We start from the raw sequence: 57,671 nt of genomic DNA on the forward strand, positions 1-57,671 counted from the left end.
TGCTGGGGCACGGCTATGACTGGCTCGGCCAGGTCGACATCGCCCTGTTCGCCCTCACGATGGGGCTGCTGGCCTGGAAGACGGGCGGCATCGAGATCCCGGTGCTGCTGCACGCGGTGAACAACACGACCCTGTTCGCCCTCGCCCCGCTGATCCCAGGATTCACCGAGCAGGGCGAGGTGACCGTTGCCGGGTTCCTGCTCGCGACGGTGCCGATGCTCCTGCTCTCGGCCGGGATCTGGGGGTGGTTCTCGCGGCGCGAGGGCCTCGGGGCGTGGGAACCGCGCCGAGGAGCGCCCCCGCCGCGGTGACGGGCTGGATCGAGAGTGTCGTTCCGGGCGCTTCGGTCGTACCTGAGGCGCCCTCGATGACACTGTCGATGTGAAGGGGGCCGACGGGTTGCAGGGGCCGACGGGTTGCGAGGGGCCGACGAGCTGCCGGGCGTCGAAGATCCTGAAGGTTCTGGCGACTTCCCGACAGCGGCGTCGCGCCGGTCGGGTCTGACCGGTCGGGTCTGACCGGTCGGGTCTGACCGGTCGGGTCTGACCGGTCAGGTTTGACCGGATCGGTCGGACCGGAACGGTCATGTCGGCGTCGGGAGCTCATCCCCTCCAGCCGCGGGCGCGCAGCGCCGTCCTCACCCGGGTGATGGCCGAGGCGCAGCCGGCGGCGAGGTCAGCGGCGATCATCGGCAGATCCACCCAGCCGGCGAGTCGTCGCCGTTCGTCGCGGCGCGCGTCCCTCCGTCGCTGCTCGGGACTGCGATGGGTGGGCCCCTCGTACTCCACGATCACGTGCCACCGTGGCCAGTGGAGGTCCGGCTCTCCGAGATCGACGCCATCCTGGAACGCTCGCACGTTGGGCAGAGGCTCCGGCAGGCCCGCTCGCACGAAGGCCAGACGCAGCGTGGTCTCCGGCGGCGAGTCGGCGCCGACCCGCACCAGGTCGAGCGACTCGCGGACCCGGACGGTGCCGCGCCCGGCGAATCCGGCCGCGGCGGCCTTCAGCTCGTCGATGGTCGTGAACGGATCGGCTCTGTCCTCGAACGCCGGACGCGGCCGACGGACGAGGTGATCGCCGATCGCGACCAGTCCATCCAGGGACACGGATGCTCCCAGCCGCAGAAACGTATCCTGTCGCGTCGTCAGACGAATGCCCGCGGCCTCCGCCGTCGGCTCCTCGGGACGCACGCGACTCCACCGCACGAGCGACGTGGACCGTCGGACGGAGTCGACGGTCGCCAGGTGGACGCGAGGATCGGGCCCGGAACGGCGGGCTCGGTACGGGGTCCGGAGCCGGGGCCGGCGGGGAGCGCGCAGCGATGGCTCCACGATCGGTTCCGCGAGGGCCCCGGGCAGCGGGAGGCCCCATGCCCGGGCCGCCGTCAGCCCGGTGGCGAAGGAGCCCGGGACACGTCGCTGGTACGCGGCGACGATGTCCTCCTCTCTGATGGTGCATCCGCGCCGGCGATACAGCCCTGGGACGATTTGCACCAGGTCACGGCGACGGAGCCGGTCACGCGTGATGCCGGCTCGCATCGCTTCGTCGGCCGTGAAGACCCGATGCTCGAAGTCCGGGGGCAGATTGCTGGGGCGCACAGGCATGCGGACAGCATGGGGGCACTCGCACGGGTCCGCTCGGCTCGTCCCCAATGCGCTGGCCCGGGGTCGACGGACCGTTCCTCCCCATCGACGACCGTCACATTGCCATCGTCGCCATCGCCATCGCCATCGCCATCGCCATCGCCATCGCCATCGCCATCGCCGTCGCCGTCGGGGTCGTCGTCGCGGTCGTCGTCGACATCGCCGTCGGGGTCGTCGCCGTCGTGGACATCGCCGCCATCGGCCACATCGGCCACATCGGTCACATCGGCTGCCCCGGCCCGGTTCCTGGGCGTGGGTCGAGCGCTGGCGGCTGCATCCGGATCGAGCTCGCCGCGGCGCTTGGATCGAGAACGTCATCCTCGGCGCCTCCGATGGTGGTGAGGCGCCCGGGACGACGATCTCGATCCGGAGCCATGCCGGGAACGGTCTCGGGAGCCCCGCACTTGTGTGGTGCCTCGCAGATGGTCTCTTGTGCGGTGCCCCGCAGATGGTCGTCCGGCACCGCGGCGTCCAGCGGCGGCGTTCTAGAGTGGTCACGCCATGTGTCGACTCTTCGCTCTCCGATCCGATCAGCCCGTGACCGCCGAATTCTGGCTGCTCGATGCCCCCTACTCGCTGCTGAACCAGTCCCACTTCAACGCTGACGGGACCGGATTCGGCTGGATCGACGAGACCGGGTCCGCCCGGATCCGCAAGCGGCCCGTCGCCGCCTACGAGTCCGAGGCCTTCGCCCACGCCGCCGCCACGCTGCGCTCGAGCTCGATGATCGCCCACATCCGGCTCTCCTCCGGAGCCGGTCACAGCGACGACAACACCCACCCCTTCCTGCAGGACGGCATCATCACCGCCCACAACGGGGTCCTCGAGGTCACCGACGAGATGCGCCGACGCGTCGCCGAGCTCGGCACGGAGCACCACGTCCACGGCACCACCGACAGCGAATGGATGGCCGCGCTGATCACGGGAGAGGTCGCCGTGCACGACGGGGACCTGCACGCCGGGGTGGTCGCCGCGCTGCGCTGGATCGGCGCGCACGTGCCCGTCTATTCCGTGAACATCCTGGTCATGAACCGCGACGAGCTGATCGCCGTGCGTCTTCCCGCCACCAACGAGCTGTGGGTCCTGGAACGCTCCGCCACCGACAAGCACCCGCGCGAGGCCTTGGAGCAGTCGTCCGACTCGCTGCGCGCCCGCAGCGAGGACCTGCGCGGCGTGCGCTCGGTCGTCATCGCCAGCGAACCGATGGACGATGACCCGGCCTGGCGCCTGATGGGCTCCGGGGAACTGGTGCGCCTGGACGCCGAGGGCGCGCTGACCAGCGAGCACCCCTTCGGGCCGCTCGCGCAGGCGCTGAGCATCGATGATCTCGGGCTCTCGGCGGCCGCGTCCCAGGCCCACGCCGCCCAGGAGCGTGCCCAGACCGAGCGCCGCCACCACCTCGCCGAGGGTCACGCGGGCCCCGAGAGCGCCGCGGGCCCCGAGAGCGCCGCCGGACCGACGGGCCCGGACGGGAACGCCGCCCGATGAGCGCGACCGAAGCCGCTCGCCCCGCCGCGTATCACCGCCTGGCCACGCTCCGCCCGGCCTGGTCGTCCTGGCCCAAGCCGCTGCTGACCCTCGCCGCGGCGTTCATCGCCTACGTGGTGCTCGCCTCCGTGCTGCTGGTCCTCACGATCCTCGTCCTCGCGCTCGCCCCCGGCGTGAACGTTGCGATCGGTGTGACCAGCGGCGACCCCACCAGCCCCCTCGACGTCGGGCTCGCCCTGGCGATGGGTGCGCTGTGGTGGCCGGCCGGACTGATCGGGGTGCGGGTCGGTGGCTGGCGTCCGCCCCGCCTGACCTGGTCGGTCGCCGCACGCGTGCGGCGTGAGCTGCTGCGGTCGATGACGGCGCACGTGATGATCGGCGGGCTCGTCGTCGTCGCTCTCGCCGCCCTCGCCGGCCTGCTCGCCGGGCCCGGCGCAGCGCCGGATCCTGCGGCCGACGGGGGCGCCGGCGTCCTCTCACGGCTCCTGGTGATCCTGCTGGTGCTGGTGCTGGCCCCGCTCCAGGCGCTCGGACTCGAGCTGACGCTGCGGGGCGTGGTCCTGCAGGCCCTCGGCACGTGGCTGCGCAGCCCGGTCGTCCCGATCCTCGTCACCGCGGCCTTCGCGCTCATCGGCCGCCAGCTGACCCCGGCCGTGGTGATCCCGGCGCTCGCCGTGGCGCTGGCCGCGGCGGTGCTCGCCTGGAAGACCGGCGGTCTCGAGCTGCCGATCCTCCTCACCCTCACGCTCACGGTCGCCGCGATGATCGTCTCCGCCCTGACCGCAGGCACGGGCGCCGGGACCGGGGTGAGCGCCCTGGGCGCCGCCGTCGCGGCTCCGGGCACGTCCGCTGCCGCCCTCGCCGCCCCGGAGGCCGCGGCGGCATGGGCAGGCGGAGTGGTCAGCGCGGTCGCTCTTCTGGCGCTGACCGTCGTGATCATGGTCGTGGTCAGCCGGCGGGAGGGCCTGCGTCTGCTTCAGCCCGTCGGCCGCCCTGCCGCCGAACCGGTGCCGGAGCCCGTCCCCTTCTGAGCACCCCTGCTCCGGGCGACCCGCCGACCCGCCGACACGTATCGAGGTGCGGCAGGAGATGCGCACCGGAGTGCGAAGTCGGTACGTTTTGACCATGAGCCCCGCCGACGCCGCCCGGTCCACCACGACCGACCCGATCACCGCCGCCCCGCCGCGTGCCGCCGCCGCGTCCGCCACGGAGGCCGCGCCCGGAGCCGCCCCCGCCGGCGGCGCGGGCACCGTGCCGGACCCGTTGCTGCTGTTCCCGCTCCGCCAACGGATCGTCGAACGCGACCTCGGGGTGCGGGCGATCCACGTCCACCGCGGCGGTCGGGACGAGGTCTCCCACCGCTTCGTCGAGGACACCGCGGAGAACATCTACTCCTGCTCCAAGACGGTCACCGCGCTCGCCGTGGGGATCGCCGCGAGCGAGGGTCTGCTCGAGGTCGAGGACCGCCTGGTCGACCACCTGCCCGCCCCGGCGGGCGGCTACGGCCGGGGCATCGACCAGGTGCGGCTGCGCCACCTGCTGACCATGACCTCCGGTTCGCCCGTGCTGGGCTTCCTCGAGGAGGAGCGCGACCACGAGGACCTCACCGCCCTGATCCTCGGCACCGACCTGATCGCCGACCCGGGCCGGCGGTGGGAGTACTCCAACGGGTCGATCTTCCTGCTCTCGCGGGTCATCAGCGAGCGCACGGGGCAGAGCCTGCGCGACTGGCTGCTGCCGCGCCTGTTCGAGCCGCTGGGGATCCTGAACCCGCAGTGGCACACCACCCGGGACGGCCACAGCTGGGGCGCGACCGGCCTGCACCTGAAGTCGGGTCAGCTGGCCCGCATCGGCCGCCTGCTGCTGCAGCGCGGCGAGCACGAGGGGACCCAGCTGGTCCCCGCCGCCTGGATCGATGCGATGCACGCCGAGGACACCTGGGTGGCCACCGGCGAGGTCGAGCCCGAATCCACCCGGTACGGCTACGGCGTCTGGCGCTGCTCGATCGACGGGGCGTGGCGGGCCGACGGTGCCTACGGCCAGCTCGTGCTCGTCCTCCCGGAGCAGGACGCCGTCGTCACCCTCACCTCCCATCTCGAGGGGCGCGGCTCCGACGAGATCATGCGGGCCGTGTGGGAGGAGCTGCTGCCGCTGCTGTGAGCGGGCCTGCCACCCGGTCGGGTGTGTCCGGTCACCACCGCCTGGGCACCGGCGCCCGGCCGGCGCCACCTGGTCGGATGCGAATGGTCGGCTGCGAACTTTCGTCGCCAGGCGTGACCTCACAGCCGATATGGCCATGAGGTCACGCAGAGGAACGAAAGTTTGCAGGCCACGCTGCTGCGGGTACTGCATGGGGCGTCGAGGGGCCCCGCTCGATGGGGGTTCGAGGGCCCCGCTCGATGGGGGTTCGAGGGGCCCGCTCACGAGCGGCCGACGCGGTGGCAGCTTTCAGGGTGTGTCGCAGGGCGTGTCGGACGACCGGTCGGACTGACCGCGGATCTTCCGGTCGAAGGCGTCCTGGACTTTCTTGGCTCTCAGCCCCATGCGCCGGCCCCACAGGGAACCGGCGATGCAGGCGACTGCCGTGAAGATGACACCTGCCATGAAGCCCCTCCCCGCGCGACGGTGCACCGTGCGGTGCGGTTGCCCTTCCAGGGTAATCAGCTCCTCCACCCAGTAGCGTGGGGCCATGGACTGGTCCGTGATCGGAAATCTCGCCCTCGTGCTGCTCTTCGTGCTCGTCGGCGGTCTGTTCGCCGGTACGGAGATGGCGATCGTCAACCTGCGCGAATCGCAGATCAAGCAGCTGGAGGACTCCGGCGCCCGCGGGGAGCGCACCGCGACGCTGGTGCGCGACCCCAACCAGTTCCTCTCGGCCGTGCAGATCGGCGTGACCGTCGCCGGGTTCTTCTCCTCCGCCTACGGCGCGTCCACGATCGCCCCGTCCCTGGCACCGCTGCTGGTGCAGGCGGGACTCCCCGAGGCGACGGCGAGCACCGCCGCGCTGATCGGGATGACGCTGGTCATCGCCTATCTCTCCCTGGTCCTCGGCGAGCTCGCCCCCAAACGCCTCGCGATGCAGAACGCGCTGGGGGTGGCGCGGGTCGTCGGCCCGCCCCTGAGCATCTTCGGCAAGGCCATGCGCCCGGTGATCTGGCTGCTGTCGACGTCGACCAACATCGTGGTGCGACTGATGGGCGGCGACCCGCACGCCAACCGCGAATCCGTCTCCGCCGAGGAGATCCGGTCCATGGTGCGCAACTCCGAGGCCCTGGACCAGGCCGAGTCCCGCGTGCTGGCCGACGTCTTCGACGCCTCCGAGCGCACCGTCGTCGAGGTGATGCGGCCCCGTCACCAGGTGCACTTCCTGGACGGCAGCGACACCGTGGCCGACGTCCGCGAGGAGATCCGCGACACCGGCTACTCGCGTTACCCGGTGACCGGGGAGGACGTCGACGACGTGCTCGGCTTCGCCCACGTGCGCGACCTGCTGCTGGTCGATGATCCCGCCGCCACCCGGATGGCGGACCTCGCCCGGCCCATCGAGCACATCCCCGGCACCGTCGAGGTGCTGCAGGCCCTGAACCGCATGCGCTCCCACGCCCGGCAGATCGCCGTGGTGGTCGATGAGTACGGCGGCACCGACGGCATCGTCACCCTCGAGGATCTGTTGGAGGAGCTGGTCGGCGAGATCTACGACGAGTTCGACCGCGAGTCCTGGCCCGCACCCGGCGGCCTCGACCGGATCGTGGAGGCCGACGGCACCATCGAGGGTGGCCTGATCCTGCAGGAGTTCGAGGCCGCCACCGAGGTCGCGCTGCCGGACAACGGCGGCTACGAGACCGTCGGCGGGTTCGTCATGGCGCGGCTGGGCCGCATCCCCGAGGTCGGTGACGTGGTCACGGTCGACGGCGGCCGTCTCGAGGTGGTCGAGGTCGACGAACGACGGGTCCAGACGGTGCGCTTCGTGCCCGCTCCCTCGGCGCCCCCGGAGCCGCAGGAGACGTCCTGATCCCAGACGTCCGGAGAGTCGGGTCGCGCTGGCATACTCTCTGGCATGAGTGAAGGCGACGACATCCAGGGCGGCAGCGGCGACCGCGAGCTGACCGTGCACTTCCACCGCGAGAAGGCCCAGGAGCGGCTCGAGCGGACGACCCGCTCCGTGGGCATCATCCGGGTCTCCATGACCCTCGGCGCCGTCGTCATCATCCTGGTCGGCCTGATCTTCCTCGACCCGCCCGTGAGCTACATCGTCATCGCGTTCGGGGTCGTCGACGGCGTCCTGGCGCTGTTCTACCTCCCGTCGATCCTGCTGCGCGCGGTCCGCGAGCAGGCCGAGGTGCCGACGTCCCGCGACGACTCCCTGCTCGTGCTGACCGAGCACGGCGTGCGCCGCACTGCGGGGGACGGGCCGCCGGCGGAGATCCCCTACGCCGACGTGTCCCTGCAGCGCGTCGCCCCGAGCTCCGCCGGCGTCCCGGCTCGGCTGTCCGTGCAGCTGCCCGGCGAGCGGCTCGACCTCAGCGGCGACCTGCTCCACCCGGGTCTGGACGAGACCCTCGAGGCGTACGAACGGCTGCGTCCCGCAGAGTCGGCGCGCTGACCGGACGGTCGTCGGGCGGAGCGTATCGGCCGTCGGCCGACCCGACCCCGCTAGGCTGGCCGGGACGGGCACCGCGCCTGCGGGCCGGTGCCCACCCGGACGCATCATCCCAGGAGGCACCCCATGGCCCGTACGTCGTTCGCCCAGCTCCTCGTCACCCAGCTCCGCGACCTCGGCGTCGAGCGCATCTACGGCGTCGTCGGCGACTCCCTGAACCCGGTGGTGGACGCCGTCCGCACCACCGAGGGCATCGACTGGATCCACGTGCGCAATGAGGAGGCCGGAGCCTTCGCCGCCGGCGCCGAAGCACGGCTGACCGGCAAGCTCGCCGTCTGCACCGGCTCCTGCGGGCCGGGCAACACCCACCTCATCCAGGGCCTGTTCGACGCCCACCGCGACGGCGCCCCGGTGCTCGCGATCGCCTCCCACATCCCCAGCGAGAAGATCGGCACCGGGTTCTTCCAGGAGACCCACCCGGAGATCCTGTTCCGCGAGTGCTCCCACTTCTGCGAGATGGTCAACTCCGGCGAGCACGGCACCGCGATGCTCCACATCGCCGTGCAGACCGCGATCGCCAAGCGCGGCGTCTCCGTGCTCGTGCTGCCCGGCGACGTCGCCGACCAGGAGGTCGACGGCCCGCTGACCCGCGAGCTGGCCACCGAGTTCGGTCGGGTCCAGCCCGCCGCGGCCCCCGTCGGCCGCCTCGCCGAGATGATCGACGCGGCCGACTCCGTCACCCTGTTCACCGGCGCCGGGGTGCGCGACGCCCGCGAGGAGGTGCTCGAGCTCGCCGAACGGGTCAAGTCCCCGATCGGCCACGCCTTCGGCGGCAAGGAGTGGATGCAGTACGACAACCCCTATGACGTCGGCATGAGCGGCCTGCTCGGCTACGGAGCCTGCTACGACGCCATGCACGAGGCCGACCTCGTCATCCTGCTGGGCACCGACTTCCCCTATCCCGAGTTCCTCCCCGGTCGTCCGGGGGCGAAGAACCCGCCTCAGATCGTCCAGATCGACGCCGAGGCCTCCCGCCTGGGCCGCCGCGTCCCGCTGGACCTCGCGATCCACGGCGACATCGCCCTCACCCTGCAGGCCGTGCTCCCGCTGCTGACCAGCGCCAAGAGCGCCCGCTTCCTGCACCGCATGCTGAAGGCCCACCACAAGGCGCTCACCGGGGCCGTCGCCGCGTACACCAAGAACGTGGAGCGGATGCGGCCGATCCACCCGGAGTTCGCCGCCGACGTGCTCGACGACCTCGCCGAGGACGACGCGGTGTTCACCGTGGACACCGGCATGTGCAACGTGTGGGGCGCCCGCTACATCACCCCCAACGGCCGACGGCGCGTGTTCGGCTCCTGGCACCACGGCTCCATGGCCAACGCCCTGCCGCAGGCCATCGGCGCCTCCCTGGCGTTCCCGGACCGCCAGGTGATCTCGATGAGCGGCGACGGCGGCCTGGGGATGCTGATGGGCGAGCTGCTGACCGTGAAGCTGCACGAGCTGAACACCAAGATCGTCGTGTTCAACAACTCCAGCCTCGGCATGGTCAAGCTCGAGATGCTGGTCGAGGGCCTGCCGGACCACGGCACCGACCACGAGGACGTCGACTACGCCGCGATCGCGCAGGGCGTGGGGATCCACGCGGTGCGGATCACCGATCCCAGGAAGCTGAAGAAGCAGCTGGCCGAAGCGCTGGCCACGAAGGGACCGGTGCTGATCGACGTGGTCACCGACCCTGACGCGCTGTCGATGCCCCCGAAGATCTCCGCGCAGCAGATCCGCGGCTTCGCGACCGCGTCGACCAAGATCGTCCTCGGCGGCGGCGTGGGCAAGATGATCGACATGGCCGCCTCCAACCTGCGCAACATGCCCCGATGAGGACGAGAACCAGCCGGGTCCCTGAGGCTCCGTGTGGAATGCTGGCACTCGCAGTCCCATCGCATCTCACGGAGGTTGCCGTTCCATGGCCCTGATCCATCCGCGCAGCCTGGAGCGCTGGCAGGAGTGGCGCAGTTCGCGGCGTCGCGCCATCGGCATCCATCGCGCCGTGCCCCCGCGGTTGCGCCGCGCCGCCGGATCGGGCGAGTCGGCCCTGCCGAGCGGCTACGTGCTGCACACCCGTGCCGGGGACGGCTCGGCCCCCGTCCTGCTGGGCGTGGACACCACCTCGGACACCACCCGCGGCGGACTGCTGGTGGCGCTGACCTACCTGCACGGCACCGCCGCGGTGCTCACGCCCGCCGGGCTGGAGCTGCCCGAGCTGACCGGCCCCGACTGGGACCACCGCCGCCTCGACGACCCCCGCCCCGCTCTCGGCGAGCTCGGCGTCTCCTCGGCGCTCACGCTCGGCTGGCACCGGGACGTCGGCCGCCTGGTCCACGAGTGGGCGCTGGCCGCCGACGTCCCCAGCGCCGTCGTCCAGCACGACGTGCTGTCCCCGTTCGCGCCCCCGCTGCCGCCCCACACCACCTTCCTGGCCTGGTCCGCGGCCGACGGCGACTTCCAGCGCGCCGGACGGGACGACGTCGAGGTGCGGGTGGTCGGGTCCCAGCGCCTGTGGCAGGCCGGCCACGAAGAACCTGGGGGCTCCGGGGTCCGCGGGGACCGGCCCGTTTTCCTGGGCCAGCTCGCCTCCATCGAACTGCCCCGGCGGTACACGTTCGGCGCCGCCCACTCCTACTGCCGCTTCACCGACGCGCTCTACCAGCCGGGAGATGAGGAGACCGACCGCTTCTCCCGCGCCGCGCACGCGCTGCTGCGCCGCCGCGGCGTCGACCTCCAGGTCCCCCCGCTGCCGGTGGCCGATCAGGAACGGCCCGTGGTGGCCGTGTACTCCGCCGACGTCCTCGAGGCCGCCGTGCGCGGCCTGCCCGCCTGGGTGCACGGTCCGCGGATGCCGACCTGGATCCACGAGCAGTGGGAGCGATACGGGATGCGCCGCACCGGCGCGGAGCCCACCCCGGCCCCACCGCAGGACGCCGACGAGCCCGCCCGCCTGATCGCCCAGATCCTCGAGGGCACTGCGTGAGCATGCTCGCGCTCGACGGGCATCTGCAGCACTACTCCTGGGGATCGACCACGGCCCTGCCGCAGTTCCTGGGCCGCGAGAGCGACGGCAGGGCATGGGCCGAGGTCTGGTTCGGAGCACACCCGCTCGCGCCCGCCACCGCGCCCGGGGGGCGCCGCCTGGACGACGTGATCGCCGCCGATCCCGCCCGGATGCTGGGGGCCGACGTCGGCCGCGCCTTCGGCGACCGTCTGCCCTACCTGCTGAAGGTGATCGCGCCGGAGCGCCCGCTGTCGCTGCAGGTCCACCCCACCCGCGAGCACGCCGCGGAGTCCTTCGCCGCCGAGAACGCCGCCGGCCTCGCCCTGGACTCCCCGCTGCGCACCTACCGCGACGCCAACCACAAGCCGGAGATGCTCATCGCCCTGACCCGATTCACGGCGCTGTGCGGGTTCCGCACCCCGCGCCGGGCGGCCGTCATCCTGGAGGGCCTGGGCACCGACCTCACCGACCGCCTCCACCGCCTGCTGGTCGACAACCCCACCGCGCACGGGATGCGGGCCGCCTTCCGCACCCTGGTCTCCACCTCGATGCGGCCGACGGCCCAGGCGGTGGGCGAGGTGGTCGAGGCGTGCCGGGCCCGCACCCGTGCAGGCACCTCGCCCTCACCGCGCATCGACCGCTTCGTCTCGCTGCTGGCCGAGGATCATCCCGGGGACCCCGGCGTGGTCGCCGCGCTGCTGCTGAACCCCGTCACCCTGGACGCAGGGGAGGCGATGTACGTGCCCGCGGGCGCGCTGCACGCCTACATCCACGGCATGGGCCTGGAGGTGATGGCCGCCAGCGACAACGTGCTGCGCGCCGGCCTGACGCCGAAGAAGGTCGACGCCGACGAGGTGCTCCAGTGCGTCAGCGTCACCGCCGCCCCGCCGCTGCGGGTCGCCCCCGAGCGGCAGTCGGCGACCTCCATCGCCTACTACGCCCCGGTCGACGACTTCGAGCTCGCCCTGACCGAGCTCCCGGGCACGGCCGAGTCCGGGGAGAGCATGGCATCCGGGGCGCCCGAAGCGACCGGGGCTTCCGGGGCGACCGGGGCGCCGGAGGGGTCCGGGGACGAGCCGGTGCGGATCCCGGGCAGCGGGCCGCGGATCGTGCTGGGCCTGGAGGGGGAGATGACGTTGAGCACGGGATCGGGCACCCACGCCCTGGCCGCCGGGCAGGCCGTCTTCGTGCCGGCCGCCGAGGGGACCCTGCGCGCCCACGGGCACGGACGGTTCGCCCAGGCCAGCGTTCCCTGAGCCGGCATCGCGCCGGAGCCCGCACGGCACCGGAGCCCGTCCCGCACCCGAGCCGGCACCTCCCAGGGGCGGCACTTCCCAGGGGCGGCGCGTCCCCGAGCCGGCACCTCGCCGCAGCCGGCTGCCCGCGCGGCGGGTCATTCCGCCGGGGTCGGCAGCTCCCCGTCCTCCTGCGCGCTGCGCAGCTCCGTGCGGATGTCCTCGACGAACTCGATGACCGCGCTGCCGCCGCTGACCGGCCCGCCGGCGAGGAGTCCGTCGGCCCCCAGCAGCACCGCCGCGGGCGCCCCGCGTCCGCCGAGGGCCTCCCGCGCGCTGAACTGCAGATCGTGCAGGGCGTGCGCGCCCACCCGATCGAGGGTCCGCTCACGCAGCTGGTCCAGGGGTCGGGAGAGCACCGGTCGGACCTGGAGGAAGCCCGAGAGCTCCTCGATCCAGGCCGGGACCTCGTCGAGCACGCGCTCGCAGGGGCCGCAGCCCTCGCTGACGAACACCAGCAGCACCGCCTGCTGGGCGCTGAGCTGTCGCAGGGTGACCAGCGTCCCGCCCGGACGCTGCAGCACGCCCGCCGGGATCGCGGTGCGCTCGTAGTCCAGGATCTCCTCCTCGCCCTCGAGCTCCTCGACGTCCGCGGAGCTCCCCGGGGTGGTGGCGACTGGCCCCGAGGCGGTGGCCGACGAGGTCGACGGGGCACCCGCGGTCGCGGAGGTCGACGCCGTGCTCGCCGCTGACGACGTCCCGATCGCCAGCGCCGTCAGGGCCACGGTCACCAGCAGCACACCGCCGTAGGTCACCAGGGTCAGGGGATGCTGGACCAGGGCCAGGGTCATCTGCCCGGACCCGGCGGCGAGGACCCCCAGCACCGCCAGGATCGACAGCAGGATGTTGCGGGCGAGCGTCGTGCGCGAGACGGTCGGCGAGGCCAGCGTGCCGAAGCAGGAGCACTCCACCGCCTCCTCCCAGGTCAGGGCCCGGGCGATGATCCCGAGGTAGCCGAACATCAGCGCCGCGGTGAGCACCGTGACGACGACCTGCAGCGGCACCAGCGGCACCCACACCACCAGCGCCAGCACGATCTCCGCCGCCGGCAGCACCGAGGCGATGACGGGGTGGAGCGGCCGCAGGGGCAGCCGCAGGGACGTCATCGCGTCCTCGGTGCCCTGCCGTGCCCCGAGCTTCGCCAGTCCGGAGAACAGCAGCGTCAGGGTCAGCAGGATCGGTGCCGCGATCAGCACGCTCATCGTCGAATCACTCCCTCGTCGGCCCGGCCGCGGGCCGTCATCGCCTCCATTGTCCGGGATCGGGGCGGGCTGTGCGACGACGCCCCCGGGCGGCACTCGGACGCCGCCCGGGCGCCGCCCGGGAACGGGTCCTACCCTGGGGCCATGCCGACCGACGCGAACACCCCAGCTCTGCCCGCCCCCGAGCACGGCGATGGAGCGGAGAGCGCGATGCGCACCGCGATCACCGCCGACGTCGCCGCGCTGCGTGCCTCCTTCGACGCCGGCACCACCCGCGATGTGAGCGCCCGCCTCGCCCAGCTGGAGGCCCTGCGCACCGGTCTGCGCCGCGAGCACCGGCGTCTGACCAGGGCGCTCGCCCAGGACCTGGGCAAGAACGGCACCGAGGCCGCGATCACCGAGATCGGCGTGGTCACCCAGGAGATCGCGCACGTGCGGCGGCACCTGCGCTCCTGGCTGCACCCGTCGTCGCTGTCCCTGGGTCCGCTGCTGGCCCCGTCCTCGGCTCACGTGCGCCGCGAACCGCTCGGCCTCGCGCTGATCATCGCGCCGTGGAACTACCCGCTGAACCTCACGCTCGCCCCGCTGGTCGCGGCGATCGCCGGCGGCAACACCGTGATCGTCAAACCCAGCGAGGTGGCACCGGCGACCTCCGCCGCGCTGACGCACCTCCTGCGCACCTGGCTCGATCCCGGCTGGGTGCGGGTGGTCGAGGGCGCGGTCGAGGAGACCACGGTCCTGCTCCAGCAGCGCTTCGACCTCATCTTCTACACGGGCAGCGCCGCCGTCGGCCGGATCGTGGCGCGGGCGGCCGCCGAGCACCTCACCCCGACGGTGCTCGAGCTGGGCGGGAAGTCCCCGGTGTTCGTCGACGAGGGGGTGGACCTCGCCGTCGCCGCGCGCCGCATCGTGTGGGGGAAGTTCACCAACACCGGGCAGACCTGCGTCGCGCCCGACTACCTGATGGCCACCCCGTCCACTCTCGAGAAGCTCGTCCCGCACCTGCGCCGGGCCGCGCGGGAGATGTACGGCAGGGATCCGCGGCGCAGCCGGGACTACGGGCGCATGGTCGACCTCAAGCACTTCGAGCGGGTGCGGGGTCTGATCGACGACGAGAAGACCGTCCTCGGCGGCACCGAGGAGGCGGACCGCGAGGAGCGCTATCTCCCGCCGACGATCATGACCGGGGTCCGCTGGGAGGACCCGGTGATGGCCGAGGAGATCTTCGGGCCCGTGCTCCCGCTGCTCGCCGTCGACGGACCCGACGAGGCGATCGCGCGCATCCGCGAGCGGGAGAAACCGCTGACCGCCTACGTGTTCACCGACCGGGCGGCGATCGAGGAGCGCTTCGCGACCGAGACCTCCTCCGGCTCGCTCGCCGTGGGCTTGACCCTCGCCCACGTCGGCACCCCGACGATGCCGTTCGGCGGGGTGGGAGGGTCCGGGACCGGCGCCTACCACGGCCGCGTCGGCGTCGAGACGTTCACCCACGCCAAGCCCATCGTCCGCAAGGCGCTCACCCCGGACACCCTGCGGATCATCTACCCGCCGTACACCCGGGCGAAGCGGGCGCTGCTGACGCGGCTGTTCCGCTGAGCACGCGACCGTTCTGCTGAGCGCGGCCGTTCCGCCGGAGCAGCCGCTCCGCGGGCGCGGTCCGCCCCGGCGCCGCGGGCCGCATCATCCACAATCAGAGCTCCGGCACCGCATCGACGGGCCGGCGACGATATCGTCATCACTGACCCGGCGACGGCCGACGGATCGAAGGAGCACTCGAACGTGACGCAACCGCCCTCTGGCCCTCCCCAGCATCCCGGCGCCCAGCCGCCCGGATCCGGCCCCGGGGGCGGCCTGCCGTCCTTCGGCCCGCCGCCACCGACCGGCCCGCCCACCGGCGGCCCGCCACCGTCCGGTCCTCCACCGTCGTTCGCCGGGCCACCATCCGGCGGGCCTCCCTCGGGCGGCGTCCCTTCCGGTCCGGGATCGCCTGCGGGCCCGAGCGGCCCGGGTGGGCCGGGCGGGCCGCCGCCGTCGGGCCCGCCCGGACGCCCCGGCGACCCGAATCTCATCAACGGCGCCACGTCCCACGGGATCATGGGTCGCAAGGCGATCCGCCACCCGGGAGAGCTCCCGCTGCTGTGGACGGGCGTGGTGCTGACGATCCTCGCCTACATCGGCTGGACGGTTCTCATGCTCTCCACCGTCGTCCTGCGGGTCACCGAGGGCCAGCAGACGGTCGACAGCCTCTGGCGGTACGTCGGGATCCTGCCCTTCGTCATCCAGCTGGTGCTGATCCTGCCGCTGTTCCCGGTGCTGGTGTGGTGGGCCCGCGCGATGATGTATGCGCGCAAGCGGGCGATGTCGGTGCGCATGAGCCCCACGCAGTTCCCGGAGGGGTACCGGATGGTGGTCGAGGCCGCCCAGCAGTTCGGGATGCGCCGGGTCCCCGATGCGTACGTGCAGATGGGCAACGGCGTGGTCAACGCCTTCGCCTCGGGGCACGGCTTCCGCCGCTTCGTCGTCATCAACTCCGATCTGTTCGAGGTCGGCGGCCAGAGCCGTGATCCGGAGGCGCTGCGCTTCGTGATCTCCCACGAGGTGGGGCACCTCGCCGCCGGCCACGTCTCCTACTTCCGTCTCGTGTTCACCAACGTCATCTCGATGATCCCGATCCTCGGCCCCGCCTTCTCCCGCTCCCAGGAGTACACCGCGGACAACTTCGGATACAGCATCGCCGCCCCCGGGGCACCCGGCGTGATGGGGCTGCTCTCCGGCGGCAAGTACCTGGGCGCCGAGGTGAACGTCAACGAGCTCGCCGACCGTGCGGCGACCGACCCGAGCTTCTTCATCCACTGGGCGAACTGGACCGCCTCCCACCCGGTGACCACCTGGCGCGCTCACGCGCTGAGGGACCGCTCCAAGCCCGGGTCCCTGTGGATCCGGCCCTCCGGGGCGCTCTACACCTCGCCGCTGCCCCCGGGCCACGTGTGGTCCTCGCGATTCCCCACGCCGGGCGACGCGCTGGCGATGCTCGAGGCCGCCGACCGGGTGCGCCCCGCCGGCGCCTCCGGGCAGTTCGGTCGCTTCTCCGGGATCGACTACTCGGAGCGGCCTCCGCTGCGCGCGATCCAGACCTCTGCGCCGCTGCTGTCGCAGCGCACCACCTACGCCATCCCCGCCGGCCCGTACCGGGACGATGCCCGCGGATCGCAGGCCGGCGGTGGGGAGAGCCCCTTCGCCCCGCCGGGGCAGCAGGGACCGCCGGCACAGCCGCCGCGGGGCTGACCCCGCGCCGGCGCTGATCCTCGGCGGGTCCTCGGCCGATCCTCGGCTCGGGTCCGCCCGGGGCCGGCGCGCGCCCGGCTGCTGCCCGTCCGGCCCGGCTGTCCTACCGGTCACCCGGGGGCCGACAAACCTGCATCTGATGCATATCCTGCCGGGGTGATACCCGATCCCAGCGCACCGGCTCCTCCGGTGCGTCGCAAGCCCCTGCTCGCCGTCCTCCTCGCCCCGCTGTTCATGGCCCTGATCGCCGTGAGCGTCATCAACGTGGCGCTGACGGCCATCGGCGAGAGCCTCGACGCGGACTCCGGCGGCCTGCAATGGGTGATCTCCGGGTACGCGCTGGCTTTCGGGATGCTGCTGGTCCCCGCCGGGCGGACCGGCGATGCCACCGGGCGCCGCCGCATGTTCGTCATCGGCGTCGGCGTGTTCACGCTGGGCTCGCTGCTCAGCGGCCTCGCCCCCACCGTCGAGACCCTCAACCTCGCCCGCATCCTGCAGGGCGTCGGCTCCGGCCTGTTCAACCCGCAGACCGTCGCCCTGATCCAGCAGCACTTCCGTGGGCATGAGCGGGCCCGTGCCTTCGCCCTGCTGGCCACCACGGCCGCGGTCGCCACCGCCGCCGGACCCGTCTTCGGCGGCCTGCTGATCGAGATCCTCGGGCCGGACCAGGGATGGCGCTGGATCTTCCTGATGAACATCCCGATCGGGCTGGTCGCCATCGTCGGCGCCTTCCGGTTCATCCCCGATGACAAGGCCCGCGGCCGGACCCGCCCCGACCTCGACCCGATCGGCACGATCCTGCTGTGCCTGGCGATCCTCGGCGTCATGCTGCCCTTCCTCGAGCGCGGCGGCGGCGCCCTGGTGTGGCTGTCCTTCCCCGTCGGGCTGGCCGTGCTGGGCGGGTGGTGGGTGTGGGAGCAGCGCTACAAGCGCTCCGGCCGGCCCCCGATGGTGGACACCGCGATCTTCTCCAATCACGCCTTCCGCAACGGCATCCTCATCGTCTCGGTGTACTTCCTCGGCGTCACCAGCGTGTGGATCATCGTGCCGCTGTACCTGCAGATGCACCTGCAGCACACCGCCTTCGAGGCCTCGCTGATGGGTGTGCCCTCCTCGATCGCGGCGGCGATCTCCTCGCAGATCGCCGGGCGGTACGTGCTCACCCTGGGCCGACGCATGGTGATCATCGGCTTCGCGATCGCCTTCTGCGGTCTGGGCGGCACCGCGCTGCTGGCCGGGTTCGTGGAGAACGAGGTGGTCGCCTTCTGGTGGCTGGCCGCGCCGCTGACGCTGATGGGTCTCAGCCAGGGCATGACCATCTCGCCGAACCAGACCCTCACCCTGAACTCGGTCGATCCCCGCTTCGGCGGCGTCGCCGGGGGGATCCTGCAGCTGGGCCAGCGCACCGGTGCCGCTGTCGGAACGGCGATGATCCCCGGTATCATCTTCTCCCTCACCGAAGGCGGGCACGCCTGGTTCGAGGCCTTCGTCATCGCGATCGCGATCATCATGGCGCTGACGCTGGCGGCGATGGCCGTGAGCTTCGCAGATCGTGCCCGCGAGAAGGCGAACCCGGGGGCGCTGTAGCCCCTCGACCCAGGAGCGTGCCACGTGGATGCGCGGGAGCAGGACCGCAGGCGGCGCCGCGTTCCCGCACGCGCCGAGGGCCGATCGCTCGAGGCGGGCTGGGGCGAGGACCCCGATCCGGCCATCGCCCCGTCGGCGAACCGGCATCCCCCGGGTGGGGCGGCAGGGGGTGAGGCAGCAGGAGGTGAGGCAGCGGTCCCCGCCGGGGACGTGGCCGCTGCGACCAGCAGGGCTCCGGACTCGGCCGACGGGCCTCCGGACCGGGCGGGACCTGCGCCGAGGCGGCACCCCCGCACCATCCGGTGGCGTCGGACGGCCGGGACCATCGCCGCGCTCCTGCTGGTCGGGGTGCTGGCCGTCGGCCTGCCGCGACTGCTGCCCAACGGTGAGGGCCCGGAGCAGGTGGCCGAGGACTTCCTCCAGGACCTGGTCGACGGCGACATCGACCAGGTCCGCGAGCACGTGCAGGACAGCCCGGACACCAGCGACGCCGCGCTCACGGCAGAGATCCTGCAATCGGCGGCGGATCGGGTGCGTGATGCCGAGGTCGCGCACATCCAGCGCGGATCCGGGACGGCGGAGGTCACGGTCCGCCTGGCCAACGGTGAGGAGACGATCGAGACGACGCTGATGCTCCGGGCCGACTCCACCAGCGCCTTCGCGCCGGTCAGCTGGGAGCTCCAGGCGGTGGAGGTCCCCGAGGTGCGGGTGCACCTGCCCCTCGGGATCGAGGACTTCACGATCAACGGCATCTCGCTGACCGCTCGGGAGTCCTACACCTCCTTCGACGGCGTCGAACGTGCGCTGCTGGTCCAGCTCCTGCCCGGTACCTATGAGTTCGCGCTCCCGGAGGCGGGCCCGTGGCGGGAGTCCCAGGTGATCACCGTCGAGATCCCGCCCGTCCTGGGCAGCTGGACCGGATTCGCCGACCTCGGCTACGACCTCAGCGAGGCCGGGCACGAGGAGGTCCGCCGACAGGTCGACGAGCACTTGGGCAGCTGTGAGGCCAGCACCTCGCCGGCTCCGCACCGGTGCCCCTTCCGGCTGCCGGAGGTCTCGGACGCCCGGGCCGGCGATCCGTCGCTCCAGGGGACGTGGGACGTCCGGGTGCCCCCTGAGGTCGAGGTGCAGCCCAGTTCGGCGATGCTGTGGTCGGTGGCCGGGGTTCCCGGGAGGGCCGCGTTCACCCCCGCGACCGCGGCAGGGTCCTCCGCGGTGCAGCTCGTCCCCGTCGAGGTGCGCGGGTTCGTCCATCTCGCCTTCGACGGGGATCTGGGGGTGGTGCTGCGACCGGACGAGTCCGTCACCATCACGCTGTGCACGGATCCCGACACGAGGGAGCCCACCGGGTTCGTCCACGTGGAGAACGGCGCGATGACCACCGCACGGGAAGCGTGCCGCGGATGACCCCGTCTCCGCGGACTCCCTCTCCGCTGCCCCTGTCGTCGCTGCCCCCGTCCCCTCGTGCTCCCGTCCCGGGGCGGTCATGAGCCCGCGGCGCCCCTCCGGGGCCGGGAGGACCATCCCGATGGGCTGGGATCAGCAGGACCCCGCCGGGGGTGCCGGTGGTGGGCTTCGCGGGGAGCCGACGGGGGAGGACGCGCTCCGCGACGGGCCGGCGGCCGAGGGCGCACGCCCGGGCGCGCCGGAGGGGCAGCGCCCGGCCCGCGGCGGCCGACGTCGGCTGGTCGGGATCCTCGGCGCCGTCGTCCTGGTGCTCGCCCTGGTGCTGGTGGTGCCGCGAGTGCTGACGACGGAGGACGGCCCCGACACGGCGGCTCGCGCGTTCCTCGACGCTCTGGTCGCCGGCGACGCCGCCGTGCTCCGTCAGCACCTCGAGCATCCGGGCGACGCCACGGACCTCGCCCTGAGGGACGAGATCCTGCAGGCCGCCGAGAACCGCGTCACCTCCTACGCGATCGAGGACGTCGAGCGCGACGGGGAGGGTGCGAGGGTCACCGCGCTGCTCGACGACGGCCACGAGCAGCGCCCGCTGACCTTGACCCTCCATGCGGTGGCCGGCAGCTCCTTCGCCCCGGTGAGCTGGCAGCTGGACCGGATCGCGGTGCCGGAGATGGAGGTGTCCCTGCCGTTCGGCACCGAGCAGATCATCATCAACGGGGTGCTGGTCACGCTGGAGGAGGACGTGGCCAAGGTGACCTTCCACCTGCCCACCGTCGCCCTGCAGCTGCTGCCCGGCACCTACGAGATCACGCTGCCGGGCGCCGGGCCGCTGCTCGAGGCGATCAGCAGCGAGATCACCGTGCCGCTGTACCTGGGCCACAGCCGCTCCACGGCCACCCCCGTGCACTACGAGCTCAGCGAGACGGGGCGGGCCGTGGCCGCCGGTCAGCTCGAGGACCTGCTCGCCGACTGCGCCCGCGCCACCACGGCGCGCCCCGAGGACTGTCCCTTCGCGGCACCGTCGGCGGATGATTCCTGGCCGCGGCAGCCGGTCCGGGGCACCTGGGCGCTGACCGCCATGCCGGAGGTGACGACCAGCGCCTGGCAGTTCGGCCTGTGGAGCGTCTCCGGCAGCGGGGGCGTCGCCGAGTTCACGCCCGCAGGCCCGGAGTCCGAGAGCGAGCAGGTGCCCTTCGCGGTCGAGGCGTTCACGCAGGTGCTGCCCGACGACTCCCTCCGCACGGACCTGGTCGATCCGCCCGGCAGCTTCACCGTGGTGGTCTGCTCGACCCCGATGGACGTCGGCGGCATGCCGCAGTACGTCGCGGTCGATCCCGACGCCCAGCTCGACTGCGAGGACGGCAGGTGAGGGCTCTCAGGAGGCGGCGTCGACGTCTTCGGTCGTCCCGGTCGTCCCGGTCGTCTCTGTCGTCCCGATCGTCTCCGTCGTCTCGGCCGATGGCACCGGGGCGTCGCCGGCGTCGGCCGGATTGCGGCGGATGAACAGCGCGATCACGACGGTCAGCACGGCGAGGGCGGCGGAGATCGTGAACGCCACCGAGGTGCCGTCGGAGATCCCCTGAGCTTCCGTGCCGCCGCCGGCCATGGTCAGGCCGGAGACCCGTGCCATGATCGAGACCAGCAGGGCGGCGCCGGCGGCGCCGGCCACCTGCTGCACGGTGCCGACGATCGCCGAGCCGTGCGGGTACAGGCGCCGGGGCAGCGAGCCCAGCGCGGTGGTCATCAGCGGCGTGAACACGAAGGCCAGTCCCAGCGACATCACCACGTGGCCGAGCACGATCAGCCATGCCTGATCCGGCACCCGGGACATGATCCCGATGCCGACCACCACGGCGGACAGCCCGGGCACCAGCAGCGGTCGCGGCCCGACCTTGTCGAACAGTCGGCCCACCAGCGGGGCCAGCAGCCCCATCGCGAGCCCGCCGGGCAGCATCATCAGTCCCACCGACAGGGTGGACAGCTCCAGCACCCGCTGGAGGAAGATCGGCAGCAGCACGACCACGCCGAACATCGCGCCCATCATGACCACCATCAGCGCGACCGCGACCGTGAAGTTCCGCAGGGCGAAGGTGCGCAGGTCCAGCAGCGGCCGGTCGGCCTTCTGCAGGGTCAGCTGGCGCCGCACGAACAGCGTCAGCGAGACCACGCCGATGAGCAGGCACACGATCGCGGCGGTGGGTGCGGAGCCCGAGGCGGCGTCGGCCGCTCCGGAGCCGCCCTGACCGCCGGAGATGCCGGTCAGGCCGTACACCAAGGTGCCGAAGCCGAGTCCGGACAGCACCACGGAGACCGGATCGGCGCTCTGGGCGTTCCCGTCGCTGACGTTCTCGATGCGGCGCAGCCCGAAGATCAGCGCGAACACCGCGATCGGCAGCACCAGCAGGAACAGCGCCCGCCACGGGGCGACGGACAGCACCAGCCCCGAGATCGTCGGCCCCAGGGCCGGCGCCACCGAGATGACGATGGAGATGTTGCCCATCACCAGGCCGTGCTTCGCCGGCGGCACCAGGTTCATCACCGTGGTCATCAGCAGCGGCATCATGATCGCGGTGCCGGAGGCCTGCACGATGCGGCCCAGCAGCAGCGGCAGGAAGGTGGGGGAGAGGGCGCAGATCAGCGTGCCGACGGTGAACGTCGTCATCGCGAGCGTGAACACCTGCCGGGTGGACATTCGCCCCATCAGGTACCCGGTGATCGGGATGATCACGGCCATGGTGAGCATGAACCCGGTGGTCAGCCACTGTGCGGTGGTCTCGGTCAGGTCCAGGTCGTCCATGATCGGCGGCAGCGCGACCGACAGGATCGTCTCGTTGAGGATCACCACGAACGCGCTGACCAGCAGCAGGATGATGACGCTGCGGTCGCGCGGGGCGATGGCACCGGCGGTGTGGGCCGGCGCGGGGGCGCCCGGCTCGCGGGTGCGGGGCGGTGGGGTCGTCTCGGCGGGGGTCGTCCCGGTGTGCTCGGAGTCGGGGGTGTTGTTGTGCACCGGAGAACAGTAGGCATCGCGGGCAGCGCGTGGCTAGGGGATTTCGGGCCGCCCGCGGCCCGTTCACCGTGGGCGCAGGGCGTCGTGAGCGACGAGGAGGGCACTGCGGCGCGCAGAGCGCGAGACGGTCCGGGCGCGGGCGGGGGACACTGGACGCTGCCAGCCATGACCATCGCGTCGCAGGACCACGAGAGAAGGAGATCAGCATGAGCACGGACTTCACGGGACAGATCGCCGTCGTCACCGGTGCGGCCGCCGGGATCGGCCAGGCCATCGCCACCCATCTCGCCGAGTGCGGCGCCCGGATCGCCGGCGTCGACATCGCCCCCACCCTCGCCGACGCGGTCGCCGAACTGCCCGGTGAGGGCCACCTCGCCGTCAGCGCGAACATCGCCGACGCCACCGAGGCCTCCGCCGCGATCTCCCGCGTCGAAGCCGAGCTCGGCACCCCGCGGATCCTCGTCAACTCCGCCGGCATCGGGCGCTTCGCCCCCGGCGAGGATCTCGCCGAGAAGGACTGGGGCTCCACCCTGGCCGTGAACCTCTCCGGCAGCTTCTTCATGGCCCAGGCCGCCGGACGGGTGATGCTGAAGTCCGGTTACGGACGCATCGTCACCATCGCCTCCCAGGCCGCGGAGATCGGCCTGGCCGAGCACGCCGCCTACTCCGCCAGCAAGGCGGGCGTCCTGGGGTTCACCCGGGTGCTCGCCGTCGAGTGGGCGGGCCGCGGCGTCACGATCAACACCGTCTCCCCGACCATCGCCGATACCGCGCTGGCCCGCGAGATCTGGGTGGGGGAGAAGGGCGAGACCGCCCGTGCGATGATCCCTGCCGGACGCTTCGTGGCCCCCGAGGAGATCTCCTCCCTGGTCGGCTTCCTCGCGAGCGAGGAGTCCGCGATGATCACCGGCGAGGACGTCCGGATCGACGGCGGCCGCTCCGTGATCTGATGGACCGGCGCCCCGGCATGGGGCGTCGGATCCGCGCCGCGCCACGGGGCGTCCGACCTGCGCTTTGTAGGCAGTAATTCCGTGCGTGTCATTCGGCATTCGGTGATTCTTGGTAAAAGATTGACAAAATCTCGGGCCGGATGTGGTCTGCTCGCCTTCTGTCGCGGGTGCCGACGGGGCACAGTGAAGCCAGCCCAGAGCGGAAACGCAGGTCACGAGCCTGTAACGGGGGCGTCCGTCGTGCGCGACGAAATCGACGATCTCGTGCTCTCCGCGTCGTGACCATCCCTTTCCCCAGGAGTCCACAATGCCCGCACCCCGCCGCCTTCCCACCCACCGCGCCGACGGGAACGCCGTCTACTTCCGGTCGGTCACTGTTGCGCCGAAGGTGGCCGCCGCCACCGGCGGAGCCGTCGTCGCGGCCGGGCTGAGCGTCGCCGGCGCCGGGGTCGCCACCGCCGACTCCTCGGTGTGGGACCGCGTCGCCCAGTGCGAGTCCACCGGCAACTGGTCCATCAACAACGGCAACGGCTATTACGGCGGCCTGCAGTTCTCCTACAGCACCTGGAAAGCCTTCGGCGGCCAGGAGTACGCCAACACCGCCGACAACGCCACCAAGGCCGAGCAGATCGCTATCGCCCAGCGCACCCTGGACCGTCAGGGTCCCGGGGCCTGGCCGAACTGCGGCCCCAGCGCGGGTCTGACCAAGGCCAACGGCGGCGCCGACGCCAACGCCCAGCCCGCGGGCGGCAGCAGCGGGGGCGGCTCGAGCTCCTCCGAGTCCTCCGGCGACCTGGTGGTCGACGGCAAGTTCGGTCCGAAGACCGCCGCCGCCCTGCAGTCCTGGATCGGCGTGGGCGCGGACGGCTCGCTCTCGACCTCCGACGTCAAGGTCCTCCAGAGCAAGGTCGGTGCCGAGTCCGACGGCAAGATCGGCTCCGAGACCACTCGCAAGCTGCGCGCCGAGATCGGCCTGGGCGACAACGGCGTCTGGGACTTCCGCTCCAGCTACTCCACCGTCAAGGCGCTGCAGCAGCACCTCAACGGCAATCCCGCTGCTCCGAGCGCACCCAGCGGCGGCACCTCCGCCCCCTCCACCCAGGGCGACCTGGTGATCGACGGCAAGTTCGGCCCGAAGACCACGGCCGCCCTGCAGTCCTGGATCGGCGTGGGCGCGGACGGTTCGCTGTCCACCTCCGACGTCAAGGCTCTGCAGGCCAAGGTCGGCGCCGACGTCGACGGCAAGATCGGCTCCGAGACCACCGGCAAGCTGCGCCAGACCATCGGCCACAGCTACAACGGCGTGTGGGACTTCCGCGATTCCTACGGCACGGTCAAGGCGCTGCAGCAGTACCTCAACGCCCACTGATCCGCCGGCGACCCTGGTCGCCTCCGCCTCCTCCTCACCGACGCGTCGGCCCCTTCCGGGGTCGGCGCGTCGTGCTGTGTGGGAGGGGGCGATTGCCTCGACCCGCCGGCGCCTCGTCCGATAGCTGCGGCCGCACCGCCCGACCTGACTTGCACAGGTTTAGTGTGTCAGTGCGTCGAGGACGTGTCGGGCGTCGTCGGTGAGGTCGGGCTTCGCGGTGATCTGCTGCCTGGCCAGGGTGATCGTGACGTCCTGCAGCGGGCGGAGGGTCTGGATGATCTTTCGGATGCTGAACCCGGTCGTGTCTTGGAGGTAGCGGGCGATCGCCAGCGCGGTGAAGACGATGGTGAGGTGGGCTTCGATCGCGTCGCGCTGATGATGGAACATGGGTCTGGCCTGGAGGTCTGTCTTGCTCATTCGGAAGGACTGCTCCACGTGCCAGAGGTCGTGGTAGCTGGAGAGTACCTCCGGCGCGGCCATGGTGCTCGCGGGGATGTTGGTGACGTAGCCCTTCAGCCCGACCAGCTGCTTCGCCTTCTCCAGCGACTCCTCATCCAGCTTCTTGCCGGCCGTGGTGGATTTGATGAACCGGGTGCCCTTGACGGAGGCGTCGCCGGCGATCACGGCTCGGGCCCTGTTCTCCTGCTGGGTGAGGGTGTAGTTGTCGTGGACTGCGCGTTTGCGGGAGTAGGACCAGACCGCGCGCCAGTGCCCGGGATGCTCCTTCGCGTCCCAGACCGGCTCTTTGCGGCGTCGCTTCGTCTCGGTCTTGGTGGAGCCGTGCCGCGGGGTGATCGTGTCGATCAGCTGCCCATCGCTGAACGCGTCCCCGTTCCAGTGGAAGTGATTGGCCAGGTCACCGGGGGCTTTCTTCGGCCGTGAGCCGACGATGAACTTCAGCTCCGCTTCGGCCAGGGCGTTCAGGTTCGCCATCGAGAGCATCCCGGCGTCCGCGACGACGACCATGTCCGCCAGGTTGTGTCGCGCCTGGAACTGCTTGATGATCGGCACGATCGTGAGGGTCTCCGCCTTGTTGCCCTCGAAGCAGCCGATCTCCAGCGGGAACCCGTTCCGGTCCACCAGCAGGCCGACCACGATCTGGGGATCGACCCTGCGCTCCTTGCTGAAGCCGACTTTCCTCAGTTCATCTTCCTTCGGGGCTTCGAAGTAGAGCGTGGTGACGTCGTAGAGCACCAGGGAGATGTCGCCGCTGGTCGAGGCGTGTTTGAAGCACTTCGCGGCAATGCGGTCGCGGTACTCACGCTCGCCGCAGCGCTGGAGAGCGGCGTGGAAGGTGTTGCGGTGGACCGGCTGGACGCCGACATCGGCCAGGACGCGGCGGGAATCGCTCATCGAGGTCGGTTCGATCAGCCTCGCGGCGACGAGCTGGAAGAACGCCTCATCCTCGACGACATCGAAGCCGAGCGTGGACCAGGCCGAGCGGAGCGTCTCCACCAGCAGGCGAGAATGTTTCGACTGCACGACGGCCGCCTGTGGATCCTGGGAAAGGTCGAGGTCAAGAGCCCGTTGGCCGGCGTGGATCTTGTCCCTGCCGGCGCTCATCAACGCGGCGAGCTCCGCTTCGGTGCGTGCGGAGCCAAGATGCTCGAGGACCACGTCCCGACGGTTCTTCCGCTCGGCGATCTGCACGGCCGTCGCACCAGACGCCGTGGTCACCTTCCGCAGAAACACCATCCGGTTAGTGTGTCACTTCCACACTGCGCGAAGCGCTCACCAGCACGAACACGAGAGAATCTCCAGAATCGGCTCCTACCTGTGCAAGTCAGGTGGGAGGGGGCGATTGCCTCGACCCGCCGGCGCCTCGTCCGATAGCTGCGGCCGCACCGCCCGAGCCGGCCCCGGCGGAGACCTCTTCACATGTACGCAAAACGTGTATATAGTGACTAAACGGGAAAGACGGGTAAAACGGACATGACGGGCACGACTGAGGCCGCGACGATGCGGCGAAGCCGCCCGGGCCACCCCGACTCCCGGTGAGATCGATGTCGTGCGCACAAAGGGGTTCCCGTCGTGAGTCAGCAGGTTGTGAAGGTCGCCGGTCCTCCGATTCCTTTGGTCGGCACGCCCCGTCCGGTCCGCAGCACCGTCCGCCGAGGGTCGAGGGCGGACGACCGTCTCGTCACGGGCGTACTCGTGCTCGCCGATGCCGTCGTCATCGTCCTGGCCTGCCTGGTCGCCCTCGCCATCCGCCAGAACCTCGGGTTCCTCGGTGACGCACCGGGACTGACCGGGACCGTGGTGCGCAGCTCCCTGGTCATCGGCGCCGGGTGGATGCTGGCGATCGTGGTCTGCGGTGGGACCAACCCGCGTCTGGTCTCCAGCGGAGCGGAGATCTACCGCAACGTGATGACCGCGAGCGTCGGGGCGGTCGGCCTCGTCGGCGCGACTCTCTTCCTCGCCGACATCCAGCTCTCCCGCCCCTTCTTCGGCACGCTCTTCCTCGTCGGCACGGTTCTGCTGCTCCTGGTGCGCTTCTCAGTCCGGCGGGTGGTGAACCGGGCTCGCACCCGGGGTCTTCTGCGCTCACAGATGCTCGTGGTGGGCGCGACCGGGCACGTGAGGGGCATCGCGCGCACCCTGGCGCGGGAGACCTGGCTCGGCTACGACGTGGTCGGGGCGGTGACGCCGTTGCACGAACAGGTCGACGCCGAGCAGGCCGGGGTTCCCGTCCTCGGCGACGAGTCCCACCTGCTCTCTCTGGTGCGTGACCAGGAGCCCGACGTCGTCCTGTTCACCGCGGGATCCTCCGCCAGTGCGGAGGAGTTCCGGCGCATCGCCTGGGATCTCGAGGAGCTGGACGTGGACGTCATCGTGGTTCCCGGGGTCAGTGAGATCTCCGGCGATCGGATCCGCATGCGGCCGGTCGCCGGTCTCCCACTGGTGCACATGGACCTGCCGCGAGCTCGCAAGGCGCTGCGCTGGACCAAGCGCGCCTTCGATGTGGCCGCCAGTGCAGCGCTGCTGCTGGTGTTCTCCCCGGTCCTGGCCGCGATCGCGCTGAGCGTGTGGTGGGGCGACCGCGGCGGCGTCATCTTCCGCCAGGAGCGCGTGGGCCGCACGGGCGAGGGTTTCGAGTTCCTCAAATTCCGCTCCATGGTCCTTGACGCCGAGGCGCGTCTCGCGGAGCTCGAGAAGCTCGAGCGCGACAAGGGCAACACCGTGCTGTTCAAGATGGCCGACGACCCCCGCGTGACACGCGTGGGCAAGGTGCTGCGCCGCTACTCGCTGGATGAGCTGCCGCAGCTGTGGAACGTCCTGCGCGGCGACATGAGCCTGGTCGGCCCCCGTCCCGCGCTCCCGCGGGAGGTCAGCGGGTACGACGAGGACGCGAACCGGCGCCTGGCGGTCCGGCCCGGCATCACCGGGCTGTGGCAGGTCTCCGGCCGCAGCGACCTCTCCTGGGAGGACACCGTGCGACTGGACCTGTTCTACGTCGACAACTGGTCCTTCACCCAGGACCTGCTGATCCTCGTCCGCACCTTCCGGGCTGTGCTGGCCTCGCGCGGGGCGTACTGAGGACGGCGGCTGTACGGTCGAGACCCCGGGAGCATCTGATCGCTTCCGGGGTCTCGTGCTGTCGAGCTGACTGTGCAGGGTCGGCGCCGCGCACAGGCCGGCGACGGGCCCGCGCCAGGTTTCAGGGGTGACCTGACGCGGACCCGTCGCCGTGTCTCAGGGGGCGAGGGTGACCTCGGCCGCCGCCGGGGCTGGGCCGCTCAGCGCGTCCAGCGCTCGCCGCAGCGCCGTGGAGGAGGTGTGCATCGTGTAGGGGAAGTAGACGACCTCGACCCCGACCGGGGCGAACTGCTCCTCGAGCAGCCGCCCCTTCTCGGTCCCGCGCCAGTCGTCACCCTTGAAGAAATGGGTGAAGCCCACGTCCTGCCAGGCGTCGAGCTTCGACGGGCTGGTCTCGACGTGGACGTCGTCGACGAAGCGGATCTGACTCACGATCTCGGCGCGCTCGGCCGTCGGGATCACAGGCTCGATGCCCTTGACCTGCCGCAGTATCTCGTCGCTCACGACGCCGGCGACCAGCAGGTCGCAGTGCTGCTTGGCGTGGCGCAGGAGGTTCAGATGCCCCACATGAAAGAGGTCGAAGGCTCCTGCCGCATAGCCGATGCGCATGGTCGGACTCCTCCTCGGGTCGCGGTCCGCCCGCAGTGGGTGAACATGCGATCCAGAGTACCGGGTAAAGCGGTAAAAAGGTAGAAAACGGACATATGAAATGGCGTGGCGCGTCGAGTCCGCGGCAGGGGTCGCGAGCCGGCGGCTCGACGAGGGGTGCTTGTGCAGCGGCGTTGTCCGGGCCGAGAATCTGGCTCGGGCTCAGTCTTGCGCCCCCGCGAGCAGGCGGTCCACGACCGGCAGCAGCTCCGCGGCCGTGATCGCGTCCTCGCGCGACGATCCGGGGTTCCCGCTGAGCGCGGCGTCGAAGTAGAGTCCGTCCCCGATCAGCAGGATGGCGTGGGCGGTCGCCTCCTCGGAGACCTCCTTGCGGATCAACTCGAGCCACTGTCGACGGGCGCGGTCCATCACCTCCTGTGCTCCGGTGTGGGACTCCTGGGCGAGCTGGGCGACGGCCACCAGGGTGCGATCCAGGGCGCAGTCGGTCCACACGGAGGTGCGCACGTAGTAGCGCGAGGGGCCGTCCGGGGCGGCGCGCATGGCGGTGATGTCCTCGGCCATGAGCTCGTCCAGGCGGTCGATCAGCCCCTCGGTCAGTGCGTCCTTCGAGGTGAAGTGGTAGAGCAGGCCGCCTTTGGAGACGCCGGCCCGTGCGGCGACGGCGCTCAGGGTGGTGGCGCGCTGGCCGTTCTCGAGCAGGATCGCGCCATAGGCGTCGAGCAGGGTATCGCGTGCGGACATGAGACCGACCTTACTGGGGGAGGGGTTTCCGGAGCCTTGAACTGTACCGTCTGGACGGGTTAGTTTGGTCAGGGCGTCCGATCCCGTCCTCGACCCGCTCCGTCCTCGACCCGCCCCTGGAGGTCCCTGTGCTCCCCGCTCCCACGACCCCGGTGACCGAGCGCCTCGGCGCCGGCGCCCGCTGGTGGGCCCTGGCCGTGCTGACCCTCCCTGTGCTGCTCATCGCGATCGACAACACGGTGCTCTCCTTCGCGCTGCCCGCGATCTCCGAGGCGCTGGCGCCCAGCGGCCAGCAGCTGCTGTGGATCGTGGACATCTACTCGCTGGTCCTGGCCGGGCTGCTGGTGCCCATGGGCTCGCTCGGCGATCGCCTCGGACGGCGCCGTCTGCTGCTGATCGGGGCGACGGGCTTCGCCATCGTCTCCGCGCTGGCCGCCCTCTCCCCGGATGCAGCCACGCTGATCGTGGCCCGCGCTCTGATGGGCTTCTTCGGGGCGATGCTGATGCCCGCCACGCTCTCGCTGATCCGGAACATCTTCACCGATCCTGTGCAGCGCCGCACCGCCATCGCAATCTGGGCGGCGGCGTTCTCCGGGGGTGCTGCTCTGGGGCCGATCGTCGGCGGTTTCCTCCTCGAGCACTTCGCATGGGGCTCGGTGTTCCTGATGGCCGTGCCCGTGATGCTTCCGCTGCTGCTGCTCGGCCCCGTGCTGATCCCCGAGTCGAAGGATCCCGAGCCGGGCCCGGTCGACCTCGTCAGCGTGCTGCTGGTGCTGGCGACCATGACGCCGCTGGTCTACGCTATCAAGGTCCTCACCGACAGCGGCCTCGCGCTGGTTCCCGTGCTCTGCGCGCTGATCTCCGTGGTGGCCGGCGTCGCCTTCGTGCGCCGACAGCTGGCGCGCTCCCACCCGATGCTCGACGTCACTCTGTTCACGCGTCCGGTCTTCACCGGCGCCGTGCTCGCGAACCTGCTCAGCGTGTTCTCCCTGGTCGGCTTCCTGTACTTCGTCTCCCAGCACCTGCAGCTGGTCAGCGGGCGCTCGCCGATGCAGGCCGGCTTGGTGCTGGTGCCCGGCCTGGTGGTCACGATCATCGCGGGCCTGCTGGTGGTGCGTCTGGTCCGATACGTCTCCCCGGCAACGGTCATCACCGGCGGACTGCTGTTGAACGCGCTCGCCTTCACGTTGGTCGCGGTGACCGGCACCTGGGGCTCGGACCTGCTGCTGCTGATCGCCTTCGCCCTGCTCGGGGCGGGAGTGGGCGCTGCGGAGACCCTCAGCAACGACCTCATCCTCTCGGCCGTGCCGGCGCGGAAGGCCGGTGCTGCCTCGGCGATCTCCGAGACCGCCTACGAGACCGGCGCCGTGCTCGGCACCGCCGTGCTGGGCAGCCTGCTGAATGCTGCCTACAGCCGTCACGTCCAGCTGCCCGTCGAGCTCTCGGACGCCCAGCGTGCCTCCGCCTCCGAGACCCTCGGCGGGGCCACCGCCGTCGCCGGCGAGCTGCCGAGCACGCTGGCCCAGCCGCTGCTGGCGTCCGCCCGGGCCGCCTTCGACTCCGGAGTGCTGCTGACCAGCGGCATCGGGGCCGTGCTGATGGTCATCGCTGCGGTCATCGCCCACCGCACCCTGCGCCAGGCGACCTGAGGCGGGCTCGCCCCGTGGACCGTGGACCGTGGACTCCATGGACCGGTGGCTCCGTATATGTGGTTCGCCGGTCGATAGAGTCCCGCGTTCCCTGCCCGTCCGGGCCCCTCAGGCGCCCGCCCCGCCCCGCGCCGGGTCAGACTGCGCGGATCCGGGAGGGTGCAGGAGGGCGAAGGTGGTCCCCCGCGACGCAGGATGGCCAGCAGCATCGGGCGCGTCGTGCGCCAGCTGACGAAGACCTGTTCCCAGGTCAGGCGGGTGACGCGGAAGCCGAGGAACTGCAGCTCGAGGTCACGCGCCCGGTCCCGCGCGTACTGCTGCTCGTCGTCGTGGAACTCACGGCTGTCGCACTCGATGATCCAGCGTCGCCCCGCCAGGATGTCCACGCGACCAACCGTCCCGATGTGCACCTGGACTCGCATGGGCACGCCCAGCGACTCCAGCCACCAGCGGACCGTCGTCTCCGTCCCGGAGCCGGCGCCTCGACGGATTCGTCCCAGGTCGCGCCTCTGGCGATGGGGGAGCGAAGCCACGATCTGCTCGGCCTGGTGGTCAGTGACTCTGCCCTGTTCCAGAGCGGATTCGAAGAGCGTCGCCGCGTCGACCGCGGCGAGGCAGCGCGCGGCGTGCTCGAGGACGAGGGGCAGCGGGGGAACGGGAGCGGTGTCGGGCCAGCTCCGCAGGGCCGGGCCGTGGTGGAGCAACGGCACGGGCGCCTGCGGGGTGCCGAGCCTCTTCCCGCCACGGCGCCGGATCGGACGGGCCGTCGCCAGGTTGTCACCGTCGGCGCGAGGGCCGCGCGCCCTGCGATGGCCGCGCGCCCGGCGAGGGCGGAAGACGTGCACGGCGTCCGGACGCGGCGGTATCCACAGTCCGTGCAGAGCGGCGGCGTCGAGGCAGGTCGGACGCACGCCCTGCTGCAGGATCGCCACAAGATCCGGCGGGGCGGCGGCGGTGACGTACCAGGGCTGAACGCTTCGGACCGACCCTTCCCGCAGCCACGTAGCGAACTGCCCTGGCTCGAGATCGAGATCATCGACGTCGGATCGATGGATGATGCCGGGGATGTGCATGGGCCGAGCTGAGCATCGCCACGTGGTCACCGCCAGCGAGGGGCGCCCGATTGTGGACGAGGAGGCTCGAGGGCTTGCGGGGGAGGACGGTCGGAACCGCCAGGGAGTCCCGGCACTGGACGCTGCGGAGGACGTCTTCGTCCCGCCGACCGCTCCAGGGGCGTGCGCCGGTCGAAGACGTCCCGTGCATCGGGGAACGCCCCGTCTGAGCTGCCCGACCGTCCGCACTGTCCGGCCTTCCGAACGGCCCGACGGTCCACGCTGCCCGGCCTTCGGAGCTGCCTGTCCGTCCACGCTGCCTGTCCGTCCACGCTGCCCGTCCGCGACGCCCGCCCGCTGCGGTCGTGAGCATCCCTGTCGGGACCTGCGAAGGTGTGGGAATCTGGCCCCATGCGCCTTCCCGCCGACAGCCACGTCCACAGCGAGTTCTCCTGGGACACCGGCGGCCCCGACTCCGCCGCGCGCGGCACGATGGAGGCGAGCTGCCATCGCGCCGCCCGTATCGGACTGCCGGGGCTGTTCTTCACCGAGCACCTCGACCTCGAGGATGCCTGGTTCAGCGACCCCGAGGACTTCGACGAGCACGAGGCGCATCTGCTGGGTGAGGACGGGATCGTCACCGTGCCCCGCTTCGAAGCGGACGGGTACCTGGCGAGCATCCAGCGCTGCCGGGCCGCCGTCCCCGCGCTGTGGATCGGCACCGGTCTCGAGGTCGGCCAGCCCCACCTGCGCCTCGAGGCCGCCGGGAGGCAGCTCGACCTGGACCACTTCGACCGCATCCTCGGCTCGCTGCATACCCTGGAATTCGAGGGGCGGCGGGCCGAGCCGAACACGCTGTTCAGGCGGCTGCCGGCCGACGAGGTGGTCCGCCGCTACCTCGCCGAGATCCCCGCCCTGGTCGCCGGGGACGAACCGTTCTCGGTCGTCACCCACCTCGACTACGCGGTGCGGTACTGGCCGGAGGACGAGATCGGCCCCTTCGATCCTCGCGCGTTCGAGCGCGAGTTCCGCGCAGCGATGGAGGCGATCGCAGAGAGCGGGCGCGCGTTGGAGATGAACACCCGACGCCTGTGGTCCTGGATGCCGCAGTGGTGGGCAGAGTCCGGGGGCCGCAGGGTCAGCCTCGGCAGCGATTCGCACAGCCCGGCCGCACTCGCCCATGGCTTCCCCGAGGCGGTCGCGATGATCGAGGCCTACGGCTTCCGGCCGGGCCGGCACCCCGAGGACCTCTGGACCCGCTGAGCCCGGCCGACGCCGGTCCGGCCGACGCCTGCCCGATCGACGCCTGCCCAGTCGATGGCGGCCCGGCCGGCCGCGCGCACCAGGAGACGGGCACCGCCGTTCACTCACCCAGCCGCATCCACCTGTCCCCGCGCACCCGCACCCCCAGCGAGACCGCGCGGGCGATGAGGAAGATCAGCGTGCACGCGACCCACAGGGCCGCCAGCGCCCACGGCCCTGCCCAGCCGGAGTAGTACACCAGCACCGTGAACGGGAGGGTGACCAGCGCGTTGATCACGCCGACCTTCGCCAGGTAGGGGGCATCGCCGGCACCCATCAGCACTCCGTCGAGCACGAACACGTACCCGGCCACGGGCTGGGCGATCATCAGCACCCACAGGGCCGCGCGCAGGTTCTCCTGCACGGCGACGTCCGGGGTGAACAGGCCCGGGATCACGTAGCTGGCCGCCAGCAGCAGCACCCCGGTGACCACGCCGCCGCCGACGCCCCACACCATCAGCCGACGGGTCACGGCGCGCACGGAAGCGGCATCGGCCGCTCCGAGGAACCGACCCGTCAGCGCCTGGCCGGCGATCGCCAGTGCATCGAGGGCGAGGGAGAGCAGCGTGAACACGGTCAGGGCGATCTGATGGGCGGCGAGCTGCACGGCGCCGAGCTGGGTGGCCACCAGCGTCCCGGCCAGCAGCACCACGCGCAGGGACACGGTGCGCACGAACATCGGCAGCGATTCACGGCCCGCCGAGGCCACCTGGCCCAGGTGCGGCCGCAGCGCCACCTGCTCGCGGCGGGCGGCGCGCACCACGATCGCCAGCAGCACCAGCGCCATGCCCCACTGGGCGATCACCGTGCCGATCGCGCTGCCGGCGATGCCCAGCCCCGCCCCGAAGATCAGCACCGCGTTCAGCGGGATGTTCACCACCGCCCCGGAGACGGCCACGATCAGCGGCAGCCGCGCATCCTGCAGGCCTCGGATCAGCCCGGTCGCGGCCTGCACGGTGAGCATCGCGGGCACCCCGAGGGCGCTGAGGTGCAGATAGGTGACGGCTTCCGTGAGCACTGCGGGGGAGGGGCCGAACAGCGACAGGATCCCGGCGCCACCGACCAGGAGGACCACCACCGCTGCGGCACCGATCATCAGCGCGAGCCAGCAGGCGTCCACCCCGCGCGAGATCGCCTCGCGGCGGCGACCGGCCCCGAAGGCACGGGCGACGGAGGCGGTGGTCGAGTAGGCGAGGAACACCGACAGCCCGATCACGGTGGTCAGGACCGCGGACGCCAGGCCCAGGCCGGCGAGGGAGACGGTGCCGACCCGGGCGATGAACGCTGAGTCGGCCATCAGGAACAGCGGTTCGGCGATCAGGGCGCCGAGGCTGGGGACCGCCAGGCGCAGGATGTCCCGGTCGACGGTGCGCCGGGCGCGACGGGCGGACCCGGGGGTCGCGGTATCGGGGGAGGTGGGGATGGAGGGATCGGGCACGCCTCCATTGTCGAGCACCTCGCCCGAGCGGGCACGTGCGCCCCGGCACAATGCGCTACCCGACCGCTGCGCCGTCGCAGCTCTCCGACGGCGCACCCGCGGCGCCTCCGCCAAGCGCCCGCGACGGCGGAGCGGTCCCGGTGTCGGCCACCTCACCCTGGGGCGTGCACTTCTCCTACGGAGGTCGGATACCTCGATACAGGTCCGTATGGAACAGTTCCTTCCAGGGTCCGACGACGAGCCCTCGGACGCGGGATGTCGCCGTGTCGACCACCCCGTCATCAGCATCTCCCGAGGAGCAGGATGAACCGCCTCGCCCGCCTGAGCCTGAACAACAGGTCCTTCATCGCACTGGTCTGCATCGCGGTGTCGATCATCGGCGCCTTCGCGATGACCACGATGCGCCAGGAGCTCATCCCCTCGGTCTCGCTGCCGCAGATCCAGGTGATGACCTCCGCGCCGGGCTCCTCCTCCGAACAGGTCCAGGACCGGCTGACCCGACCGATCGAGCAGTCCCTCAGCGGTCTGGAGAACGTCGAGGGCACCTCCTCGAGCTCGCAGGCCGGGGTCTCGATGGTCACGATCGAGCTGGAGTACGGCACCGACACCGCCCGCTCGGCCAACCAGGTCGACGCGGCGCTGACCCGCATCGAGGACCAGCTGCCCGAGAACGCGGACCCGCAGGTCATCGCCGGCGGCACCAGCGACCTGCCGGCCGTGGTGCTGTCCGTCTCCTCCGACTTGGATCCCTCCGAGCTCGGCTCCCGCCTGGACGAGGCCGTCACGCCCGAGCTCGAGCGCGTCGAGGGCGTCTCCTCCGTCGCCGTGATCGGCGCCCCCGAGGAAATCATCCAGATCACTCCCGATGAGCAGAAGCTCGCCGAGAACGGCCTCACCGAGAACGACATCTCCACCGCCCTGGACGCCAACGGGCTGTCCCTGCCCGGCGGTTCCGTCACCGACGGCGACCGCACGCTCGACGTGGTCCTCGGCGAGAAGATCGACAGCATCGAGTCCCTGAAGGGCATCATGCTGATGCCCGAGGGCGGCTCCGAGGAAGGCCAGCAGGGTCAACAGGGTCAGCAGGCACCGCAGCCGGTCGCCCTCTCCGAGGTCGCCACCGTCGAGCGCACCACCCAGGACCCCACCTCCATCTCCCGCACCGACGGCCGCGACTCGCTGGTCGTGATGGTCACCGCCACCGCCGACGGCAACGTCGTGGACATCTCCGAGGGCGTCGAGGACGTCCTGGCCGACTCCCTGCCGGGCGTGGGCGGGAACGCCGAGAGCGCCGTCGTCTTCGACCAGGCGCCGTTCATCCAGGAGTCGATCGTCGCGCTCGCCGAGGAGGGCCTGCTGGGCCTGCTCTTCGCGGTCGGCGTGATCCTGCTGTTCCTGCGCCGCGTGCGGCCGACGGTCGTCACCGCGATCTCGATCCCCACCTCGCTGCTGATCGCCTTCATCGGCATGCTGGTCACCGGGTACACGCTGAACATGCTGACCCTGGCGGCGCTGACGATCTCCATCGGCCGCGTGGTCGACGACTCGATCGTGGTGATCGAGAACATCGTGCGGCACCTCGCGTACGGCAAGGCGAGGATGCGCGCCATCCTCGACGCCGTCGGCGAGGTCGCCGGCGCGATCACCGCCTCGACGCTCGCCACCGTGGTGGTGTTCCTGCCGATCGCGATCGTCTCCGGCATGGCCGGGGAGCTGTTCCGGCCCTTCGCCCTGACCGTCGGCATCGCGATGCTCAGCTCCCTGCTGGTGGCGCTGACCATCGTCCCGGTGCTCGCGTACTGGTTCCTGCGCCCCCCGAAGGGGCAGGGGGACGTGGACCCCGACGATGCCGCGCAGGTCGCGCAGATCCGCGAGCGCTCCGAGGCGAAGGAGGAGCGCACCTGGCTCCACCTCATCTACGCCCCGCTGCTGCGCCTGGTCACCGACTCCCGGCCGCGGCGCCTGATCACGGTGGCCGTCTCGTTCCTCATCCTGGTCGGCACCGCCTTCCTGTACCCGCTGGTGAACGTCAACTTCCTCGGTGATACCGGCCAGAACATCGCCTCGCTCACGCAGTCACTGCCGGCCGGCACCAGCCTGGAGCAGTCCGAGGACAAGGCCGAGGAGTCCGAGCAGGCGCTGATGGACCTCGACGGCGTCGAGACCGTGCAGACCACCATCGGCGGCGGCCAGTTCGGCATGGGCGGCGGCGGTGAGAACGAGGTCAGCTACTCGATCACCACCGACCCCGACGCGGACCAGGAGGCCCTGTCCGACGAGATGGTCTCCACCCTGGAGGAGCTGCCGGAATCCGGGACGATCGAGGCGGCCGCCGTCGCCTCGCCCACCGGATCCAGCTCCGTGGACATCCTGGTCACCGGCCCCACCGCCGACGCCCGCCAGCAGGCGAACGACGCGATCCTCGCCGAGCTCGACCCGCTGCCCGACGGCGCCGCCGAGGTCACCAGCGACCTGCAGGCCGAGGAGCCCACGGCGGTCGTGACCGTCGACCGGGAGGCCGCCGCGCAGCTGGGGCTGACCGAGGAGGCCGTGATCGGCATGGTCGCCGGGCAGATGTACCCCGGCGCGATCGGCTCGGTCACCCTCGAGGACACCGAGCTCGACATCTACGTCGAACAGGGCGAGAGCATCGAGACCTTCGACCAGCTGCAGGACATCCAGCTGGCCGGCGGGATCGCGCTGACCGACGTCGCCTCCATCGAGGAGGAGGCCTCGCGCCCCTCGATCTCCACCCAGGACGGGCTGGAGACGGTGACGGTCTCGATCACTCCCGAGGGCGATGACGTCGGCCCCGCAACGGATGCCGCGAACGCGGCGATCGAGGATGCGGACCTGCCCGAGGGCGTCGAGGCGACCGTGGGCGGCACCGCGGCGGACATCGACGAGACCTTCGGTCAGCTCGGCATCGCCATGCTCGCCGCGATCCTGCTGGTGTACGTGCTGCTGGTGTGGATCTTCAAGTCCCTCATCCAGCCGCTGATCCTGCTGGTCTCCATCCCCTTCGCCGCGACCGGCGCGCTGGGGCTGCTGATCGTCACCGGGGTCCCGCTGGGCCTGCCCTCGATGATCGGCCTGCTGATGCTGGTGGGCATCGTGGTCACCAACGCGATCGTGCTGATCGACCTGGTCAATCAGTATCGACGGCGCGGAATGGGGCTCGACGAGGCGATCCACGCCGGTGCCGCCAAGCGTCTGCGCCCGATCCTGATGACCGCCGCTGCGACCATCTTCGCGCTGGTCCCGATGGCGCTGGGCCTGACCGGCAGCGGCGGGTTCATCGCCCAGCCGCTCGCCGTGGTCGTCATCGGCGGCCTGGTCTCCTCGACCCTGCTGACCCTGCTCATCGTGCCGGTGCTCTACCGCATCGCCGAGGGCCCGGGGGAGCGGCGCCGGCTGAAGACCGAGGCCCGCGAGGCCGAGCGGCGCGATGCCCGCGAGAAGGCGCTCGCCCAGCAGCGCGCCGCGCACCGGGCCGAACAGGAGCGCGAGCAGCCCGCAGCGCCGTCCGAGCCCGTGCCGGGCGACGGAGCGGCCACCAGCGGTGGCCGGCGGGGTTCGCGCCAGTCGCTCAAGGAGCGCGGCGGACTGCTGCGGATCCTGCGCGAGCGCCGGCGGCGCTGACCGCCCTTCGCTGACAGCGCTGACGCCGCCGCCCGGAGACCAGGGCGGCGGCGTCTCGCCGGCGGGGCGGGCGCACGTTGCCTGGGGGATGGGCGCACGTTGCCGCTGGCCCGGGCGCACCATAGGCTTCACGCACACGTGTCCACCGGGCGGAGCCGCCCGCGGACCACCGGTCCGTTCGGCGGCGAGGGAGGCGATGATGCGGTCACCGACGAGCGTCGTGGTGGGGATGGCGACCTTCCGCCGGCCGGAGCTGCTGGCCGCGCTCCTGCCGGAGGTCCTCGCGCAGATCGAGCAGGCCGGGGTGGCCACGGAACTGCCCTCGCAGTATCGGGTGGTCGTCGTCGACAACGACCCGGAGGAGAGCGCCCGGGACACAGCGGAGTCCGTGGGTGACCCGCGGATCCGTTACGCCCCCGAGCCGCGTCCGGGGATCAGCAGCGCACGCAATCGCCTCCTGGACGAGGCACGCGACGCCGACGTGCTCGTCCTCCTCGACGACGACGAGACCCCGCACCCCGGATGGCTCGTGCACCTGCTGAGCACCTATGTCGAGCACGACGCCGACGCGGTGAGCGGACCCGTGCACGCCGTGTTCGAAGGAGGGGAGGATCCCTGGGTCGCCGCCGGCGAGTACTACCTCGGCCAGCGCCGCGAGGGAGTGACCACGGGGACCGTGCTGCGCCGGGCCGCGACGAACAACCTCCTGCTGGACATGGAACGGGTGCGCGAGCTCGGACTGCGGTTCGACGAGCGCTTCGGGCTGACCGGGGGAGAGGACTCCCTGTTCACCGGCCAGCTGACCGCCGCGGGAGGTCGGATCGTCTACTGCGCCGAGGCGGTCGTGGACGATCTGGTGCCCCGCGCGCGCAACACCCGCAGCTTCAACCTTGCGCGGCGGCGGGCCCAGGCCGCCACGCATGTGCGCGTCGAGCAGAACCTCGCCACGTCGCGTCGCGCTCGAGCGACCAACGGAGCGCGATGGGTGGTGATCGGGGCCGGCCAGCTCCTCAAGGGCTCGGCGCTCGCGGTCGTCGGTCGGGTCACCGGGGACCTGCGTCGACGAGCTCAGGGCGAGAGCCGGGTCGCCAGCGGGCTGGGGGCTCTCGGAGGGTGCCTCGGGATCGTCTCGTCGCCGTACGCGCGGGCTGCGAGGGCAAGGCGTCGCTGACGGCATGGAACCAGTGCCCGCGAGAGTGGCCTGGTCGGACGCCCCGGTTCAGCTCGTCGGGACGTCGCTGATGATGTACTTCGTCTTCCCGCCGGTGTAGGGCAGGGATTCGACGTACTCGATGCGGACGGGGACCTCGTCACGGATGCGCTCCCGCAGTTCGCTGACGGCCGTCTCGATGTGTCGGCGCGCCCCGGGCTCCTCTCCCTCCACGACCCGCACCGTCAGGGAGTAGTCGGCCTGCTGGTGGACCTGGAAGAGACGCACTGCCTCGGGATGCGTGCCGAACATCGCCGTGAGCCGATGGGCCAGCGCAGTGCCGCTGGGAAGATGCAGAATATCGTTCGTGCGCCCCTGCGGCGGTTCCATCAACGGCAGGGAGAGGCCGCACGGGCATGGACCGGCGCGCAGGATCCCGCGGTCGCCGGTGCGGTACCGGATCATCGGGAAGACGCGGTTGCGCAGGTCGGTGATGACCAGGTCCCCGAGCTCACCGGGGGCGGCGGGTCGGCCGTCAGCGTCGACGACCTCGATCCGACGCACATCGGCGAAGACGTGCAAGCCGTCTCGGCGTGCGCACTCGCCCGCCATCCACCCGATCTCCGAGCTGCGGTACTCATCGTGCACCGGCGCTCCGAACGCGTTCTCCAGGCGTGTTCGTGCAGACTCGGTCAGCGGCGCCGCCGTGGAGGCGATCGCGAGCGGTTCGGGTACGCGCAATCCCCGCCGCTCCAGGAAGTCGGCGAACTCGAGCAGAGCGCCGATGTAACCCTCGAGCAGCGGGGGTCGGATCCGTGTCATGGATCGGTGGAATGTGGTCATGGTGTCGTCGGTGAGGAGACCGGCATCGAGGTAGACCTGACGACTGGGCCACCAGGACACGTCATTCTTCAGGGTCGCCATGCGGCCGAAGTTCCAGCGGCCGATACGCGCGAGGTTGTCGTACGGCTGTACGCCCCACCATCCGTACATGCGCCAGGCGAGCGCGAGAGCAGGGACCCGGGCATCGTGCATCGTGCGCAGGGGTTCTCCGGTGCTCCCCCCGGTCACGGCCGTGCGGGCCGTCCGTTCCGTGGCTTCCGCGGTGGGGAACTCGTCGCTGTGCTCCTTGATCGTCATGCGGTCCAGAATCGGGATCTCCGCCCAGGCTCCGGAGTCGGCGAGCGCGACAGGATCGATCCCCAGCTCACCGTACGTACGGCGGTAGAACGTCGAGTCGCGCATCGCGGTGCGCACGATGTCCTGGGCGAGTCGGGACTGCAGCGTGCCCAGTGCTTCGGGCGTCAGTTGTTGGTTCTCCAGCAGGTGGCGATGGAACCGGCCGGCGTCGGCATTGATGGTGGAAGCCTTCGCAGTGAAGATCGTTGCCTTCAAGCTCATAGGTGGACTCTTCTTCGGCCTGGTGCGCGATCGCTGGGGCGAACGCACTGGAGAACCCCGGCACCGAGCGGTGTCAGGAGCGTGCGTATTCCTCGTAGAGATGGCCGCGGGCCCCCGCGAGCATCCCGCGCCCGCGATGAAAGGTCCGCATCCCACGGGCGTCGTGCCTCAGGTGCTGCCGGGCGCGTCCGTAGCGGTGGCGTGCAAAGCCGGCCGTGATCCGGGCAGTCCCGCCGACGAGGTACCGGCCTCGCAGCGCGAGGCGGCGTGTGGGACTCGGGGCGAGGCGGAGGTTCACGTGCACCAAGCCGTTGCCGGCGCTGAAGGCGCGCTGCGTAGCCCATTCGCGCGTGAGGCGGGAGGAGACGACATAGTCCTCGGCCGCGGACTCGTTGCACCACACGATGGTGCCGCCCAGTTCGACGAGCTGCCTGGTGAACAGCGTGTCCTCCCCGCCGCTGAGCCCGAGCGACTCCTCGAAGCGGACGCCGAGCTGTTGGATCTGGTGCATGTCGAGCATGAGGTTCCCAGCGGCTGCGGTCAGGAGAAACGTCCCGGTTGGTCGCTGCGGCCGACGGAACGTGCCCGAGGCGATCACCCACGGATCGGTGTCCTCATAGAAGACGGAGATGACCCGGCCCGCGACGGCGCTGGTGCGATGTTCTCGCCACACCTCGATCAGCGAGGTGAGCCATCCGGCGAGGGGGATCTCGTCGTCGTCGAGGAAGGCCAGGAGATCGCTGTGACGACCCTCGTCCAAGGCGCGGTTGCGAACGGCGGAGATACCCGGGGACTTCTCACGGACGTACCGCAGGTCCAAGGGCGTCCCGTCGACGGCGGCCCGGGCGGAACCGTCCGGATCGTTGTCGATCACGAGCACATCGACGACGGCGTCCTGGGTCTCGGCGATGCGGTCGGGGAGCGCTGCCAGTAGTGCGGCGAGCTGCTCCGGTCGTCGGTACGACGGGATCGCCACGGTGATCCGCAACGGTCCGGAGAGGGGTCGATGCCTCTCCGCCAGGGGAGGCAGGTGCTGTGTGGGCCGGGGAGGTGAGGACGGCGGGCGCCGGACGAGCTGGGCGGCTCCGGCGAGCAGACCGCGCCCTGCGGCGAGCAGCCCCCTCGGCTCGGTGAACGCCTGCTTCCGGCCCCCGCGCATCCAGATCAGAGCGGACTGTCGGGGAGAGGCCAGCACCCAGCGTGCCCAGTCCCTCCCGCGCACATGTCGACGCCCGAAGAGCATCCGATTACGGATGTTGTAGAAGTAGTAGGTCGGAGACTTCGTCCGGTCGCTTCCGGCGTCCTGGGTGCCGCCCTCGTCGTGCACGACGAGCAGGTCGGGACGGATCTCAAGACGCATCCCTCGTTCCACAGCGCGCCGGGAGATGTCGACGTCCTCCCAGTAGAGGAAGAAGTCCTCGCTGAACCCACCCAGCAGATCGAGAGCCCGAGCGCTGAAGGCCAGGCAGGCGCCGCTGAGCCAGTTCCCCCACTCCTGGTCGTGGTCGTGCTCCGACCAGCCCGAGCGCATCTGCCCCGTCCGTCGATGCACGCCCGCCCCGCGGAAATGCGGGTGCCCGTCCCCGGTGTCCATGAACGGTGAGACCAGGGCCAGTGGATCAGCGGTCACATGCCGGGCGAGCTCGCGCAGCACGTCCGCCGAGGCGACCGCATCGGGATTCAGGGTGATGAATGCGCGGTGCCCCTGCTCGCGAGCTGCTGCGGCCCCACGATTGACACCGGCTCCGAAGCCGTCGTTCGCCGAGGCGACGAACATCCAGCCGCGCTCCAGACACAGTGCCTCCGCCTGCTCGCGGGAGTCGGAAGAATGGAAGTTGTCGACCAGGACGACGAGGGCGCCCTCATCCGCATCGACGTCTGCTCCGATGTTTCCCGCGACCAGCGAGGGCTCTCCGTAGTTGACGATGATCACCGCGTACGCGGTGGTGCTCTGTGCGGCCACGACACTCCTCAGCTCCGGTGCCGACGACGGTGCCGGCAGATCCACCCTTACAGGTACCCATCATGAATCAATTGTCCGATTTACACCAGATGTCGGACATGACAGGATGGTGGGAACCGTATCTCCACAGCAGGCCGCCTCTCGCCCTGCCGTTCTCTCGCCGGGGAGGCATCGTGATCGCCGAGTCGTACCGCCAGCTCGCTTACGCACAGAAGGGCCATGCCCGGGGTGCTCCGGCTTATTCCGTCTACGTGAACCGTCGCCTGGGGCGAGCGCTCGCTGCCGGTGCTCACGGTGCGGGGCTCACGCCCAATCAGGTCTCCGTGATCAGTGCAGCACACTCCTTCGCCGCCATCGGCCTCATCGCGCTGGCTCCAATTCATGTGGTGACAGGCCTGGCGATCTCGCTGCTGCTCGTGCTCGGGTACGCCTGGGACTCGGCCGACGGTCAGGTCGCGCGCCTGCGTGGTGGCGGCAGCACCCAGGGGGAGTGGCTGGACCACTTCATCGACGCGCTCAAGATCTCATCGCTGCACATCGCCGTTCTCGTGGGCCTGTATCGCGCGCTGCCCTCGGAGCAGTCGTGGGTGCTGGTCATCCCGCTGATCTTCGCGGTCGTCGCCTCGACGACCTTCACCGCGATGCTCCTGAACGACCTGCTCAAGGGCAAGCACGCCACAGCCTCCACCCACGAGCGCGGCGGGGGAACCCTGCTGCGCTCCCTGCTGGTGGTACCCACGGACTTCGGCCTGGTCTGCCTCGTTTTCGTGCTGTGGGGGTGGACACCGGCCTTCCTGGTCGGCTATGGACTCCTCATGGTCGCGGGAGCCGGGTTCCTGGCGCTCGCCGCCGTGAAGTGGTTTCGGGAGATGGGCGCGCTCGAGGCGGAGAGATGAGTTCCGAACTGATCCTCGTCGTCTGCGCCGCGAACGTCTGTCGATCACCGCTGGCGGAGCTGCTCCTGCGGCGCGGACTCGAGGGCGTCCCTGGGATTCATGCGGCGAGTGCCGGCACGCTCGCTCAGGATGGCGCGAGGATCTGTCCGCTGGTGACGTCGTGGCATGACGACGAAGCGTGGGGCGCGGCGTCGACGGCGCATCGTTCGCGCCGTGCGGATGCCGAACTGCTGGAGCAGGCGGAGCTGATCCTGGTCTCGTCCCGGGATGTCCGGGCGGACGTGGTCCTTGCTGCGCCGGAGGTGCGTGGTCGCACGTACACGCTCCGCGAGGCAGTACATCTGGGGGAAGAGTTCGACTCGGCGTCGCAACCTCGGCACGTCGGCACGGTCGCGCGGTACGCCACACACCTGGACCGCGCGCGAGTTGTCCGGGGAGCGGTCCCGGAATCACATCGGCGCTGGTGGCGCCCCCGGCGTGCGGACGGGTCGGATATCGCGGACGGGCATGGGCAGGGGCGATGGGTGCATCGGGCAGCCCTTACCGAGGTCCTCGGGGCGACCACTGCCGTCGTGCGGCAGCTGGGTGGCCGCCTCGCATGACCGCGGGAGCGCAGCAATCACAACCGCGTGACCGAATTGCCCGTTGCACGAAGTTTGTGGTGAGTCTACGATGGCGGCGAGTCGCGACCTCGCGGCTCGGCCGCGATGAGGCGGCATATGACGTCGTGGAAGTCAGGGGCACGGGATGGTCAACTCGTCCGGAGGACGCTGGGCCGATGGGTCGCCGCGCCCGATGACTTCCGCGCTCGCCGCTGCTGCCGGGCTCCTCCTCTGTCTCGCGGTCGCCGGATGTACGCCTGAACCGCCCGAGCAAGGAGCTCCGACCACTCCTGAGGGCGAGCAGCCACCACCGTCAGGATCGTCCACGCCGTCCACGCCGTCCACGCCGTCCGCGCCGGAGAGCGACGAGCCGACCTCTGATGACGGCACAGCGACGGGAGCGCCTGAGGACGAGGACGGAGCTCCTGATGATGCAGGCGGCCCCGACGAAGAGGGGGACGCCAATGGTGAGGACGAGGACGCGACCGACCAGGACATCAATGCCACCGACGACTGGCAGGCGCCCGACGACGTGACCGCCGAAGGCCCGACCGCCGCACCAGCGCTTCCCGAGGTGAACGGTCAGGTCGGGGAGGACGTTGCCCTGCCGACCGAGGTGGTCGTTTCGCTCACCTCGATCACGACGACCACGCTCACCGCCGAAACGCCCGGGGAGTACTCGGGGCCGGCTGTCGTCGTCGGCGTACGCGTCACCAACGAATCGGACTCACCTCAGCCGGTCGGGTCCGCCGTCGTCTCCCTCGCCGCCGAAGACGGGGAGATGGGCGTGCCCACCTGGGCCTCGCCGAATGATCCGCTGCAGGGCGAGGTGCCCGCGGGCACCACGGCTGAAGGCACCTACGTGTTCATGCTCGACCCTGCGGACGAACGGTCCGTGTCGGTGCGCGTGAACTATTCCGCGGGCGAACCGGTGGCCACGTTCACCGGCACAACTTCATGACCAGCTTGCAGTCCCACTCTTCAGGTACTTCCGACAGGGGCAGACGATGAATACTTCACCTCGACGTGACGCGATGCGGCGGGTCTTCGGGCTGCTGGTGTCGCTGACGCTGCTCGGCGGTGGGATGACGGTGGCGTTCGCCCTGTCGTTCAACACGATGGCGGATGCTGCAGACCAGCCATCACCGCCACCACTGCTGCAGCGCACCGAGGACGTCGTCACCGCTGATCCGCTCCCGACGGTCCAGATCGACAACGGGTACGTGTGGGCCCAGGAGACGATCGGCTCGACCGTGTACGCCGTCGGCGACTTCGACAATGCTCGGGCACCGTTGGCGGATCCTGGGACTCAGCTCACGCCGCGCTCGAACGTCCTCGCATATGACATCAACACCGGAGATCTGTTGCCATTCGCGCCGCAGGTCAACGGGGTCATCAAGGCCGTCGCAGCGTCGCCCGACGGTAGTCGGGTATACATCGGCGGATCGTTCACCTCTGTGAACGGACAGACTCGGTACGGCATCGCAGCCCTGGACGCGACCACCGGCCAGCTGGTGCCGGGGTTCCAGCCGGCCATCGGGGGGTCCGGCGTCTACGCGCTCGTCGCAGAGGGCTCGATGGTTTATGCAGGAGGCCTCTTCACCCAGGCGAACGGGGTCCCGCGGCAGAATGCCGCCGCTTTCAACGCCAGCAATGGCGCCCTTATGCCGTGGGCCCCGCAGACGGACCGGCAGGTCGATGCCATGGTCGCCGACCCCGGGGGCGAGAAGATCATTCTCGGCGGACGCTTCTCGCAGGTGAACGGGGATACGTCGATGCGAGGCGCAGCTGCGATCGATGAACTGACGGGAGCGGTCGATGGCGAGTGGGCGCTGACGCAGACCGTGAAGAACGGGCTGGGTTCGGGGAACAACCGCGGGAAGGCGGGTATCTTCGCCCTCGCGACCGATGATGATGCCGTCTATGGGACCGGGTGGGTCTTCGCCAACCTCGCCACGGGCAACCTCGAGGGAACCTTCGCCGCGGAGGCCGATACCGGCGAGGTGCGCTGGATCGCAGACTGCCTCGGTGACCACTACGGCGTCTACTCCACCGGAGAGACCGTCTACACGACGAGCCACACCCATGCCTGCTCGACCATGGGGTTGCACCCCGAGCAGAGCCCCCGGGACTACCGGTACGTCGAGGCATACACCACCGACGCCCGCGGACTGCTCGGGCACAACCCCCATGCGGGAGGAACGTACCAGGACTGGTTCGGGACGCCTGGACCCTCCGCCTACGCGTGGTACCCCGACTTCTATGTCGGGACGACGTCCGGTCTGGGCCAGGCAGGCCTGTCCATCACCGGCGTCGGCGACACCATCTCCATCGCGGGAGAGTTCGTCGGCGTGAACAACCAGCGCTTCGAAGGGATCGTACGGTTCTCGACGAACCCGCCGCAGGGGGCGAAGGAGGGGCCGAGAATCTCAGGCTCGGACTGGAAGCCCACGGCGAACTCCTTCGTCCCCGGGCGGGTGCGGGTGGCCGTTCCCGGTAACTGGGACCGCGATGATCTGAACCTCACCTACGAGCTGCATCGCTCCGGCACGAGCGAGCCGGTCGACACGGTGACCGAGCCCTCGACCTGGTGGGATCATCCGGGAGTGGTCCTCGAGGACACGGCTGCAACGGCGGGATCGTCGGCCACGTACACGGTCGTGGTGCGCGATGGCGACGGGAACTCCGTCACCAGCGAACCCGTGTCGACCACGGTCGCCGCCGGGGTCGCCTCCGAGTACGTCACAGCAGTCATCGACGACTCCCCGCAGCTCTATTACCCTCTCGGGGACACGATGCAGGACTGGGCGGGAGCCAATCCGCCGGAGGCCGGCAACGGGGTCACGGCAGCTGATCCCGGCATCGAGAATTCATCCACGGGCTACTCGGACCTCAACGGGTCGAGCTCGGGGCGGGTCGCGAGCAGTTCGACGACCCCTGCTCCCGAGGAGTTCTCCACCGAGCTCTGGTTCCGCACCACGAGCTCCCAGGGCGGGAAGCTGATCGGATACGGAAGCTCGGCTTCTGGTGACTCCAGCAGCTACGACCGCCATGTGTACATGAATGACTCCGGCCAGATCGTGTTCGGCGTCTACCCGGGCTCGGCGAAGACGATCCAGAGCGTTCCGGGATACAACGACGGCCAGTGGCACCATGTCGTCGCGTCACAGAGTGCCGATGGGATGGAGCTCTTCCTCGACGGGTCTCTGGTGGCGGGTGATCCGTCGGTCACGACGGCCCAGAACTACACGGGGTACTGGCGGATCGGTGGCGACAACCTCAACGGATGGCCCAACAGCCCGAGTTCGAACTATTTCGACGGTGCGATAGACGAGGTCGCCGTGTACGGTCACGCGCTCGATTCGAGCCAGGTGGCCACGCACTACGGCATCGGCAAGGGCTTCGGGGCTCCGACCTCCTCCTTCGCCGCGACCTCCGAGGGTCTTGACGTCGCGGTCGACGCCGAGGGTTCCTCCGCAGCCGGTGGCGCCACGCTCGAGGAGTACCGCTGGGACTTCGGCGACGGCAGCCCGGAAGTCACCGGCGAGACAGCGACGCACACCTACGATACGACCGGCACATTCACCGTCACGCTCACCGTGGTCGACAGCAACGGCCTGAGCGCGACGAGCACCCGCACAGTGGACGTGACCGGACCGAATGCGGCGCCCAGCGCAGAGATCGAGACCAGCCTCTCGGGTCTGACAGTGACGGCCGACGGCTCCGGATCCTCCGATCCGGACGGGCAGATCGCCTCTTACGAATGGGACTGGGGGGACGGGGAATCCTCCACCGGGCAGGTCGCCTCGCACCCCTATGCCGCGGCCGGCGCCTACACCGTGACCCTGACCGTCACCGACGACCAGGGCGGAACAGCGCAGACGACGGCGCCGGTCACGGTCACCCACGCCGAACCGACCGCAGTGTTCACCTCAACCACCTCCGGGCTCGCGGTGGACGTTGACGCCGGGGGATCGGTCGCTTCCGATGATGCGTCCCTCAGTTACTCCTGGGACTGGGGGGACGGCACGGCGACTTCTGACGGCAGGAGCACCTCCCACTCCTACGTTGCGAGCGGCGACTACGAGATCACTCTGACCGTGACTGACAGTCTCGGGGCCACAGACATGACGACGCAGTCGGTGTCGGTGACCAGTGAGGTGTTCGCGGCGTCTGATTCCTTCGAGCGGACTGTGGCCAGCGGTTGGGGTTCGGCGGATGTCGGCGGCGAGTGGACGTCGACCGGCTGGGGAACTGCGGCGATATCGGTCGGCGACGGTGCTGGGACCGTGTCGCTGGCTCCTGGCGTGGGCCGGAACATGGTACTGAGCGACCTGTCGTTGGCGAACAGCGGGTCGGAGATGACCTACACGCTGGATGGCGGGCCGTCCACGGGCTCCTCCTACATCGGGCTGACCTCTCGCTACGGCGACGACGGTGAGTATCGCTCGCTGGTATGGCATCGGGCGGACGGCTCGATGTGGCTGCTGGTCCAGCGAGGCGGCGAACTGCTCGAGGCTCTCCCGGTGTCTGAGCAGTGGGCGGCCGGGGATGCATTCCACCTGCGGACCGAGGTGGAGGGAGGGCCGAGTGCGACGATCCGGGTGAAGGTGTGGCCGCAGGGTGCATCCGAGCCCGTCGGTTGGCAGCTGGAGACCACGGACTCAAGCGCGGAGGCGCTGACCGGCTCCGGTGCTTCGTCTGTGTACCTGTACCGTTCCGGCTCTGCCACCGGCGCGGCTCCGATCCACATCGACGACTACCGTGTCCAGAGCTCGGCGAGCACGGAAGAGCCCGCCGAGAATCTCGACCCGGTCGCAGCCTTCACGTCCTCGATCTCCGGCCTTGCAGTGTCCGTGGATCGTTCGTCCTCCACCGATGACGACGGGACTGTCATGTCCTACGAATGGGACTACGGAGACGGAACCGCAGACACGGGCGAGACGTCATCGCACGAGTATGGCGATGCAGGTACGTACGAAGTCACCCTCACCGTGACCGACGACGATGGCGCGACCCACACGACGACCCGGTCGGTGTCGGTGACCAGTGAGGTGTTCGCGGCGTCTGATTCGTTCGAGCGGACTGTGCCGAGCGGCTGGGGGTCGGCGGATGTCGGCGGTGCGTGGACCTCGACGGGATGGGGCTCTGCAGCAATATCGGTCGGCGACGGCGTCGGGACCATGGCGCTGACTCCCGGCGTCGGGCGGAACATGGTGCTGGACGAGACTGCGTTGACCGACAGTGCTTCGGAGATGACCTACACGCTCGATGGCGGGCCATCCACGGGATCGCTGTATATCGGACTGGCATCCCGCTATGGCGCAGGCGAGTATCGCTCTCTGGCGTGGCATCGAGCGGATGGGTCGATGTGGTTGCTGATCCAGCGGAATGGCGAAGTGATCGAGGCGCTCTCGATGTCCGGGCAGTGGACAGGTGGAGACTCCTTCCATCTGCGGACCGAGGTGGTCGGTGAGTCCAGCCCGACGATCCGGGTGAAGGCGTGGCCGCAGGGCGCATCCGAGCCGGTGGGCTGGCAGCTGGAGATCACCGACACGAACCCGCAAGCGCTGACGACGCCGGGAGCGTCCTCGGTGTATCTGTACCGTTCCGGCTCAGCTTCCGGCGCGGCTCCGGTCCATATAGACGAGTACCACCTCTCGGACCTCGCCGGTACGGCAGCGGCGGCGCAGAGAATGGCCATCGCTCCGGAGGATGAGACCCCTACCGCGCAGGAGAAGACGGGGGCGTCCGCCACCGAGGACACCGAGAAGACCGGGGCTGTGGAGTCCCCGGAGACCGAGAAGGCTCCTGAGCCGCCCACGGAGAAGAAGGACGCTCCCGCGCCATCGAAGGACTCGGCCGCTCAGGAGGATCTCGACCAGGAGAAGAACGCAGGCGCGGCGTCGGAGACCGCGCCCGAGGCCTCGGACCCCGAGCCGACGGATCCGGGCTCTGCCGAGGCCCTGGACGGCGCTTCGGATGACACGCCGGAGCCGAAGCCAACCGATGGCGACCCGGCAACGACCGGTGAGGAGTCGGCCTCCGACCAGGAGGATTCCGTGCCGGCACCGGAGGACTCGAAGTCCGAGGAGGAGCCCACTGCAGATGCGCAACAGGCCCCCGAGGAGGCACCGGCAGACGACTCGAATGAGGCGGAGGACGCGACCCCGGTCGAGGATCCGGAACCTGCGACAGATTCCCGCATCGAGGACAAATTCGACCGGACTGCGGAGTCGGGATGGGGCGAGGCGAACCATGGAGGCACGTGGTCGTTGGCCGATGACTCCGAGGCGACCCTGAACGTCGCAGACGGCGTGGGTCGGCTGGAGCTCGCTCCCGGATCCACGGCGGATGTCCTTCTCGATGGCACACCCGTCGCCGCGGCGACCGCCGAGCTCACCTTCCGCGTCGAGGAAGTCAATGCAACGGGAGGCACCGAGGTCGGAATTCTCCTCGGCCAGGACGGCGACTCTCCGTACCGTGCAGCGGCCTCGATGCGGCCGGACGGATCAATCTGGCTGACAGTGTTCCAGGGCGAGGAACAGGTGCTCGAGCAGCAGATCGAGGACATGACGTACGAGACGGGCACCACGTACACCCTCGCCGTCTCCGGTGACGGAGAAGACGGGACCGCCCTTGCGGTGAAGCTCTGGGAGACAGGGAACGACGAGCCTGCGGACTGGCAGCTCACCGCCACGGCGGACGACATCGCCTCTCCTATGGAAAGTGGGCAGGTCGGTCTGACCGCCGCGCGAGGGGACGAGGCAGGTGGAAAGGCGACAGTCGCCGTCGAGGAGTTCACCATGGCTCCCCAGGACTAGGATCGCGAAGCATGACCACTGCCGCGCCGACCGCGCTGCTCGCCCTCGGTGCCCTCGCGGCGCTGGTGGTCGCGGTGATCGCGCTCCGCGCTCTCCCCAGGGGATCCGTCGTCGCGTGGGTCTTGGTGCTCTTCTTCGTCCCGGTGTGGGTCGGGATCAGCGTCGGCTTCTTCTGGTCCGCCATCACGGCGCTCACCGTGCTGCTGCTGCTCGTGTCGTGGGCGAGAGTCTCGCTGCGCCTCGCCGACGGGTGGATGGCTGCGTTCCTCATCGTGCTGTGCGGCATGTTCGCGCTGAAGGGCGTGGCTCTGTCTCCGACCGTCACGGCGGTGCTCGAATGGGTCGTCCCGTATGTCTGGGGGCGCGTCGCCTGCGCACGGGTCGGAGTCCGCTGGGTGACGCGTACTATCGCAGGTGTCGCGGTCGTCGCAGCCGTGCTCGGCGTCCTCGAGTTCGCGACGTCCTTCAACCCGTGGGTGCTGGTCCCGGGCCCGGAGCCGCTGTATTCGACGTGGAGCGAACTGCAACCTCGGGGTGGTGTGCTCAGGGTCGAAGGGGCGTTCGGCCACTCGATCGCATTCGGAACGACCCTCGCAATGTCGTCGGCGTTCGTGATCGCGGCGCGTTGGAGGCCCGCTCCCACGATGCTCGCGCTCGGTGCGCTTGTGGCTGCCGTCGTGCTGACCTTCAGCCGAACGGGGGCCATCACTCTGGCACTCACCATCACCTTGTCGGTTCTGCTGCTTCCGGGCCTGTCCCGGTGGTTGCGTGCGGGGATCGTCGGTCTCGGCGTCGTCGTCGCCGTGGTCGTCCCGGTGCTGAATTCCGTGCTCGGCGCTGCCGGTGAGGAGGCCGAGGTGAGCGCCGAGTATCGGACAGACCTGCTGGTGCTTCTTCGCCAGGTGGATCTCTTCGGCAACGCAGGGGATTGGGCCACTCTGGTCTCGGGCGACTTCTATCTCGGATACTTCGAGCGTTCGGTAGATAATGCGCTGCTCTCGATCTTGCTCAGGATCGGCTACGTCCCGACGTTCCTGCTGATCGTTGTGATCTTCTGCGCAGTTCTGATGATGGTGCGTCGCCAGGAGCGGAGCGCGGGCGCGATCGCGGTAGCCGGCCAGATGCCGAGTCTGGTCGTGGTCGCGATGATCACGCAGTACGGGACGTTCTTCTGGTTCTGCGTCGGCCTTGCCATCACGTCGGGTGCTGCGGCATCCGGTCAGCCCGACGATGAGATCGTCCTGGAACGGCCCGGTCGGGGAGCAGGGATTCCTGTTCCGTCCCGGTCCCTGTGGGCGCCGTGACCGATAGGATCGAGCCATCAGGGGGTGTTATGTCCGATTCACGGGTGGATCTGTCGTTCCTTCTCACCGCGCTGCGCAAGCTCTGGTGGGTGGTCGTGCTCGCCGCCGTACTCGGTGCTGCGGGCACCTTCGGGTACGCATCGCTCCAGACGCCGCTGTACACGGCGACCAGTTCGCTCCACTTCTCCATCGCGCAGAGTGACAGTGCTACCGACCTGAACCAAGGGTCGAACTACACGCAGAGCCAGATGCTCTCCTACGCCCAGCTGGTCGAAGGCTCGCTCGTCCTCCAGCCGGTTATTGACGAGCTGAATCTGGAGGCGACGCCGCGCGGGCTGTCGAGCTCGATCTCGGTATCGATTCCCCAAGACACCTCGACGATGGAGATCACGGTGACCTCGGCGGATCCCGAGCGTGCAGCAGATCTTGCTTCCGCAATCTCCGAGCAGCTCATCGAAGTGCTCGACGAGGCCGGCTCGAAGACCGCGGACGGCTCCCCGTCGGTGACCGTCACGATCTACGACGATGCGGTCCCACCCCGGTCGCAGTCCTCGCCGGACAGGTCTCGGGACACCCTGCTGGGGGGCGTCGCCGGCGGCGTGATCGGTGTCGCCCTCGCGCTGCTCGTCGCGCTGCTCGACACTCGGGTCCGCAACGAGGAGATCCTGGTCGAAGCCGGAGGGGACCCTGTTCTCGGCGTCGTCTCGAAGGCTCCGCTCCTGCAGTCTCGCGCCCTCGCGGTCGCGCAAGAGCCCCTGAGCCCGACCGCGGAGGACTTCCACCGGATCCGTTCCGCGCTGACCTATGCGAATGTCAGCTCGAGAGTGCGAGTTCTGCTGGTGACGGCGGGAATGCCAGGGGAAGGGAAGTCGACCGTCTCAGTCAATCTTGCGATGACCCTGGCTGGTCTGCGCCACTCGGTGCTGCTCATCGACGCAGACCTGCGGCGCCCCCGAGTCCACGTGCATGTCGGGATCGACGGCTCCGTCGGATTGACGAACGTGATGCTCGAGCAAGTCACCCTGGAAGTCGCCACGCACTCGGTGAGCGGGACGACGCTGGACGTTCTTCCCTCCGGCGAGATCCCGCCGAACCCAGCTGAGATGCTCACGTCCCATCGGATGGAGGAGCTGATCGCCGCAGTGTCAGGGAAGTACGACTACGTCATCATCGACACTCCGCCCACCCTCAGCGTCGCGGATGCGAACCTTCTCGCTCCGTTGACGGATGGCGTACTCCTCGTGGTGGACGCGACCAAGACCAGGCGGGCGGCGCTGGCACAGAGCATGAAGACTCTGGAGATGGGGGGTGCCCGGATCCTCGGTACGGTGTTGAATCGGGCACGGCCTGTGCGCGGTAGGGACCGCTACTACGCCGAGAAATAAGGCGTTCTGCGGCTGGGCAGGTGGCCGAAGCGTGCCGCCCGTTCAGCCCGGCGATGGGCGTCGTGAGCGACCGCGGCGGAGGCGGAACGGGCGGTTCGGCGCCGTAACGTGCGGCCGCAGCCACTTGTCCGCACTGCATGCAGAAACGGACATATCGTGATAAGTTGGGCCACTGATGGCGTGAGCGGCTCACAACGGGGCCGAAGCCTCAGGTTCCGCTTCAGACGGGGTGATCGATGTGGCACTTCGGCCCGAGGACGTGACGGAGCGTCGTCGTCGAGCAGACCTTCGGCGTCTGTGGTGCGTGCGCCCTCACCGATTCGGGGTCGGCGATGCGAATCTCTCCCGAGGGGTCGATGAAGTCGGGCCGGCCCATGTGAACCGCCACGATGGAAGATCTTCGAGCGGAGCTGCAGAATGACAGGGTCAGGGAAGCGCACGAAGTCTCCGGTGGCGAGGGTCCGGGAAACGCTGACCGCGTGGCGTCGAATATCTACGTTCTTCACCGGTTCCACGTGGCAGATCGTCCTCATCGCGGTGGTCTCTGTGGCGACGGGCCTGGCGGAAGCCCTCCTGCTCACCCTCATCGCCTCGATCGCGATGGCCATCGCGGAAGGCGCCGGTGACGTCCAGGTGACGCTCTTCGGCATGAGCGTCGAGGGAAGCCGCATGGAGATGATCGTTGCGAGCTTGGTCATCGCGGTCATCAGGGGCGCGCTCCAACTCCTCGTCGCCTATCTGCCGGCGCGCATGAGTGCGCAGGCGATGGCTCGCCTACGGAAGCGACTATTCGACGGATTCGTCGGCTCCACGTGGAGCGTGAAGGGCAGCGAGCGCGAGGGCGGGTTCCAATCGCTCATGATCAACCAGGTCAACGCCACGGCCCAGACGATCATCGTCATGAGCGTGACGATCTCGTCGTTGCTGATGTTCCTGACGCTGCTGATCTCCGCTGTGGCGCTGAGCCCAGCTGCGGCGGCCGTCATCACGGTGGCGTCTCTCGCCCTGTTCATCGGTCTGCGCCCGATGGCCAGGAATCTTCGGAAGAGTTCGACGAACCTCAGCACCGAGGGTATCGAGTATGCCAAGACCACACAGGACGTCGCGTCTATCGCCGAGGAGATCCAGGTGTTCGGCGCGAGCCCCTCGTATCGCGGCGTTTTCTACGATCAGCTTCGCGCTGTGCAGCGACCATTCCAGCACACTCGGTTCATGAGTCAGGCCGTGCCAGCCCTCTATCAGAGCACCGCGCTCCTGATCCTGGTCATTGCGCTTCTGGTCGTATCCCTGGCCGGCACCCAGTCCGTCACGACGCTGGGGGCGGTCGTCCTGATGCTGGTGCGGGCCGTCACCTATGGGCAGCGTGTCCAGACCTCTTTGACGACCATCGACGAGAAGGTTCCGTTCATGCTCCACCTCGCTGATGCGATCGAGCAGTATGAGAAACATGCCGAAGTACCGGGTTCGACCCCGCTGGGGTCCATCGAGAACCTCGAGTTCCGAGACGTGTCCTATGAGTACACGCCGGGCAAGAAGGCCCTGGAAAACGTCTCCTTCTCGGTGAAGATGGGGGAGGTAGTCGGGATAGTCGGACCTTCAGGGTCCGGCAAATCCACCCTCGTTCAGCTCTTGCTCCGACTCAGGGAGCCCGCCACGGGGGACTATCTCGTCAATGGTCTGGCGGCACAGGACATGCAGCGAACCGATTGGCGGAAACTGGTGGCGTATGTGCCGCAGATGCCGCAGCTCGTCTTCGGCTCTGTGCGGGAGAACATCCGATTCTTCCGCGAGGATCTCACGGACGAGGACGTCGTCCAGGCTGCGCAGCGTGCGCATGTCCACGAGGACATCTTGAGCCTCTCCGACGGGTATGACACTGTCGTCGGCCTGCGATCGGCCAGTATTTCCGGCGGCCAGGCTCAGCGGATCTGCCTGGCGCGTGCCTTCGCGGCAAACCCCAAGGTCGTGATTCTCGATGAGCCGACGAGCGCACTGGATGTGAAGTCCGAGGGGCTCGTACAGCAGTCCCTCGAAAAGCTTGCGGGCGAAGCCATCGTCTTCCTGGTCGCACATCGTCTGACGACACTCACCGTCTGTGACCGTGTCATGGTCATCAAGGATGCCCATCTCGAAGGGTTCGAGACGGCGGAGGAGCTCTTCACATCGAACGACTTTTTCCGAGAGGTCACGACCATTACGCGATCCGTCGACAGCGATCCCTCCGCAGGGCGCCTGAGCCTCGGGGATCGGTTGTGATGTCCTACCAGGACTTCCGCAGCTTCTGGCCGAGGGCCGCCTCGCTGTGGAGGGGCATCCGGCGAAATCGCCGAACGGCAGCAGGCGGGGCGAGCTTTCTCCGCCCGGGAATCTATTTTCCGCGCTCCGAGACGCTCTGGGCGCGTCGGGGCGCCCACCTTCCGGGCCACCTCCTGCGGACGAAAGGCGGGCGCTCGTCGATATCCGCGAGGGCATCGACGCTCTACCTTCGATTCCGGCTGATGGCTGGTGCGTTCGTGGTGCTCGGCTCACGGCGAGGCAGGACGGCTGAACTCGTGGTCGCCTCGTTCGATGGCGGGATCGTCGTCCTCGATCATGCGGGGAGTCGTGTTTTCCGAACGTATGGAACGGGTAGGGTGTCGGCGGCGGACGAACGCCGCCGACGGCAGTTCTCTGATCACGTCTCCGCACCGCAGCTCTGGTTCCGAGACGATGGTGCGGTGGTCGAGGAGGAACTCATCGAGGGCGCTTATCTCGGTGACGTGTCGCACGAGCAACGGGCCGGGCTCATCACGATCCTTGTCGAGCAGTTCACAGCTCTGGTGGCGGCGTATGGCAGCGAAGCTCCGTCCCTCACGGACCGGGACCTCCACGTCCTGCTCTCGCAGGTCGACGTCCCACCGGGGTTCGCTCGCGCATGGGAGGCGTCGGTGATCGAGTGGCTCTCCTCCGAGACACCGTGGATCCCGTCGCCGCGGGAGGCCAACGCGAAGAACATCGTGATGCGGTCGGATGGGCGACCCGCACCCATAGACCTCGGTGATCTCCAGGTGGACCCGTACTTCGTTTACCCCGTCGGCATACTCATCGCCGCGGGGAGTGAGGCCATACGGCGCTTCCTCGTGGGCGATGAAGACTATTCCTTTGCGACGCTCTTCGCAGTCGCTGACCAGAGTTGGGATGGCACGCCGAGCGAGCGTACGGGGTTGCTCCTAACCCGTATCGCCTACGCGGCACACAAGGATTCCTTGGCTGAAGGGGACGTCGACCGAGCTGTCTTCACAGCATCCCTGC

At 70.0% G+C, this 57,671-nt stretch carries 39 protein-coding genes (2 of these 39 running past the window's edge); 29 read left to right on the forward strand and 10 right to left on the reverse strand.

The annotated features are described in order from the left end of the window. On the forward strand, positions 1-311 hold the final stretch of the coding sequence (locus JOF44_RS14020) for a CPBP family intramembrane glutamic endopeptidase (RefSeq protein WP_209892612.1). The gene continues 730 nt to the left of window position 1, outside the view; the window shows 311 of its 1,041 coding nt (coding positions 731-1,041); the start codon falls outside the window, past its left edge; it ends in the stop codon at positions 309-311. A gap of 291 nt (positions 312-602) precedes the next feature. Here the strand turns inward: JOF44_RS14020 and JOF44_RS14025 are convergent, their stop codons facing one another. Continuing rightward, positions 603-1,106 carry a hypothetical protein gene (locus tag JOF44_RS14025; protein ID WP_209892614.1) on the reverse strand — a complete coding sequence of 168 codons (504 nt, stop codon included), beginning with the start codon at positions 1,104-1,106 and terminating at the stop codon, positions 603-605. 1,038 nt (positions 1,107-2,144) lie between these two features. Here JOF44_RS14025 and JOF44_RS14030 point away from each other — a divergent pair. The 3 genes from JOF44_RS14030 to JOF44_RS14040 all read left to right on the forward strand — a co-directional run bounded on the left by JOF44_RS14030 (position 2,145) and on the right by JOF44_RS14040 (position 5,291). Then, on the forward strand, positions 2,145-3,131 hold the full coding sequence (locus JOF44_RS14030) for a class II glutamine amidotransferase (protein ID WP_209892617.1): 987 nt from the start codon (positions 2,145-2,147) through the stop codon (positions 3,129-3,131). After that, complete coding sequence (locus JOF44_RS14035; RefSeq protein ID WP_209892620.1) at positions 3,128-4,162, forward strand: CPBP family glutamic-type intramembrane protease; 1,035 nt, start codon at positions 3,128-3,130, stop codon at positions 4,160-4,162. The genes JOF44_RS14030 and JOF44_RS14035 overlap by 4 nt, the downstream gene beginning before the upstream one ends. Positions 4,163-4,256: 94 nt before the next feature. Continuing rightward, the gene (locus JOF44_RS14040) at positions 4,257-5,291 is read left to right on the forward strand and encodes a serine hydrolase domain-containing protein (protein ID WP_209892622.1); all 1,035 of its coding nucleotides are present in this window, start codon (positions 4,257-4,259) and stop codon (positions 5,289-5,291) included. A 288-nt stretch (positions 5,292-5,579) separates the two neighbouring features. Here the strand turns inward: JOF44_RS14040 and JOF44_RS14045 are convergent, their stop codons facing one another. Beyond that, positions 5,580-5,822: a hypothetical protein gene (locus tag JOF44_RS14045; RefSeq protein WP_209892625.1), complete on the reverse strand. Its 243-nt coding sequence runs from the start codon at positions 5,820-5,822 to the stop codon at positions 5,580-5,582. Between JOF44_RS14045 and JOF44_RS14050 the strand changes: the two genes are divergently transcribed. The 5 genes from JOF44_RS14050 to manA all read left to right on the forward strand — a co-directional run bounded on the left by JOF44_RS14050 (position 5,821) and on the right by manA (position 12,039). Further along, entirely contained in the window at positions 5,821-7,143 is a 1,323-nt protein-coding gene (locus tag JOF44_RS14050; RefSeq protein WP_209892628.1) for a hemolysin family protein, read from the forward strand. The genes JOF44_RS14045 and JOF44_RS14050 overlap by 2 nt on opposite strands. Before the next feature lie 45 nt (positions 7,144-7,188). Further along, positions 7,189-7,734: a hypothetical protein gene (locus tag JOF44_RS14055; protein ID WP_209892631.1), complete on the forward strand. Its 546-nt coding sequence runs from the start codon at positions 7,189-7,191 to the stop codon at positions 7,732-7,734. Between the two features lie 123 nt (positions 7,735-7,857). Next, entirely contained in the window at positions 7,858-9,612 is a 1,755-nt protein-coding gene (locus tag JOF44_RS14060; RefSeq protein ID WP_209892634.1) for a pyruvate dehydrogenase, read from the forward strand. An 85-nt stretch (positions 9,613-9,697) separates the two neighbouring features. Then, positions 9,698-10,762 (forward strand): hypothetical protein, encoded by a 1,065-nt coding sequence (locus JOF44_RS14065; protein ID WP_209892636.1) that lies wholly within the window; start codon positions 9,698-9,700, stop codon positions 10,760-10,762. Between the two features lie 2 nt (positions 10,763-10,764). Beyond that, positions 10,765-12,039, forward strand: a complete 1,275-nt coding sequence (gene manA, locus JOF44_RS14070; RefSeq protein WP_209896034.1) for a mannose-6-phosphate isomerase, class I — start codon at positions 10,765-10,767, stop codon at positions 12,037-12,039. A gap of 137 nt (positions 12,040-12,176) precedes the next feature. On the opposite strand, the gene JOF44_RS14075 is transcribed toward manA, so the two are convergent. Beyond that, a complete protein-coding gene (locus JOF44_RS14075) occupies positions 12,177-13,280 on the reverse strand; it encodes a TlpA family protein disulfide reductase (RefSeq protein ID WP_209892638.1) in 1,104 nt (367 codons plus the stop codon). A 144-nt stretch (positions 13,281-13,424) separates the two neighbouring features. On the opposite strand from JOF44_RS14075, the gene JOF44_RS14080 reads away from it, so the two are divergent. From JOF44_RS14080 to JOF44_RS14100, 5 genes are all read left to right on the forward strand, one after another. Further along, on the forward strand, positions 13,425-14,876 hold the full coding sequence (locus JOF44_RS14080) for an aldehyde dehydrogenase family protein (protein ID WP_377785301.1): 1,452 nt from the start codon (positions 13,425-13,427) through the stop codon (positions 14,874-14,876). Positions 14,877-15,374: 498 nt separating this feature from the next. Beyond that, entirely contained in the window at positions 15,375-16,565 is a 1,191-nt protein-coding gene (locus tag JOF44_RS14085) for a M48 family metallopeptidase (protein ID WP_209892641.1), read from the forward strand. Positions 16,566-16,721: 156 nt separating this feature from the next. After that, a complete protein-coding gene (locus tag JOF44_RS14090; RefSeq protein ID WP_209892644.1) occupies positions 16,722-18,152 on the forward strand; it encodes an MFS transporter in 1,431 nt (476 codons plus the stop codon). 24 nt (positions 18,153-18,176) lie between these two features. After that, on the forward strand, positions 18,177-19,559 hold the full coding sequence (locus JOF44_RS14095; RefSeq protein WP_209892647.1) for a hypothetical protein: 1,383 nt from the start codon (positions 18,177-18,179) through the stop codon (positions 19,557-19,559). Between the two features lie 121 nt (positions 19,560-19,680). Next, the gene (locus tag JOF44_RS14100; RefSeq protein ID WP_209892650.1) at positions 19,681-20,925 is read left to right on the forward strand and encodes a hypothetical protein; all 1,245 of its coding nucleotides are present in this window, start codon (positions 19,681-19,683) and stop codon (positions 20,923-20,925) included. 6 nt (positions 20,926-20,931) lie between these two features. On the opposite strand, the gene JOF44_RS14105 is transcribed toward JOF44_RS14100, so the two are convergent. Continuing rightward, on the reverse strand, positions 20,932-22,566 hold the full coding sequence (locus JOF44_RS14105; protein WP_209892653.1) for an MDR family MFS transporter: 1,635 nt from the start codon (positions 22,564-22,566) through the stop codon (positions 20,932-20,934). Positions 22,567-22,772: 206 nt separating this feature from the next. Between JOF44_RS14105 and JOF44_RS14110 the strand changes: the two genes are divergently transcribed. After that, positions 22,773-23,516: an SDR family oxidoreductase gene (locus JOF44_RS14110; protein ID WP_209892656.1), complete on the forward strand. Its 744-nt coding sequence runs from the start codon at positions 22,773-22,775 to the stop codon at positions 23,514-23,516. Between the two features lie 307 nt (positions 23,517-23,823). Then, positions 23,824-24,885 (forward strand): transglycosylase family protein, encoded by a 1,062-nt coding sequence (locus JOF44_RS14115; protein WP_209892658.1) that lies wholly within the window; start codon positions 23,824-23,826, stop codon positions 24,883-24,885. A gap of 159 nt (positions 24,886-25,044) precedes the next feature. On the opposite strand, the gene JOF44_RS14120 is transcribed toward JOF44_RS14115, so the two are convergent. Further along, entirely contained in the window at positions 25,045-26,580 is a 1,536-nt protein-coding gene (locus JOF44_RS14120) for an IS1634 family transposase (RefSeq protein ID WP_209892661.1), read from the reverse strand. Positions 26,581-26,916: 336 nt separating this feature from the next. Between JOF44_RS14120 and JOF44_RS14125 the strand changes: the two genes are divergently transcribed. After that, positions 26,917-28,422, forward strand: a complete 1,506-nt coding sequence (locus JOF44_RS14125; protein WP_342591788.1) for a sugar transferase — start codon at positions 26,917-26,919, stop codon at positions 28,420-28,422. Between the two features lie 156 nt (positions 28,423-28,578). On the opposite strand, the gene JOF44_RS14130 is transcribed toward JOF44_RS14125, so the two are convergent. Beyond that, on the reverse strand, positions 28,579-29,031 hold the full coding sequence (locus tag JOF44_RS14130; protein ID WP_209892664.1) for an FAD synthase family protein: 453 nt from the start codon (positions 29,029-29,031) through the stop codon (positions 28,579-28,581). A 201-nt stretch (positions 29,032-29,232) separates the two neighbouring features. Continuing rightward, a complete protein-coding gene (locus tag JOF44_RS14135; protein WP_209892669.1) occupies positions 29,233-29,772 on the reverse strand; it encodes a TetR/AcrR family transcriptional regulator in 540 nt (179 codons plus the stop codon). A 128-nt stretch (positions 29,773-29,900) separates the two neighbouring features. Here JOF44_RS14135 and JOF44_RS14140 point away from each other — a divergent pair, with 128 nt between their 5' ends. Together JOF44_RS14140 and JOF44_RS14145 are read left to right on the forward strand one after the other, a co-directional pair. Next, the gene (locus JOF44_RS14140) at positions 29,901-31,421 is read left to right on the forward strand and encodes an MFS transporter (RefSeq protein ID WP_209892670.1); all 1,521 of its coding nucleotides are present in this window, start codon (positions 29,901-29,903) and stop codon (positions 31,419-31,421) included. Between the two features lie 1,463 nt (positions 31,422-32,884). Further along, positions 32,885-33,736 (forward strand): PHP domain-containing protein, encoded by an 852-nt coding sequence (locus JOF44_RS14145; protein ID WP_209892671.1) that lies wholly within the window; start codon positions 32,885-32,887, stop codon positions 33,734-33,736. A gap of 100 nt (positions 33,737-33,836) precedes the next feature. Here the strand turns inward: JOF44_RS14145 and JOF44_RS14150 are convergent, their stop codons facing one another. Further along, complete coding sequence (locus JOF44_RS14150) at positions 33,837-35,213, reverse strand: MATE family efflux transporter (protein ID WP_377785264.1); 1,377 nt, start codon at positions 35,211-35,213, stop codon at positions 33,837-33,839. Between the two features lie 303 nt (positions 35,214-35,516). On the opposite strand from JOF44_RS14150, the gene JOF44_RS14155 reads away from it, so the two are divergent. Together JOF44_RS14155 and JOF44_RS14160 are read left to right on the forward strand one after the other, a co-directional pair. After that, entirely contained in the window at positions 35,517-38,855 is a 3,339-nt protein-coding gene (locus JOF44_RS14155; protein ID WP_209892672.1) for an efflux RND transporter permease subunit, read from the forward strand. A 196-nt stretch (positions 38,856-39,051) separates the two neighbouring features. Continuing rightward, positions 39,052-40,026, forward strand: coding sequence for a glycosyltransferase family 2 protein (locus JOF44_RS14160; RefSeq protein WP_209892674.1), 975 nt, complete (start codon positions 39,052-39,054; stop codon positions 40,024-40,026). A 48-nt stretch (positions 40,027-40,074) separates the two neighbouring features. Here JOF44_RS14160 and JOF44_RS14165 read toward each other — a convergent pair whose 3' ends face one another. Together JOF44_RS14165 and JOF44_RS14170 are read right to left on the reverse strand one after the other, a co-directional pair. Further along, positions 40,075-41,406, reverse strand: coding sequence for a phenylacetate--CoA ligase family protein (locus tag JOF44_RS14165; protein WP_209892677.1), 1,332 nt, complete (start codon positions 41,404-41,406; stop codon positions 40,075-40,077). Between the two features lie 73 nt (positions 41,407-41,479). Next, a complete protein-coding gene (locus tag JOF44_RS14170) occupies positions 41,480-43,369 on the reverse strand; it encodes a glycosyltransferase family 2 protein (RefSeq protein ID WP_209892680.1) in 1,890 nt (629 codons plus the stop codon). Between the two features lie 173 nt (positions 43,370-43,542). Between JOF44_RS14170 and JOF44_RS14175 the strand changes: the two genes are divergently transcribed. The 8 genes from JOF44_RS14175 to JOF44_RS14210 all read left to right on the forward strand — a co-directional run. Further along, positions 43,543-44,265 (forward strand): CDP-alcohol phosphatidyltransferase family protein, encoded by a 723-nt coding sequence (locus JOF44_RS14175; protein WP_209892683.1) that lies wholly within the window; start codon positions 43,543-43,545, stop codon positions 44,263-44,265. Then, positions 44,262-44,867 carry an arsenate reductase/protein-tyrosine-phosphatase family protein gene (locus tag JOF44_RS14180; RefSeq protein WP_209892687.1) on the forward strand — a complete coding sequence of 202 codons (606 nt, stop codon included), beginning with the start codon at positions 44,262-44,264 and terminating at the stop codon, positions 44,865-44,867. Before JOF44_RS14175 ends, JOF44_RS14180 begins: the two co-directional genes overlap by 4 nt. 193 nt (positions 44,868-45,060) lie before the next feature. Continuing rightward, complete coding sequence (locus JOF44_RS14185; RefSeq protein WP_245348953.1) at positions 45,061-45,828, forward strand: hypothetical protein; 768 nt, start codon at positions 45,061-45,063, stop codon at positions 45,826-45,828. A gap of 46 nt (positions 45,829-45,874) precedes the next feature. Next, positions 45,875-51,691: a PKD domain-containing protein gene (locus JOF44_RS14190; RefSeq protein WP_245348954.1), complete on the forward strand. Its 5,817-nt coding sequence runs from the start codon at positions 45,875-45,877 to the stop codon at positions 51,689-51,691. A 74-nt stretch (positions 51,692-51,765) separates the two neighbouring features. Continuing rightward, positions 51,766-52,995, forward strand: coding sequence for a hypothetical protein (locus JOF44_RS14195; protein ID WP_209892692.1), 1,230 nt, complete (start codon positions 51,766-51,768; stop codon positions 52,993-52,995). Further along, complete coding sequence (locus JOF44_RS14200) at positions 52,983-54,380, forward strand: tyrosine-protein kinase domain-containing protein (protein ID WP_342591790.1); 1,398 nt, start codon at positions 52,983-52,985, stop codon at positions 54,378-54,380. The genes JOF44_RS14195 and JOF44_RS14200 overlap by 13 nt, the downstream gene beginning before the upstream one ends. Positions 54,381-54,926: 546 nt before the next feature. Then, on the forward strand, positions 54,927-56,636 hold the full coding sequence (locus JOF44_RS14205) for an ABC transporter ATP-binding protein (RefSeq protein ID WP_342591791.1): 1,710 nt from the start codon (positions 54,927-54,929) through the stop codon (positions 56,634-56,636). Then, positions 56,636-57,671, forward strand: the 5' portion of a protein-coding gene (locus tag JOF44_RS14210) for a hypothetical protein (RefSeq protein WP_209892697.1). 80 nt of this gene lie beyond the right edge of the window; the window shows 1,036 of its 1,116 coding nt (coding positions 1-1,036); the start codon lies at positions 56,636-56,638; the stop codon falls past the right edge of the window. Before JOF44_RS14205 ends, JOF44_RS14210 begins: the two co-directional genes overlap by 1 nt.

The sequence above is a fragment of the Brachybacterium fresconis genome, assembly GCF_017876515.1.
GTDB classification, from domain to species: domain Bacteria; phylum Actinomycetota; class Actinomycetes; order Actinomycetales; family Dermabacteraceae; genus Brachybacterium; species Brachybacterium fresconis.

Excerpts from the sequence above, each read along its gene's own strand:
- JOF44_RS14060 (WP_209892634.1), top strand. The coding sequence starts at position 7,858 with ATGGCCCGTACGTCGTTCGCCCAGCTCCTCGTCACCCAGCTCCGCGAC.
- JOF44_RS14035 (WP_209892620.1), top strand. The coding sequence starts at position 3,128 with ATGAGCGCGACCGAAGCCGCTCGCCCCGCCGCGTATCACCGCCTGGCC.
- JOF44_RS14045 (WP_209892625.1), bottom strand. The coding sequence starts at position 5,822 with ATGGCCCCACGCTACTGGGTGGAGGAGCTGATTACCCTGGAAGGGCAA.
- JOF44_RS14190 (WP_245348954.1), top strand. The coding sequence starts at position 45,875 with ATGAATACTTCACCTCGACGTGACGCGATGCGGCGGGTCTTCGGGCTG.
- JOF44_RS14115 (WP_209892658.1), top strand. The coding sequence starts at position 23,824 with ATGCCCGCACCCCGCCGCCTTCCCACCCACCGCGCCGACGGGAACGCC.
- JOF44_RS14040 (WP_209892622.1), top strand. The coding sequence starts at position 4,257 with ATGAGCCCCGCCGACGCCGCCCGGTCCACCACGACCGACCCGATCACC.
- JOF44_RS14080 (WP_377785301.1), top strand. The coding sequence starts at position 13,425 with ATGCCGACCGACGCGAACACCCCAGCTCTGCCCGCCCCCGAGCACGGC.
- manA (WP_209896034.1), top strand. The coding sequence starts at position 10,765 with ATGCTCGCGCTCGACGGGCATCTGCAGCACTACTCCTGGGGATCGACC.
- JOF44_RS14075 (WP_209892638.1), bottom strand. The coding sequence starts at position 13,280 with ATGAGCGTGCTGATCGCGGCACCGATCCTGCTGACCCTGACGCTGCTG.
- JOF44_RS14130 (WP_209892664.1), bottom strand. The coding sequence starts at position 29,031 with ATGCGCATCGGCTATGCGGCAGGAGCCTTCGACCTCTTTCATGTGGGG.
- JOF44_RS14050 (WP_209892628.1), top strand. The coding sequence starts at position 5,821 with ATGGACTGGTCCGTGATCGGAAATCTCGCCCTCGTGCTGCTCTTCGTG.
- JOF44_RS14120 (WP_209892661.1), bottom strand. The coding sequence starts at position 26,580 with ATGGTGTTTCTGCGGAAGGTGACCACGGCGTCTGGTGCGACGGCCGTG.
- JOF44_RS14160 (WP_209892674.1), top strand. The coding sequence starts at position 39,052 with ATGATGCGGTCACCGACGAGCGTCGTGGTGGGGATGGCGACCTTCCGC.
- JOF44_RS14155 (WP_209892672.1), top strand. The coding sequence starts at position 35,517 with ATGAACCGCCTCGCCCGCCTGAGCCTGAACAACAGGTCCTTCATCGCA.
- JOF44_RS14065 (WP_209892636.1), top strand. The coding sequence starts at position 9,698 with ATGGCCCTGATCCATCCGCGCAGCCTGGAGCGCTGGCAGGAGTGGCGC.
- JOF44_RS14165 (WP_209892677.1), bottom strand. The coding sequence starts at position 41,406 with ATGAGCTTGAAGGCAACGATCTTCACTGCGAAGGCTTCCACCATCAAT.
- JOF44_RS14030 (WP_209892617.1), top strand. The coding sequence starts at position 2,145 with ATGTGTCGACTCTTCGCTCTCCGATCCGATCAGCCCGTGACCGCCGAA.
- JOF44_RS14100 (WP_209892650.1), top strand. The coding sequence starts at position 19,681 with ATGGGCTGGGATCAGCAGGACCCCGCCGGGGGTGCCGGTGGTGGGCTT.
- JOF44_RS14180 (WP_209892687.1), top strand. The coding sequence starts at position 44,262 with ATGAGTTCCGAACTGATCCTCGTCGTCTGCGCCGCGAACGTCTGTCGA.
- JOF44_RS14135 (WP_209892669.1), bottom strand. The coding sequence starts at position 29,772 with ATGTCCGCACGCGATACCCTGCTCGACGCCTATGGCGCGATCCTGCTC.
- JOF44_RS14185 (WP_245348953.1), top strand. The coding sequence starts at position 45,061 with ATGACTTCCGCGCTCGCCGCTGCTGCCGGGCTCCTCCTCTGTCTCGCG.
- JOF44_RS14055 (WP_209892631.1), top strand. The coding sequence starts at position 7,189 with ATGAGTGAAGGCGACGACATCCAGGGCGGCAGCGGCGACCGCGAGCTG.
- JOF44_RS14085 (WP_209892641.1), top strand. The coding sequence starts at position 15,375 with ATGGGTCGCAAGGCGATCCGCCACCCGGGAGAGCTCCCGCTGCTGTGG.
- JOF44_RS14110 (WP_209892656.1), top strand. The coding sequence starts at position 22,773 with ATGAGCACGGACTTCACGGGACAGATCGCCGTCGTCACCGGTGCGGCC.
- JOF44_RS14145 (WP_209892671.1), top strand. The coding sequence starts at position 32,885 with ATGCGCCTTCCCGCCGACAGCCACGTCCACAGCGAGTTCTCCTGGGAC.